The organism is Pseudomonas sp. BF-R-30, assembly GCF_019956175.1.
In the GTDB taxonomy this organism is placed as follows: Bacteria; Pseudomonadota; Gammaproteobacteria; order Pseudomonadales; family Pseudomonadaceae; genus Aquipseudomonas; species Aquipseudomonas jessenii.
This window is the reverse complement of record NZ_JAHBDE010000032.1, coordinates 1-54,002: the sequence shown is the minus strand read 5'-3', so window position 1 is coordinate 54,002 and position 54,002 is coordinate 1. Positions and strand designations below refer to the sequence as shown.

At 57.3% G+C, this 54,002-nt stretch carries 49 protein-coding genes and 1 pseudogene; 27 read left to right on the top strand and 23 right to left on the bottom strand.

All coding sequences use genetic code 11. From position 1 onward, the window contains the following. A partial coding sequence (locus KGB20_RS17185) for a solute carrier family 23 protein (RefSeq protein WP_317850888.1) occupies window positions 1-325 on the bottom strand: 325 nt, incomplete at its 3' end. A 254-nt stretch (window positions 326-579) separates the two neighbouring features. Here KGB20_RS17185 and KGB20_RS17180 point away from each other — a divergent pair. After that, on the top strand, window positions 580-861 hold the full coding sequence (locus KGB20_RS17180) for a BrnT family toxin (protein ID WP_057715593.1): 282 nt from the start codon (window positions 580-582) through the stop codon (window positions 859-861). Between the two features lie 3 nt (window positions 862-864). After that, a complete protein-coding gene (locus tag KGB20_RS17175; RefSeq protein ID WP_090454198.1) occupies window positions 865-1,170 on the top strand; it encodes a BrnA antitoxin family protein in 306 nt (101 codons plus the stop codon). Between the two features lie 55 nt (window positions 1,171-1,225). Here KGB20_RS17175 and KGB20_RS17170 read toward each other — a convergent pair whose 3' ends face one another. Beyond that, window positions 1,226-2,056: an arylamine N-acetyltransferase family protein gene (locus tag KGB20_RS17170; RefSeq protein WP_154910070.1), complete on the bottom strand. Its 831-nt coding sequence runs from the start codon at window positions 2,054-2,056 to the stop codon at window positions 1,226-1,228. A gap of 113 nt (window positions 2,057-2,169) precedes the next feature. After that, window positions 2,170-2,964 carry an exodeoxyribonuclease III gene (locus KGB20_RS17165; protein ID WP_154910069.1) on the bottom strand — a complete coding sequence of 265 codons (795 nt, stop codon included), beginning with the start codon at window positions 2,962-2,964 and terminating at the stop codon, window positions 2,170-2,172. Window positions 2,965-3,312: 348 nt separating this feature from the next. Between KGB20_RS17165 and KGB20_RS17160 the strand changes: the two genes are divergently transcribed. Further along, window positions 3,313-3,639: a hypothetical protein gene (locus KGB20_RS17160; RefSeq protein ID WP_191628313.1), complete on the top strand. Its 327-nt coding sequence runs from the start codon at window positions 3,313-3,315 to the stop codon at window positions 3,637-3,639. A gap of 35 nt (window positions 3,640-3,674) precedes the next feature. Here KGB20_RS17160 and KGB20_RS17155 read toward each other — a convergent pair whose 3' ends face one another. Both KGB20_RS17155 and KGB20_RS17150 read right to left on the bottom strand, forming a co-directional pair. Continuing rightward, a complete protein-coding gene (locus KGB20_RS17155; RefSeq protein ID WP_154910068.1) occupies window positions 3,675-5,081 on the bottom strand; it encodes a DUF1254 domain-containing protein in 1,407 nt (468 codons plus the stop codon). A gap of 112 nt (window positions 5,082-5,193) precedes the next feature. Beyond that, entirely contained in the window at window positions 5,194-6,792 is a 1,599-nt protein-coding gene (locus tag KGB20_RS17150; protein WP_411736800.1) for a diguanylate cyclase, read from the bottom strand. Window positions 6,793-7,008: 216 nt separating this feature from the next. Here KGB20_RS17150 and KGB20_RS17145 point away from each other — a divergent pair, with 216 nt between their 5' ends. Further along, window positions 7,009-7,476 (top strand): hypothetical protein, encoded by a 468-nt coding sequence (locus tag KGB20_RS17145; protein WP_154910067.1) that lies wholly within the window; start codon window positions 7,009-7,011, stop codon window positions 7,474-7,476. Between the two features lie 173 nt (window positions 7,477-7,649). On the opposite strand, the gene KGB20_RS17140 is transcribed toward KGB20_RS17145, so the two are convergent. Beyond that, window positions 7,650-9,404, bottom strand: a complete 1,755-nt coding sequence (locus KGB20_RS17140) for a murein L,D-transpeptidase (protein ID WP_154860624.1) — start codon at window positions 9,402-9,404, stop codon at window positions 7,650-7,652. An 81-nt stretch (window positions 9,405-9,485) separates the two neighbouring features. On the opposite strand from KGB20_RS17140, the gene KGB20_RS17135 reads away from it, so the two are divergent. From KGB20_RS17135 to KGB20_RS17110, 6 genes are all read left to right on the top strand, one after another. Then, complete coding sequence (locus KGB20_RS17135) at window positions 9,486-10,187, top strand: murein L,D-transpeptidase catalytic domain family protein (RefSeq protein ID WP_102668829.1); 702 nt, start codon at window positions 9,486-9,488, stop codon at window positions 10,185-10,187. Window positions 10,188-10,294: 107 nt separating this feature from the next. Continuing rightward, window positions 10,295-12,001, top strand: coding sequence for a copper resistance system multicopper oxidase (locus tag KGB20_RS17130; protein ID WP_154910066.1), 1,707 nt, complete (start codon window positions 10,295-10,297; stop codon window positions 11,999-12,001). A gap of 10 nt (window positions 12,002-12,011) precedes the next feature. Further along, window positions 12,012-12,914: a copper resistance protein B gene (locus tag KGB20_RS17125; protein ID WP_154910065.1), complete on the top strand. Its 903-nt coding sequence runs from the start codon at window positions 12,012-12,014 to the stop codon at window positions 12,912-12,914. 52 nt (window positions 12,915-12,966) lie between these two features. Beyond that, window positions 12,967-13,350 (top strand): copper homeostasis periplasmic binding protein CopC, encoded by a 384-nt coding sequence (gene copC, locus KGB20_RS17120; RefSeq protein WP_090454177.1) that lies wholly within the window; start codon window positions 12,967-12,969, stop codon window positions 13,348-13,350. Between the two features lie 3 nt (window positions 13,351-13,353). Next, the gene (copD, locus tag KGB20_RS17115; protein ID WP_150812487.1) at window positions 13,354-14,277 is read left to right on the top strand and encodes a copper homeostasis membrane protein CopD; all 924 of its coding nucleotides are present in this window, start codon (window positions 13,354-13,356) and stop codon (window positions 14,275-14,277) included. A 90-nt stretch (window positions 14,278-14,367) separates the two neighbouring features. Beyond that, window positions 14,368-15,153 carry a transporter substrate-binding domain-containing protein gene (locus tag KGB20_RS17110; RefSeq protein ID WP_154910064.1) on the top strand — a complete coding sequence of 262 codons (786 nt, stop codon included), beginning with the start codon at window positions 14,368-14,370 and terminating at the stop codon, window positions 15,151-15,153. A 66-nt stretch (window positions 15,154-15,219) separates the two neighbouring features. Here the strand turns inward: KGB20_RS17110 and KGB20_RS17105 are convergent, their stop codons facing one another. Together KGB20_RS17105 and KGB20_RS17100 are read right to left on the bottom strand one after the other, a co-directional pair. Beyond that, the gene (locus tag KGB20_RS17105; RefSeq protein ID WP_150812485.1) at window positions 15,220-15,441 is read right to left on the bottom strand and encodes a hypothetical protein; all 222 of its coding nucleotides are present in this window, start codon (window positions 15,439-15,441) and stop codon (window positions 15,220-15,222) included. Between the two features lie 105 nt (window positions 15,442-15,546). After that, window positions 15,547-15,927, bottom strand: coding sequence for a DUF6124 family protein (locus KGB20_RS17100; RefSeq protein ID WP_154910063.1), 381 nt, complete (start codon window positions 15,925-15,927; stop codon window positions 15,547-15,549). Between the two features lie 870 nt (window positions 15,928-16,797). Between KGB20_RS17100 and KGB20_RS17095 the strand changes: the two genes are divergently transcribed. Continuing rightward, window positions 16,798-17,112 (top strand): hypothetical protein, encoded by a 315-nt coding sequence (locus tag KGB20_RS17095; protein WP_223532823.1) that lies wholly within the window; start codon window positions 16,798-16,800, stop codon window positions 17,110-17,112. Between the two features lie 295 nt (window positions 17,113-17,407). Beyond that, window positions 17,408-17,770, top strand: a pseudogene (locus KGB20_RS17090) (NUDIX hydrolase). A 333-nt stretch (window positions 17,771-18,103) separates the two neighbouring features. On the opposite strand, the gene KGB20_RS17085 reads toward KGB20_RS17090, so the two are convergent. Then, a complete protein-coding gene (locus KGB20_RS17085; protein WP_223532821.1) occupies window positions 18,104-20,134 on the bottom strand; it encodes a hypothetical protein in 2,031 nt (676 codons plus the stop codon). Window positions 20,135-20,450: 316 nt separating this feature from the next. Then, a complete protein-coding gene (locus tag KGB20_RS17080; RefSeq protein WP_223532819.1) occupies window positions 20,451-20,663 on the bottom strand; it encodes an AbrB/MazE/SpoVT family DNA-binding domain-containing protein in 213 nt (70 codons plus the stop codon). A gap of 2,468 nt (window positions 20,664-23,131) precedes the next feature. Between KGB20_RS17080 and KGB20_RS17075 the strand changes: the two genes are divergently transcribed. The 7 genes from KGB20_RS17075 to lhpI all read left to right on the top strand — a co-directional run bounded on the left by KGB20_RS17075 (window position 23,132) and on the right by lhpI (window position 29,496). After that, window positions 23,132-24,007 (top strand): MurR/RpiR family transcriptional regulator, encoded by an 876-nt coding sequence (locus KGB20_RS17075; RefSeq protein ID WP_223532817.1) that lies wholly within the window; start codon window positions 23,132-23,134, stop codon window positions 24,005-24,007. Window positions 24,008-24,020: 13 nt separating this feature from the next. After that, entirely contained in the window at window positions 24,021-24,776 is a 756-nt protein-coding gene (locus KGB20_RS17070) for a transporter substrate-binding domain-containing protein (protein WP_223532815.1), read from the top strand. Between the two features lie 113 nt (window positions 24,777-24,889). Next, window positions 24,890-25,609 (top strand): ABC transporter permease, encoded by a 720-nt coding sequence (locus KGB20_RS17065; protein ID WP_223532813.1) that lies wholly within the window; start codon window positions 24,890-24,892, stop codon window positions 25,607-25,609. Next, window positions 25,606-26,316: an ABC transporter permease gene (locus KGB20_RS17060; protein WP_030131264.1), complete on the top strand. Its 711-nt coding sequence runs from the start codon at window positions 25,606-25,608 to the stop codon at window positions 26,314-26,316. Before KGB20_RS17065 ends, KGB20_RS17060 begins: the two co-directional genes overlap by 4 nt. 49 nt (window positions 26,317-26,365) lie before the next feature. Continuing rightward, window positions 26,366-27,607 carry an NAD(P)/FAD-dependent oxidoreductase gene (locus KGB20_RS17055; protein ID WP_223532811.1) on the top strand — a complete coding sequence of 414 codons (1,242 nt, stop codon included), beginning with the start codon at window positions 26,366-26,368 and terminating at the stop codon, window positions 27,605-27,607. A gap of 17 nt (window positions 27,608-27,624) precedes the next feature. Then, on the top strand, window positions 27,625-28,413 hold the full coding sequence (locus KGB20_RS17050; protein ID WP_263293096.1) for an amino acid ABC transporter ATP-binding protein: 789 nt from the start codon (window positions 27,625-27,627) through the stop codon (window positions 28,411-28,413). Between the two features lie 135 nt (window positions 28,414-28,548). After that, window positions 28,549-29,496, top strand: a complete 948-nt coding sequence (gene lhpI / locus KGB20_RS17045; protein WP_223532809.1) for a bifunctional Delta(1)-pyrroline-2-carboxylate/Delta(1)-piperideine-2-carboxylate reductase — start codon at window positions 28,549-28,551, stop codon at window positions 29,494-29,496. 95 nt (window positions 29,497-29,591) lie between these two features. Here the strand turns inward: lhpI and arsN2 are convergent, their stop codons facing one another. After that, window positions 29,592-30,041, bottom strand: a complete 450-nt coding sequence (gene arsN2 / locus KGB20_RS17040) for an arsenic resistance N-acetyltransferase ArsN2 (protein ID WP_223532807.1) — start codon at window positions 30,039-30,041, stop codon at window positions 29,592-29,594. Between the two features lie 208 nt (window positions 30,042-30,249). On the opposite strand from arsN2, the gene KGB20_RS17035 reads away from it, so the two are divergent. Beyond that, a complete protein-coding gene (locus KGB20_RS17035; protein ID WP_223532805.1) occupies window positions 30,250-30,438 on the top strand; it encodes an AbrB/MazE/SpoVT family DNA-binding domain-containing protein in 189 nt (62 codons plus the stop codon). A gap of 1,770 nt (window positions 30,439-32,208) precedes the next feature. Here the strand turns inward: KGB20_RS17035 and KGB20_RS17030 are convergent. Further along, the gene (locus tag KGB20_RS17030) at window positions 32,209-33,162 is read right to left on the bottom strand and encodes an LLM class oxidoreductase (protein WP_223532825.1); all 954 of its coding nucleotides are present in this window, start codon (window positions 33,160-33,162) and stop codon (window positions 32,209-32,211) included. A gap of 371 nt (window positions 33,163-33,533) precedes the next feature. Between KGB20_RS17030 and KGB20_RS17025 the strand changes: the two genes are divergently transcribed. Next, window positions 33,534-33,971, top strand: coding sequence for a nuclear transport factor 2 family protein (locus KGB20_RS17025; RefSeq protein ID WP_223532803.1), 438 nt, complete (start codon window positions 33,534-33,536; stop codon window positions 33,969-33,971). Window positions 33,972-34,435: 464 nt separating this feature from the next. On the opposite strand, the gene KGB20_RS17020 is transcribed toward KGB20_RS17025, so the two are convergent. The 4 genes from KGB20_RS17020 to KGB20_RS17005 form a co-directional block, all read right to left on the bottom strand. Continuing rightward, complete coding sequence (locus KGB20_RS17020; RefSeq protein ID WP_223532801.1) at window positions 34,436-36,058, bottom strand: acyl-CoA synthetase; 1,623 nt, start codon at window positions 36,056-36,058, stop codon at window positions 34,436-34,438. Between the two features lie 136 nt (window positions 36,059-36,194). Further along, window positions 36,195-37,751 carry an aminomethyl-transferring glycine dehydrogenase subunit GcvPB gene (gcvPB, locus tag KGB20_RS17015; RefSeq protein WP_223532799.1) on the bottom strand — a complete coding sequence of 519 codons (1,557 nt, stop codon included), beginning with the start codon at window positions 37,749-37,751 and terminating at the stop codon, window positions 36,195-36,197. After that, entirely contained in the window at window positions 37,748-39,151 is a 1,404-nt protein-coding gene (gene gcvPA / locus KGB20_RS17010; RefSeq protein WP_223532797.1) for an aminomethyl-transferring glycine dehydrogenase subunit GcvPA, read from the bottom strand. Before gcvPA ends, gcvPB begins: the two co-directional genes overlap by 4 nt. A gap of 36 nt (window positions 39,152-39,187) precedes the next feature. Continuing rightward, window positions 39,188-40,354: an ATP-NAD kinase family protein gene (locus tag KGB20_RS17005; protein ID WP_223532795.1), complete on the bottom strand. Its 1,167-nt coding sequence runs from the start codon at window positions 40,352-40,354 to the stop codon at window positions 39,188-39,190. A gap of 160 nt (window positions 40,355-40,514) precedes the next feature. On the opposite strand from KGB20_RS17005, the gene KGB20_RS17000 reads away from it, so the two are divergent. Beyond that, window positions 40,515-41,120: a TetR/AcrR family transcriptional regulator gene (locus KGB20_RS17000; RefSeq protein WP_223532793.1), complete on the top strand. Its 606-nt coding sequence runs from the start codon at window positions 40,515-40,517 to the stop codon at window positions 41,118-41,120. 35 nt (window positions 41,121-41,155) lie between these two features. Next, window positions 41,156-42,073, top strand: a complete 918-nt coding sequence (locus KGB20_RS16995; protein ID WP_223532791.1) for an AraC family transcriptional regulator — start codon at window positions 41,156-41,158, stop codon at window positions 42,071-42,073. Here the strand turns inward: KGB20_RS16995 and KGB20_RS16990 are convergent. From KGB20_RS16990 to KGB20_RS16960, 7 genes are all read right to left on the bottom strand, one after another. Further along, a complete protein-coding gene (locus KGB20_RS16990; RefSeq protein ID WP_223532789.1) occupies window positions 42,018-42,782 on the bottom strand; it encodes a cytochrome c oxidase assembly protein in 765 nt (254 codons plus the stop codon). The genes KGB20_RS16995 and KGB20_RS16990 overlap by 56 nt on opposite strands. Before the next feature lie 56 nt (window positions 42,783-42,838). Beyond that, a complete protein-coding gene (locus KGB20_RS16985; RefSeq protein ID WP_223532788.1) occupies window positions 42,839-44,815 on the bottom strand; it encodes a primary-amine oxidase in 1,977 nt (658 codons plus the stop codon). A 355-nt stretch (window positions 44,816-45,170) separates the two neighbouring features. Beyond that, entirely contained in the window at window positions 45,171-46,577 is a 1,407-nt protein-coding gene (locus KGB20_RS16980; protein WP_223532786.1) for an APC family permease, read from the bottom strand. A gap of 82 nt (window positions 46,578-46,659) precedes the next feature. Beyond that, window positions 46,660-47,493, bottom strand: a complete 834-nt coding sequence (gene ucpA / locus KGB20_RS16975) for an SDR family oxidoreductase UcpA (protein WP_223532784.1) — start codon at window positions 47,491-47,493, stop codon at window positions 46,660-46,662. A gap of 42 nt (window positions 47,494-47,535) precedes the next feature. Continuing rightward, entirely contained in the window at window positions 47,536-48,534 is a 999-nt protein-coding gene (locus KGB20_RS16970) for a helix-turn-helix domain-containing protein (RefSeq protein WP_223532782.1), read from the bottom strand. Window positions 48,535-48,863: 329 nt separating this feature from the next. Further along, complete coding sequence (locus KGB20_RS16965) at window positions 48,864-49,313, bottom strand: SulP family inorganic anion transporter (RefSeq protein ID WP_411740895.1); 450 nt, start codon at window positions 49,311-49,313, stop codon at window positions 48,864-48,866. A 570-nt stretch (window positions 49,314-49,883) separates the two neighbouring features. Further along, the gene (locus KGB20_RS16960; protein WP_128607829.1) at window positions 49,884-50,654 is read right to left on the bottom strand and encodes a DeoR/GlpR family DNA-binding transcription regulator; all 771 of its coding nucleotides are present in this window, start codon (window positions 50,652-50,654) and stop codon (window positions 49,884-49,886) included. A 264-nt stretch (window positions 50,655-50,918) separates the two neighbouring features. Here KGB20_RS16960 and KGB20_RS16955 point away from each other — a divergent pair, with 264 nt between their 5' ends. The 4 genes from KGB20_RS16955 (at window position 50,919) to KGB20_RS16940 (ending at window position 53,336) form a co-directional block, all read left to right on the top strand. After that, entirely contained in the window at window positions 50,919-52,199 is a 1,281-nt protein-coding gene (locus KGB20_RS16955; protein WP_223532780.1) for a haloacid dehalogenase-like hydrolase, read from the top strand. 360 nt (window positions 52,200-52,559) lie between these two features. Continuing rightward, complete coding sequence (locus KGB20_RS16950) at window positions 52,560-52,811, top strand: hypothetical protein (protein WP_043302427.1); 252 nt, start codon at window positions 52,560-52,562, stop codon at window positions 52,809-52,811. Window positions 52,812-52,839: 28 nt separating this feature from the next. Continuing rightward, window positions 52,840-53,064 carry a hypothetical protein gene (locus KGB20_RS16945; RefSeq protein ID WP_008019294.1) on the top strand — a complete coding sequence of 75 codons (225 nt, stop codon included), beginning with the start codon at window positions 52,840-52,842 and terminating at the stop codon, window positions 53,062-53,064. 68 nt (window positions 53,065-53,132) lie between these two features. Next, a complete protein-coding gene (locus tag KGB20_RS16940) occupies window positions 53,133-53,336 on the top strand; it encodes a hypothetical protein (RefSeq protein WP_043302433.1) in 204 nt (67 codons plus the stop codon). The last annotated feature ends 666 nt before the right edge of the window (window positions 53,337-54,002 follow it).

Sequence of the window (54,002 nt, the reverse complement as noted above, 5' to 3'; positions counted from 1 at the left end):
AGATGTGGATAAGAGCCACGCCGACAATCGCCACCATGGTCGCGACGCCGGAGAAGGATACGCCCTGCACCAGCGGCAATTGACAACCAAAAAACGGTAAACCCAGGGTTTGCAGCAGTGTTGCCAGCCCCCCCGCAAACAATGAAGCAGCAATCAACAAACCGATGTCCGCCGGCGAGAGCCCGGCCGCCTGGCCGATGATCAATGGCACCGCGACGATACCGCCATACATGGTCAGAACATGTTGCAGGCCATAAGCCATATTCGCGCCGATCCCAAGATTTTCGTCCTCGGGCCGTTGGTGTGAAACATGGGGCGTTTTCATGGAGGGGGTTCCCTGGTTTTTGTTATGCGCACACTGTATGCAAGACATAGGACAAATGTCTATAGAGTTGTATACAACTTATCAGTCACAAAATGGATACTTGTCCATTTCCGCCTGACACCCACCCTCCTGGCCACGCCAAAAACCTTGAAATACATCCCTCGCCGCCCGCACCCGCGTGCTGACTAGTCTTTTGAATTCCTGGCGACCATCGGTAAGGCCCGCCTCTTCTACATACATATAAAGTATGCATAATGAAGTCATTCGAAATTCAGTTCCACAAGGCCAAGAACGCAGCCAACAAACTCAAGCACCAAGGCATCAGCCTCGCAGAGACTGAACCGGTATTCCATGACGAGCGAGCGCTGACCATCGAGGACAACCACCATGATGAACAACGCTGGATCACCCTGGGGCTGGACGCCAAAGGCCGGTTGCTGGTTGTCGTGTACACCCACCGCGATCCGAATTTCGTTCGAATCATTTCCGCGCGCATCGCCACCAAAAGCGAGCGTCGTCAGTACCTGGAGGCATGACCGATGAAAGACGAATACGATTTCAGCAACGCCAGGCGCGGGGCCGTGGCGCCCGCCAAAGGCAAGACCCGCATTACCATCATGCTCGATGACGCAGTCATCGAAGCGGCCCGCGCACTGGCAGAACACGAGGGGTACGGCTACCAGACGGTGATCAACAATACCTTGCGCCGAGCCCTGCTCAACGAAGGCAAGAGCGCACACCTGAAACAAACCCTCACCCCTGCCGAACTCAAGGGTCTGGAGCAGAAGCTGGCAGAGGCCTTGCGCGAAATCCAACGGGTGATGGAACCGGGTGTTCGGCCCTGAAACACAAATGGCCGATCAATCGGCTCAGCTCTGTGCGATGTCCAGGATCAGCCTGTTACTGCGGCGCTGCGATCAATCGTTTCAGAGTCCGTGCCAATTGCGCCTGTTCCGGTACGCGAATGCCGAATTCGCTGCCCAGCAGGCCAATCAGTTCCTGAACATCCGTCACCTCCCGCCGCTCGCTGTCATGGCCAATCCGGTGAATCGCGAAGCTGCCATTGTTGAGCGTGCGTCGCCACCCCTCCCCGGTGCGCGCCACCATCAACTGCTTGACGAAAGACGACTCGGGGTGAGTCGAGACGTACCAGTTGCCCACAGCAAAATCGATATCTTCCTGGCGTTGCAGGTCGAAGATGTACATCGCTCGCCATTCGCCCGCAACGTTGGCGCGCAAGGTAAAGCCGTCGACGTGCAGATCGATGCGATACGACTCGTGCGGGGTGGGTTGTTCGGCGCGGGTATCAAGCAACAGGGGCGCGGTCGGTACCATGCCGCCGAAGCCGACGTCGGTGATGTAGCGCACGTCATCGATGATGACCAGGCTCAGGCGGTGGGTCCGGGCAGTCCAGGAGCCCTCCGGCTGGCCCATCACCACCCGGCCGCTGATGGCACGGGCGTCGAAACCCAATTCCTGTAGCAAGGCCAGGAACAGGTTGTTGAGTTCGTAGCAGTAACCACCACGACCATCGTGCAAGACCTTCTGCTCTATGGACGGCAAGTCGATCAGCACCGGCTCGCCGGATAATGTGGTGAGGTTTTCAAACGAGAAAACGCCGGTATGGCGCAGTTGCAGCTGGCGCAAGGTTTCCAGGGTCGGCGCTGGAGGTGCATCGAAGCCCAGGCGTTGCAGATACAAAGCACGGTCGGTCAGGCGTGGCTCGCTCATCGTTCAATCCTTTTGCACGCAGCGGCGGATTGCTCCGCCAGTGGCCGCTATGTATACGGGATCAAGCACTGCCGCCGACAATTGATTTAGCCAATCACCCGGCATGAAAACACTCAACGCCGCTTGTGCGAGCCCAATTGAATCCAGGTCGGCGCGTGGTCGCTGGCATGGGGCTCGTTACGCACCCACGCATCCACCCCGGCGTCTTGCAGATACGGACTCAGGGCCGGGTTGAGCAGCAGATGGTCAATGCGCAGCCCCGAGTTTTTCTGCCAGTGCTGACGGAAATAATCCCAGAACGTGTAGAGCCGATCCTGTGGATGCAGGTGCCGCAATGAATCGGTCCAGCCCTGGTCCAGCAACCGCTGGTAGCACTCGCGACTTTCCGGTTGCAGCAAGGCGTCCTTGAGCCAGGAGCGCGGGTTGTAGATGTCCAGGTCGGTGGGCACCACGTTGTAGTCCCCCGCCAGCACCACCGGATGTTCGCTGCCTTCAAGCGTCTGCGCGTAATGGATAAGCCGTTCGAACCACGCCAGCTTGTAATCGAATTTCGGCCCCGGTTGCGGGTTGCCGTTGGGCAAATACAGGCAACCCACCAGAACCCCGTGGACAGCGGCTTCCAGATAGCGACTATGGTTGTCGCTGTCATCGCCAGGTAACCCGCGTCGGCTTTCCAGCGGCTGCGCATCCCGCGCCAGGATCGCCACGCCGTTCCAGGACGCCTGACCCTGCCAGATGGCGCCGTAGCCGGCCGCTTCAAGCTCAGCCGCCGGGAATGCGCTGTCCACTGCCTTCAATTCCTGCAGGCAGGCGATATCCGGTTTTTCCCGTTCAAGCCAGGCCAACAGATTCGGCAGGCGTGCGCGCAGGCCATTGACGTTGAACGTGGCGATCCGCAACTTTTTCATGAACGGACACTCCTGAGGACGAGGTGCCTGACGTGTGACACCGACAGGTTTCGCAGGTTGCGTCAGCGGTCCCTGAGGCGGTAGCACCTTGAGCGCACGCCGGTCGATCATAGGCCTTGCTGACGCTGAGAGCTGTGTGGGAGCGAGCTTGCTCGCGATGGCGTCGTATCAGTGGCCAACCATTTGCCTGACCTGTCGCTTTCGCGGGCAAGCTCGCCCTCACAGGGTTCTCGTTTGGCCATGGATCGGTGGCCCCCTGAGGCCCCGTGCCATTCGTCAACCGGATCGGCACCAACCGCGTGACCCTTCACACTAACATCAGGTAACGACTCATCCCGGGAGACGACCATGATGAACAGAAAAATGACTTCGCTGCTCATGGCCGGATGGTTGTCGGCTACGTCCCTGGCCACGCTTGCGGCGTCCGGCGATGGTCCTGGCGCGACCGGTACGGCACCCGGCGCAACCCGCAATTCAACTCTGCTGCCAGACAACAACAGGCCCAGCGATCCCTCGGGCAATAACGGGCGCGGACAAAGCCCCGGCTCGTCAAGCGGCAGCACCGGCGTCAATGGCCCGGGCAGTGGCGCGGGCGGCGGCACCGGTGCGCCCGGTGGCGGAACCGGCGGTGCTGGCGGCGGAACAGGTAGCTGGACAGGCAAAAGCCGCCAATGACATGCCGTCATTGGCCGCTTTTTGTGACCTGAGGCCTACATCGGCTTGACCGCTGGCGGGTTCCACTTGCCATTCAGCGCCTCGGCTTTCGGGCCGTACAGACGCATGGTCAGGTTGAACGGCCCTTTGGGTGCCGGTAGCCAGTTGGCCTCCAGATCCTTGCCAGGGCTTTCGTTCTGGAAGTAGAGATCCAGCGAGCCATCGGCGTTGTTCTTGAACGGCATCCAGCTACTGACTGCAAAACGATTGAGTGAGTTGGCGACCTGGAACCCTTCCGGGTCATACAGGGTGATCGACCAGAAGGCATTCACTGGCGGCGCCTCGCCCTTGTTGAAATGCAGCACGTACTTGTTTGCGCCCTCGAGCGGCTTGCCGTTGCTGTCGCCGATGTTCAACGGATAAATCGCGTCCTCGGGCAGGTTGGCACCGAGCCCCACCTGCGTAACGATGGCGCGCTTTAGGTAGTAGTTGCCGTAGACACCCATGGTGTCAGTGTTCATCGACCAGCCATTGACCTCCCGCGCCAGGGTCGGCACTTTCCAGGTCATCAAGGCCTGCGCATCCTGGGGCACCCTTTGCAGCGCGGCCTGGATTTGCGGATCCAGCGTGTCCATGTCGAACGGCTTGCCGGGTTCGATGCCGATCCGTTTGATCTGCGCCAGCATGGGCTGGTCAGTGCTGTGCGGCGGATTCACTTTCAGCAGTTCGGCAGCGTAAGTGAAGTAGTTGGCAGCCGACATGGAATCGACCTGAATCTTCGGTGGCGTTTTCATGTCCACCGCCGGGTCGACCTTCACGGTGACGGCTTCAGGCTCCTTGCCCAACCGGGACAACGGCGTAACCGTGTAACCGGCCTGGATCTTGTGCACCGCCGCGTAATCCGCCGCGCCATCAGTCTTGGTACGGCCGATGACCCAGACAAACGGAGTTGGCGCCGGCAGGTGGCTCATCCCGGCGGGCACCGTCCCGGTCCATCCCGGCGGCGTCACCAGAAATTGCCCGGCCTCAGTGCCCGTGGTGCGCCAGCCCGGCGAAGCGAATACGTCGGTCCACATATCCAGCATCGGTAACAGGTAGAAACGCCCATCGGTATCGGGCGCGGCGATCACCAGCGGTTCCTTGGTCAAGTCCAGCCAGGCAATCGAATACAACGTGTCGAAATTAGAACGCACCACCCCTCTGAAATCGGCAGGCGGGTACTGCGGCACACTCACAAACATGTTCATGGGGCCTTTACCGAACTCCTTGCCCGGCTCGATGTTGGTGAACTGCTTGCGAGTGACGTCCATGCTCAGCAGCGGGTAAAAATAGATGTAGGCATCCACGCCGATCGAGTGAGCTTCTTCGGCGGTGATTTTCGATTGCGCGTGGCTGGCCAGCGGAAAGATGGCAGTGGCTGCGACGGTCAAAGCAACGGCTGTCAACGTTTGAGGTATCAACATGTTGGCGATCGTCCATGCGAGTGGATGTCTGCCGGGATCGACAGAACAATCGGAACTCTAGACGATCAATTCCGCCAGGCCAGGGAGACAGACCACCGGCAGCAACAGCACCTCAACGGTCGGAGCGCATCAACGCCTCGACGCCACCGGCCATCGACAACGTTGCCACGCGGTTTCTCCCCGAATGCTTGGCCTGATACAACGCCGCATCCGCCCGCTCGACAAACACATCCATGCTGTCACGCCCCGACGGCACGAACGAATAGCAACCAAGACTCACCGTCACGTAGCCATTGGGCGAGCCGGTGTGGCTGATGTGCTTGTCGATGACGCTGCGGCGGATCTGCTCGGCAATCGTCATGGCGCCGTGGATGTCGGTGTCCGGCAGCAGCACCGCAAACTCTTCGCCGCCGTAACGCACCGCCAGATCGGCCTTGCGGTGGCAGCAACTCTTCAGCGCGCGTGCCACTTCGGCCAGACAGTGATCCCCCACCACGTGGCCGTAGGTGTCGTTGTAGCGCTTGAAGTAATCGATATCGAGCATGATCAGGCTCAAAGGGCTCGCCTGCCGGGCGCCGCGCCCGAACTCGACGTCCAGCGCCCGCTCGAACAATCGGCGGTTGGCCAATCCGGTCAGGCTGTCGTGGGTGGCGATCAGCTCCAGCGCTTGCTGTGCCCTGCGCAAATCCGACTCGACCCGCTCGCCAACACGCACCTGATGCAGGAACACCCACCCGAACAGCCCCACGCCCAGCAATACCAGGGCAACAATGAGACTGGAGCGAAACGCCGTGTCGTACCAGCCCGCGAGAATGGATTCCGTGGACGACGCCGCCGTGACCACCAGCGGATACGCCTCCAGCTGTCGGTAACCGTAAAGGCGTGTCACACCATCGATGATGGATGTGAACATCGCATTGCCGGAGCTGGCCAGTGGCAGGGACTTCTGGAAAATCTCGCTCTGGGCCAGCGACGTGCCGATCTGCGCCTCCACAAAAGGTCGACGCGCCAACAGCGTGCCATCGGTCAAGCCGAGAAACATCGAGCCGTTGTCGTCGAGGCTGAAGCTTTTGAAGAACTGGTCGAAGTACGACATCTTGATCCCGGCCAGCAATACGCCCTGGAAACGGCCGTTCTTGTCGTTGACCCGTTTGGAAACCGGAATGATCCACTCACCGTTTTCCCGACTGCGAATGGCCGGGCCGATATGCGCCACCGACGATACGTTCTGCTGGTGATACTTGAAGTACTCGCGATCGGCGACGCCGGGCCCCCGAGGCAGATTTTCAAACGAGGTCACCACCCACTGGCCCTTCTGGTCGAACAGCAGGATGCCGTGCAACTGATCCAGCGCCAGCACGCGCCGAGCGAAGGTCTGCTGCAAGCGTGGCCGTTGGTCCGGGCCGAACCCGTCGACCTGAATCCAGTCCACCAGGCTGGTCAACACCAGGTCGGCCTTCATGAAGGTGTCTTCGGCTTGCTGCGCCATGGCCCGCGTCAGGTTCGAAGACGCCACTTGCGCCAGGCTCAGGTCGTGGCGACGGGACTGTTCCAGTTGCAGGTAGAGCAAACCGCACAGGCACAGGCACACCGTGGCAATGAACAATACCGCGGCCTTGCGCAGTGGTATGCGTTTCAATGCGATGCCAGGGGCGTGGTCCGGGTCGTTAAAGCGCGTGGGCAAAAGTTCATCCTGTCGGGGGCAAGGCATGGGCAACGACCCAAAGCCCTCAGTCTTCGGGCGGCGTAGTTTACGGGGTTATCCAGGACAAATGGGTGGCCACTTGCCCAGCGTTAACACACCGCCCGTCGGTGCTGCCCGGACGCAACGTCCGCACCCTGCCTGCGCTGCAAACATGACCCAGGGCAAGCGCGGCCTGTGCGTCAACGAGCTACGATTAGACAAACCTCAATACAGGGAATCGACATGAGCAAGGCAGACGAACTCGCCGCAAAATTGAAACAGACACGGCTGGCCAGCGCGGATCAGGCGATCGATGGCTGGCCGGGCCAGGTCTACGAACTGTATCAACGCATAGAGACCTGGCTACAGCCGTTGACCGAAGCGGGCCTGATCCTGCGGCGCAACCCCACCCACGTCTTCGAGAGCCACCCCGATGGCGACGCTTACGACTACGCCATCGACCAGTTGGTGATCATCGGCAACGAGCACAGCATTACCTTTGACCCGGTTGCACGCTTCACCGCCGACGGTGAGGGGCGGGTCGAGATCCACACAACAGACAACGAACTCGCCCTGTTGCGCACCGTGGACGAACACGGTGAAACACACTGGTGGCTACAAACGATCGAGCAGGCCACCGCGCAACTGGATGCGGTGGCGCTCACGGATACCGATCTGCTTGTCGTGGTCCAGCAAGGGCTGGCGCTTTAGGGGCTAATGCCAGTCAGTTAAGCCTTTGAACACCGCAAACCTTGCTCGCGATGACGGTTGGACAGTCACGTAAGGGATGCCTGACAGTCCGCCATCGCGAGCAAGCTCGCTCCCACAGGTTTCGTGTGTTAAGTGATCAGTAATACGCTCCGGCGCCCGTTTCCAGTCTTCCGCTACAGCTTGTTCTGCCCCGTCACCACCAGCGGTATCTCTGCGCGACGCAAGTCCAGAGCGGGCAATTTCGTAGGCTGACTCAAGCCCTGCAGCACCCTGGCATCGTAATCATAAATGTCGGGCTTGAACGTCACCCGCCCGTCATTGCTCAGGTCCACGGTCCAGTAAGCCAACAACACCGGCACTTTCACCGGTAGCGGGATGTTCTCGGTCCTGCCATTGGCCAACTGTTTTTGAATCCCGGCGCTGTTCCAGCGTACCGGGTCGTTAAACAACAGCTCGACCAGTTGCAAGGGGTTTTCCACGCGGATGCAACCTGAACTGGTGGCCCGAACTGTCTTGGCAAACAGCTCGCGGTGTGGCGTGTCATGCAGGTAAATCGCATAGTCGTTGGGGAAGCGGATCACCACCTGCCCCAGCGAACTGTCGGGCCCGGCATCCTGACGCAGGTGGATGCCTCGCGGGTTGCTCCAGTCAACACTCGACGGATCGAGCACATTGCCTTCGCGATCCAGCACGCGAATCCGGTTGGCCGCCAGATAACCCGGATCGTTCTGGACTTTCGGAATCACGTCCTGCTTGAGGATGGTCGGCGGCACGGTCCAGGTCGGGTTGAACGTGATGTAGGTGATTTCGGCCTGGAATACCGGCGTACTGCGCACCGGCTTGCCGACCTGCACTCGCGAACGCCAGATCGGCAGACCGTCACGGTACATCGCCACCTTGTATCCGGCGATATCGACGATCACAAACGTGCCCTGCAGTTTGTACAACAGCCACCGGGCGCGCTCCATGTTGACCCGCACCTGATCGATCCGCGCCTCGACCGGCACGTTCAGCGCCGCCAGCGTCGCCGCCCCCGCCACGCCATCGGCCCCCAGGTATTGCTCGGTCTGATACTTCTTCACCGCGGCGATGACCTTGTCGTCGTAACCGGCTTTTTTCGACAGGTGCGCGCCCAGGTAACCGCCCGCCACCAGACGCGCACGCAATTGAGCCACCGCCACCCCGTCCATGCCGGGCTTGAGCGATTGCCCTTCAGTGACTTTCGGCCAGCCGCCCGCATCATGGACCTGGCGCAACCGGGCCAGGCCTTCACGCAAATTGCGGTAAATCTCTTCCTGAGGAGGCGCATCGGCGAATGCACGCGCAACGTCATGGGCATCGAGGGCGGCGAACAGGTTGTTCATGTCCTCGTGGGCATTGCCGCCGGCAGGATCGAAATTCCAGTGAATGTCCAGCCGCGACGGATCGACTTTACCCCGGCGCAGTTGCAGCAGCGCGGTGATGAACGTGCGGGTCGCCGCCATGTCGAACATCGCCCGTTGCGCCGTGGAAGGCATGGCCGCCACCAGCGACTCATGGGCCTGAGCCAGTTCGGTGATGCGGAAATCCGCCGGATTCAGGCCGTCGATCCGGGTCTCTTCGAGGCTCTTGAGTAATTGCGCCACGTCACGATCATCCGTCCACGCGGCGCGATAGTTGCGATGCATATAGAAATCCAGCACCACCCGGTTGACATCCACACGCTGATGGCGCCTGGACGTGAGCAACGGCGGAAAGGCCGATCGCAGCGGTTCCAGCGTCGCTTGAATCGCTTGGCCGACCGCATCGTCGGGCGCCGCGGCATCGATTGTGCTGCTCGCCGCAGATACCGGCTCAATCGGCGAAACTTGCCCAAACGCTGCACCGCTGATCAGAAAGCCCATAAAAAACATGCGGCTTATGACGAATGACCTTGTTAACTGCACCATGGATAATCCTTAATCCCCCGTTTCAAACGGCTAGTTTTCCGCTCGCTGCTAGACTCGAAATTATCATGATGAGACCCGACTATGGCGCTAAACCGCTTTGGCCTTTTATTTGCCATTTTACTGACGTGCCTTTCAGTAACGTCAGCCTACGCCGATTCGCTTGAAAACGCGCTGGTCAAAGCAGCACCCGGCGCCGACGCCAAAGTGATTGCCCTGGCCGTTCGTGCCACTCAATGCAGCCGTGCCCAAGGTGTCGCCCCCGCCCAACGACTGGCGGTGATCGATTACTCCCTGCCCTCGACCGAACAACGCCTGTGGGTCTTCGACCTTAAACGACGCAAGTTGCTGTTTCACGAACTGGTCGCCCATGGCCGCAACAGCGGTGAAAACATGGCCACGCTGTTCTCCAACCGCAACGAAAGCCACGCCACCAGCATCGGTCTGTTCCGCACCCAACAAAGTTACCTCGGCCAGAACGGTTACTCGTTGCGCATGGAAGGCCTGGAGCCCGGCTTCAACGATAACGCCTTTGACCGGGCCATCGTCATTCACGGCGCGCCCTATGTCAGCCCGGTGCTGGCCCGCGCCAATGGCCGCATCGGCCGCAGCCTGGGTTGCCCGGCCGTCAGGCCGGCGATTGCCCATCGGCTGATTGATTCGATGAAGGACGGGCAATTGTTGTTTTCCTACTACCCGGACCAACGCTGGCTGAAGTCGTCTTCCTACATCAACTGCAGCGGCGACACGGTGGCCTCAAGGGAAAAGTCCACTTCACGCCGGTAAGCGACGCCCAACCTGTCAAAACTGTAATCTTCGCCTCAGCCAGCTGAAAGGCACCGCCTGCTAGCCTCATCGACAAGTTCAACAGGCTGACGGGCGGAACAGACGGCATGCACTCCCACACTTCAAGACGCACCTTCGTCAAAGGCCTGGCCATCGGCGGGCTCTTCGGCGGCCTCGGGTTATGGCGCACGCCGGCCTGGGCAATCAGCAGTCCCGGCGAACCGCAGGTGTTGGCCGGTAATGAATTCGACCTGTTCATCGGCGAATCCCCGGTCAACTTCAGCGGCAGCCCACGCACCGCGATGACCATCAACGGCGGCATCCCCGGCCCGCTGCTGCGCTGGCGTGAAGGCGATACGGTGACGCTGCGGGTGCGCAACAGACTCAAGGACAGCACGTCCATTCACTGGCACGGCATCTTGCTGCCGGCCAACATGGACGGCGTACCGGGGCTGAGTTTCAAGGGCATCGAACCCGGCGGCATGTACGTCTACCAATTCACCGTGCGCCAGAACGGCACCTACTGGTATCACAGCCATTCGGGGTTTCAGGAACAATCCGGCGTCTACGGCCCGCTGGTGATCGACGCCAAAGACCCGGAGCCGTTCCAGTACGACCGCGACTACGTGGTGATGCTCAGCGACTGGACCGACGAAGACCCGGTCGGCCTGATGAAGACGCTGAAAAAACAGTCCGATTACTACAACTTCAACAAACGCACCGTGGGCGATTTCATCCACGACGTCAGCGAAAAAGGCTGGGGGCCGACCGTCGCCGATCGCAAAATGTGGGCCGAGATGAAGATGAACCCCACCGATTTGGCGGACGTCGGCGGCGCCACTTACACCTACCTGTTGAACGGCCAGGCGCCGGATTCGAACTGGACCGGGGTGTTCCGCCCCGGGGAAAAGCTGCGGCTGCGCTTCATCAACGGCTCGGCCATGACCTACTTCGACGTGCGCATCCCCGGCCTGAAAATGACTGTGGTCGCCGCCGATGGCCTGTACGTCAAACCCGTGAGCGTCGACGAGTTTCGCATCGCCGTGGCGGAAACCTTCGACGTTATCGTCGAACCGACCGAAGCGGCCTACACCCTGTTCGCCCAGGCGATGGATCGCACCGGCTACGCACGGGGCACCCTGGCGGTGAAGACAGGACTGGTTGCGCCGCTGCCGCCACTGGACCCGCGCCCCCTGGTGACCATGGATGACATGGGCATGGTCGGCATGGACCACGGCAGCATGGCGGGCATGGATCACAGCAACATGGCCATGGGCGATATGCCCGGCATGCAGTCCCACCCGGCCTCGGAAACCGACAACCCGCTGGTGGACATGCAAGCCATGTCCACCTCACCGAAACTCGACGACCCCGGCATGGGCCTGCGCAACAACGGGCGCCGCGTACTCACCTACTCCGACCTGCGCAGCACCTTCGAAGACCCGGACGGCCGCGAGCCTGGCCGCACCCTGGAACTGCACCTGACGGGCCACATGGAAAAATTCGCCTGGTCGTTCAACGGCGTGAAGTTCTCTGATGCAGAGCCGTTGCGCCTCAAGTACGGCGAGCGGTTGCGGATCGTTCTGGTCAACGACACGATGATGATGCACCCCATCCACCTGCATGGCATGTGGAGCGACCTCGAAGACGAGAACGGCCAGTTCATGGTGCGCAAACACACCATCGACATGCCACCGGGCTCCCGGCGCAGCTATCGGGTTACAGCCGATGCGCTCGGCCGCTGGGCCTATCACTGCCATCTCCTGTACCACATGGAAATGGGCATGTTCCGTGAAGTTCGCGTGGAAGAATGAGGTGCGCCCCATGATTCGATTCACCCCGGTTTTTTTCGCACTCGTGACCTCGACGGCAATGGCCGCCAGCGATGACATGCAAGGCATGGATCACAGCCAGATGGACCACGGCCAGATGCAAGGCATGGATCATAGCCAGATGAACCACGGCCAGATGCAAGGCATGGACGAGGGCCAGATGCAGCCCGCCGCCCCCAGCGAAAGCCGCACGCCGATCCCGGTGCTGACCGATGCCGATCGCGCTGCGGTGTATGCCGATCCCGCCGGTCACCACGTACATGACAGCACGCTCAACTCCTTTTTCCTCGCCGAAAAACTCGAATGGCAGGACGCAGATGACGGCAGCACCCTGGCCTGGGACTTGTCCGGTTGGGTCGGCGGTGACATTGATCGCCTGTGGCTGCGCTCCGAAGGCGAGCGCACCAACGGCGTGACCGAGGACGCGGAAATCCAGGCCCTGTGGGGCCACGCCATATCCCCGTGGTGGGACGTCGTCAGCGGCGTGCGCCAGGACTTCAAACCCGGTGCCCCGCAAACCTGGGCCGCGTTCGGCGTGCAAGGCATGGCGCTGTACAACTTCGAGGCCGAAGCCACGGCCTTCATCGGCGAAGGCGGTCAGAGCGCCGTGCGGCTGGAAGGCGACTACGACATCCTGCTGACCAATCGGCTGATCCTGCAGCCGACCGTCGAGCTCAACGCCTACGGCAAAAACGATCCGCAACGGGGCATCGGCGCGGGGCTATCCAACACCGAGGCTGGTTTGCGCCTGCGCTACGAAATCCGCCGGGAATTCGCGCCCTACCTCGGCGTGACCTGGAACCGCACCTACGGCAACACCGCCGACTACGCCAACGACGAAGGCGAGGACCGCAGCGAAACCCGCCTCGTGCTCGGTGTTCGGATGTGGTTCTGAACAGACTCACCCAAAACCAACAACAACCGCTTCGAGCGGTAAAGGACCTTGCATGCGCATCTTCAAACCCACCGCTATCGCAGTCGCGTTGCTCAGCGGCCTGCTTGTTAGCACCCTCGCTCAAGCGCACCCCAAACTACTCTCTTCCACTCCGGCGGAAGGCGTAGAAGGTGCATCACCCGACAAGATCGAACTGCACTTCTCCGAAAACCTCGTCACCCAGTTTTCCGGTGCAAAACTGCTGATGACCGAAATGTCCGGCATGGCCCATGCCCCGATGCCGGTCAAGGCCAAAGTCAGCGGCGGCAGCGATCCGAAGACCATGTTCATCATCCCGGCAGCGCCCCTGGCTGCCGGCACCTACAAGGTCGAATGGCGCGCGGTGTCGTCGGACACCCACCCGATCACCGGCAACGTCACCTTCAAAGTGAAATGATCGATGAGCGACTCGGCCAACGTCGTGCTGCGGTTTGTGTTGTATGTGGATTTGATGTTGTTGTTTGGCGTGGCGCTGTTCGGGCTCTACAGCTTCAAGGGACAGGAACGGCAATCCGGGACAGTCTTGCCCTTTCGCCGGTTATTGACGGGAACAGCCGGGCTCGGCGCGCTGCTGTCCATCGCCGGCATGGTGCTGATGGTCCGCGTCATGAGCGGTGAATCGGACGTTACCGAGTTGCGCCCTCACCTCGAAATGATGCTGTTCGAGACGGACGTCGGGTTGGCCTGGGCCGTGCGGATGATTGCATTAGCGGTCGCGGGTTTGGCGTTGATGCTCAACCCACGCGCCCCCGGCATCAGCCTGGTGATCGCCGCCACGGCTGGCGGCATCGCCCTCGCCAGCCTGGCCTGGAGCGGGCATGGCGCCATGGACGAAGGCAGTCGCCGTTATTGGCATTTCGCTACGGACATCCTGCACCTGTTGGTGGCGGGTGTCTGGCTCGGCGCGTTGCTGGCGTTTGCGTTGATGGCGCAACCCCGGGCCCTGCAAACCGAAGCGCACATACGGTTGCTGGCTCACGCAGTCAGGCGATTTGAGCTTGTCGGTGCGCTGGTCGTTGTGATCATCACCGTGACGGGCGTGGTGAACTACCTCTTCATTGTCGGGCCTAAACTCGATGAGGTTTTACTCAGCCACTACGGAGTTTTGCTGGCGATCAAAGTACTGCTGTTTGCCGGGATGCTGGTGTTGGCGGCGCTGAACCGCTTTTATCTTGGCCCCTTGCTGGAGCGGTCGTTGCGAGAGGGCCAGTATCGCGTGGCAGCCCATGCACTTCGACGCAGTGTGTGGGTGGAAATGGCCGCGGCGATATTGATTTTGGGGTTGGTGGCGTGGCTGGGTACGTTGAGCCCGGAAGTGGAGTGAGTCATCTTCAGGGGCGTTGATTTTTCACACCGGTGAAAGTTTCACTACACTCCCCTTTCAAAACCACTCCAGCACAAAAGCCCGATAACAATGACGAAAATCAAAAGAGCAATGATGCTCGGCGGCTTGCTCGCACTCTCCCTCGGCGCCCAGGCAGAACCTTCGCATCTGGACAGCGTCATGCAACAGGGACAACTGCGCGTCTGCACCACCGGCGACTACAAGCCCTACACCCTCAAAGCCGAGGACGGCGAATACTCCGGCATCGACATCGCCATGGCCCGCGCCCTGGCCGACAGCCTTGGCGTCAAGGTCGAGTGGGTGCCCACCACCTGGAAAACCCTGATGCCCGACATGCTCGCCGGCAAGTGCGACATCGCCATGGGCGGCATCTCGGTCACCCTGGAACGGCAGAAAAAAGCCTTCTTCAGCAGCATCCTGGACGTCGACGGCAAAATCCCGCTGGTGCGCTGCGAAGACCAGGCGCTGTACCAGACCGTCGAACAGATCAACCAGCCAACGGTTCGCCTGGTCGAACCCGCCGGCGGTACCAACGAAGCCTTCGTCCACGCCTTCCTGCCCAAGGCGCAATTGAAGTTGCACGACAACGTGACCATCTTTCAAGAACTGCTGGATAAAAAAGCCGACGTGATGATCACCGACGCATCCGAGGCGCTGTATCAGCAGAAGCTCAAGCCGGGCCTGTGCGCGGTCAACCCCACGCACTACATGCAATACGGCGAAAAAGCCTACCTGCTGCCCCGCGACGACATCACCTGGAAGCTGTACGTCGATCAGTGGCTGCACCTGGCCAAGGCGACAGGCAACTACCAGAAGATTCTGCGCCAATGGCTGGCGGTGCCTGGCGCCAAGTAACGGATCGTTTTTTCGCACAACTAAGGGCGCCCCAATGGAGCGCCCTTCTTCATTGCGGAGCGCGTATCAATCGTCGTGCAGCAAACCTGAGCCGTATTCGCCGAAGCTATTGCCTAGCGCGCTGCCATGGAAATTCATCTTGTCGGGATTGCTGCTGGTCGGCCCCGGGCCAAACCCGGCCGGCTGCACCGAGTCGGCCGAATAATCACGATGGGCGCTCACACCCGAACAGGCGCTCAACAACAAAGCACCGGCAAGCAGTGAGACTTTGACGAGGTTTGCGATCATTTTTTGATTCCTGTGGGTTAGGCGCGAGGGGCATGACCTTTGGCGGTCATCCTATGCCTCGTCTGCGCCGGGCAACATGAAACTTTGGGGGGGGACAGCGTTGGTTCAGGAACCGTGCGCACCTGGCGATCTCTCACTTCCACTACCTTGCGGATCGACATTGTCCAATGCCCGATTCACCAACAACTCCCCCACCACCGCCAACTGTTGAATCGACAGCGCCAAACTGCGGGTTGAACCTTCGAGCTTGCAAGCCAGGTCAGTGGTCAAGACGTTCAACGATGCAAGGGTTTCACAGGCGTGACAGAGGAGCGTTTCAGTGTCGACGTTGGGCAGAATGGTGAACACATGGCAGACGGGATCAGCGTGATTCGGATTTCGTAGACGTTTGCTGACAACCCGCTGAGAGTCAGCGGAGAGTTGACCAAGATCGAGAGAGTCGGAAGCTATTGCGGTTTCCGGAGGGTCAGGCGTTATCTTTTTCATCGTTATCGTTCCTAGAATTAACCAAAGGAACTGCCAGCATCACTTCCACATGATGGGGTGGCAGCTGTGCGCAGGTGTGGAAGACCGGGGATCTAGGAACCCGGCGCACCCGAAAGTGCCCCGCGCACAGCCGCCATAATTTAACAGCAGACATGAAAAAAGCGCCTGCTTAAATTTAGGTGGCGCCTATGCGCCTAGATCTTGTGAAGGGCTTCCACACCCTTGTCGCTGAATTTGCAGCGACGGAGGGAGGTTAATCGGGTGATCAGAGGTAGGGCAATATGGGCAATGTGGACGCGATTTGAGGGAAATCTCCTACTTTTTCGTGATGCTATCAACGCAATACCCAGCACCGGCTCAATCGCCCTGAGGCATGCCCAAACCCCACAAGCCCCATTCCTGATAAACTCCTCCACCTCCCAGCCTCACCGATTCCAGATCCCCCATGTCCGTAACCACCGCAACACCCGCTCCGCTTTCCCGCCGTTTCTCCGTCGCGCCGATGATGGATTGGAACTACTAAGACGAAAGAGAAAGCAAACAAAGGCCTCCAGAGCCACAAAATTTTCTTCGTACCACTTTCGTACCAACGCTATTTGTTAGCCCCCCTCAAATTGCTCAGCCCCTAGTCCCTTGGCGACGGGCAGAAATCGGCCAGGAACGGACGTTTATAGATACGAGCACTTAACCCAGTGCCAGCTGAGATGCTTGTTCGCAACTAGGCTGGGTTCGCTGATGGCTTACGCTGCCGTTGGTCGGCGCCTTGCGCAGCAGTGCGATAGAAAACTATAGGAATAAACCCTCGTGCCGATATCAGTGAGGCAAGGCCTGCGCGCGCCTGACCTTGAACCTGAGCGAACGAGCACATTGATGAGTGACAAATCTTTGGAAGAAAAAGCGGCAGTGATGGTCGACCCACATGAAACGATGGCCAGTATCGGACAGATCACTGCCGGGTGCGATGCCCTGCAACAGCGCCTGGACAAGGCTGATCGCGCGGTTCAGGAGCTTCAGGAGCAACTGGACTTGGCAAAGATGCTGATGACCCGTCTGCTGGCGGCGAGTTTTGCGTCGACCGGCAAACCTTCCGCGCCCCTGACAAACTGGGGGCTAAATGAGATCGACGTTGTCGAACGGGACATGGCCTGCTATTTGAATCCTACCAATGAGGCGAGTGCCGCTTGATAGGTCGCGCACTGAATGCCTACAGGCCGCGTAGATACTGGCTCCAAGCAGAATGCCGCTGTTGGGTTACCACAGCGGTTACCCATCGCGGTGTACCCAACCTGACTGGGCCTGCATGATCGCAGGCCCTTGGCGTTTCGGGTTGGGGTTACTCATGGGTTATCCCCTCACCAGTGACCGCCGCACCTGGCACTTTTTTGAGTTTGGCTTGCTCTAAATTCTGCGTTCGTCGATAAACGCGCCTTGAAGATGACATTTTTATTACAATTTAATGACATGCCTTCCGGGTCAATAGATGAAAGTCAGAGCTACAGTCATATGCGAGAGAGATAGGCATATCTTGCTCGTTCGCAAACCGAAGTCAAAATGGGCTTTGCCTGGTGGCAAAGTAGAAACTGGTGAAGCTATCGCTGGAGCTGCTGCTCGAGAACTTTAAGAAGAAACCGGGCTAAATGTTGATCAGCTCCTGTACATTTTTGAGTTCGATGCAGGCAACACACGCCACCATGTTTTTGAAGCCTCTGTCCCAGAGGCCGAAAACGCTACGCCTCAAAACGAGATCATCGAGTGCATTTGGCATTCTCTGAACACGTTTCATGACTCAGACACAAGCGATGCTACGAAATCGATTGTCAGATCATTTCTACGTCGCCTTTAACTCCCCCTCGGATCGTTCTGGTTCGCACAAAGGTTAATCGTCTCTTTGCATCATTCTGAGTGCCCGCAATGGGTCGTTTTTTGCCCTTCGCGACAGGTAACAATCGCCCCATAACGGACATTCGATCTCAATTGCGGTGGGGGCTTTAAATATTCGGTTCAAAACGCTAAAGCCTGCATAAATCCATGAAAAATCCACCCACCTGGCCATTTTCCGCAAAGCGGCTTGATCTTACCTATAGCCCCGCTTCGCGGAAGGGAGCCAAGGTTACTAGCCATTAGCAGCCGGTCACTCCGCCTTTTAATTTAGTCCCGGTCGGTAGCCGGTTGCTTATTATTTGAGCATCCCTGCAGCACGTGTGATACAGCCCATCCATTCGTGATGAGTGTCGGGGAAGTATACTTTTCCGGAAGCTCGGGTAATCGCTGTATAAAGCAAAGCTAGTTTTTTGGAAAGCAACCTTTTGCCGTGTAGATCCGGGGAGTAGTAGAGGTCTTCTGAGATAGCCATCCTCGAAAATTCAAAATTTTTCGCAGTGAAAACTGTCGCCAGCAATGGGCGTACAGGAGTGTGGTTCGCAAACTCAGCGAGTTCGGCACACTTGTAAAGCCCTGATACACCGAATTTAATACCGACTGAACCAAGCCATTGTTCAACCCTGAGAAAAGCATTGTTCCATTTCATCTCTTCATGGAGTTGGTCCCACGTCCGATAGCGGGCGATAGCACCATGTCTTGGTTTCTCGTTACTCATAAATAAATTCAAGCAGTCGTCTAGAAAAAGCTCAAAATTGTTATTCCAGTCGACTACTGCTGCACCTTGACCCATCTCCCGGCTGCGCACGAGCCAATCGAAAACTCCCCAGTCATCCGCTACCAAAATAACAGTCGACTCCGGAGGGAAGGAGTCAGCGGGATACTCCTCGACAACCATCTCTTTGGCCCTGTCAGCCGTAAAAGGTAGGGCTGAGGCGCCAGGAAAGATCTCTATAAGCGGATTGATGTATCCAACGAGAGCAGGTCCCGCACGCAACGAAGTTGCCATTTCTCGATGTCGAATCATTGCTTTATGCGGGACATATCGACCTTCAAGATTCTGGAATTGGTCGCCTAGAGAGATTACGGTTTGCGGCGATTTGTCGAGAAGCTCAACCATCGGTGCCGTAAGATCATGACTTTCGTCTATTAGTACAGTGTCAATACCATCTGGGACATAAAGTCCTCCCAAAGACATCTGTTTGATCCGGTGGTAACCGCGGACTGGAAGTGAGGGAGCTTCCAAGTCTAGCTGCGTCATTTTGTACCAAAGCTTAGCGGCGGCCGCTGCCACAATCTCCTGATCAATTGGAGATAGCCAACGAGTTTGATCCTGAGGGATATGGCGGGAAGTGATACACAAATCTTTAGACATGCAAAACTTGAAAATCACGGACCAGCACAATGCCGCTACTTGTGAGGCACTTCGATTGCCGATGGGGCTAAGCCCGACCCGCTCCGCAAGCTCCGAGTAAGACAGAGACAATCGAGACTCGGCCACCATCTTGTTTTGGAGAAATCTGTCCCCCTTCGATAGCAGTAACTCTGCCAGACTTTTGAAGGTGGAAGTCCGTACCTTTTCTTGGGAGAATCGGGCCCGAACTGCCTTAAGTTTTGGCTCAACGTCTGCTAGGAAAATAAAACGGCGTTTAGGCATCAAAGCCATGATTTCGTCCAAGACGAAGGTCTTGCCTGTTCCGGCATGCGCCTGTGCTTCAATTGAGTCTTTCTGGTTCGCGCGGATGTTGTGGATCAATCGAAGTTGGTGATCGCTCAACCTGATGACCGCACCACCAGGGCGAACATGTTCGTGCCTCACAGCTCCATAGACAGCCATATAACGCTTGGCGAAATCAAAATCCCAGCTGCCCTCTGGTCGAATGAATGGATGTTTGATGATCGTTTCTTTGTCAACCAGTCCAATGCCTAATTCAGCGGCTTGTGCGAGGCCTGCGATAAAGGCTGTCTGATCGTAAGCATCAGCCAAGGCGGATCTCAGCTGGTCGCTGTGGAGGCCTAGGAATCCCGCAAACTTCCGCTCCATCTCAATGGAGCGGACGGGCGATTTGATTGGTTTGGACAGCTGAAGCACGTAGAGGATCGCTGCTACTTCATACCTTGACAGGCGGGCTATGTCGGGGGCAGCTCCACGAGTTAGCGCGGTACTCAGCGTTTCGCTGAGTGGTATGAACCAGGTAGGTATCTTCATAAGTGTTGTATTCCATCCTTGGCAATTTTCACGGCTATCATGCCATGCCTCTGCCATCATAGTGAGTGAAGGCAATTGATGTTTTTCATCACCACTCATGACTGCTGTGGCCGAAAGCATGAATCGCCTCGGGTTTCTAGGCGCTTACAAATGAGGTTTTGATAGGGACCGACTAAGGCCAACTGTCTTTTGGCCGGTTTCAGCCGGTCGTGGAAGGCAGAAATCGGCCATACCGGCCCCTCTGGCGCGACGGCTAGACGGCTTAACGGATGCCCGCGTTGCGCAGGGCCGCAGGGGTGAAGTCGGTCGTGCTTGGATGGTAGGTGTAGTCGACGCCGCGCTTGCTCTCGTTACCCAGGTTTCCGACAACGTAGCGACCTTCCAGTAAATCATAGGTCGTAATGGCGGCAAAAGTGGCAATGCCCTGCTGATACTCCTAGAACATATGCCCATCCTTGTTCTCGAGCAAGGGAGCCAACAGCTCCTCCAGCGACGGATTCGGGTGGCGAGACAGGACGACACCATTGCGAGTCGTCTTTAGGTACAAGCGGTCGCCGACCGCCAAGCCTAGAGTTTGCAGCACCGCGTTGGGGAGGCGGATGGCACGGTCGCTCTCCCATTCTTCGATGATCACCTGGACGCTGAGCATGTGCGGTTCCTTAGCCTGGAAAACTCACGACAACCATTTTTATCGTTAGTTTCTCCGCTTACCTTTCAATGGGAAATCGATAGAAGAATATGCTCCCCGTGAACTTGACAAACTCACTGAGCGAGCGTTTTTTTTCAAACACCCAATAGAAATCAGCTCCTTGATAGTTAGAACGACATCCAGTGCTGGCACTGCGTGAATTGGGATGACAACCTATTAGAAGCTATACAGCCCTGTGTTCTACCATCGTTGATATTCACGCCAATATAGATAAATCAAAGTGCAACGCATTAACCTCCGAGACACAAGTACAGGAACTAGCCCTCCGAAAATCCAACTCTTCCGAAGCGAAACAACAATTACTCGACGTAGCCTCCAATAAAAAATCAAAAACAGCCTATCACGCCCCCTCATTCGCACCGTGACACCCCTGCCCTCGCTAACTGGAGGCACATCTTAAAAATCATCATAATACAAAAAATAGCTGCAAATCACACCCACCATAGCGCCTTAGCGATCTTCAATCGCAACCCTTAGCCGAGTGGCGAAATCGAAACTGTTTTCCATATAGATAGTATAGCGATGGCACGATACCGGCTTGCTAGAGAAATCGAATTTGATTTCCATATAGATATATTAGCGATCGCAAGCTGATTGCTGCCACTCCAGTTCTTACCAATCACCAACCGCAGACCTCTACTGAGTAGCGAAATCGAAACTGTTTTCCATATAGATAGTATAGCGGCAGCACGATACCGGTTTGCTGGAGAAATCGAATTTGATTTCCATATAGATAGTATAGCGATCGCAAGATAATCACTGCCACTCCAGCTCTTACCAATCACCAACCGCAGACCTCTACTGAGTAGCGAAATCGAAACTGTTTTCCATATAGATAGTATAGCGACGGCACGATACCGGCTTGCTGGAGAAATCGAATTTTATTTCCATATAGATAGATATGCGGAAGTATTTGCGCAATATCTCAAAGCTGGAGAGTTCATCACATGCTTGCTATACTGAATCCGAGAAGAAATCGAATTCGTTTTCCAAATAGATAGATACTATGGAAACTAAAACACCCAATCATCGCATGGAGGATACAATGGCAATCGACTGGTACGCACTCACCTCATCATGTTTTTTTGGTTGCAGTTTAGGTGCTACGGATAACCGGGGTGATAGCCTCGGCCATTTAACTGCTCGCCAAAACGCCTGTGGCCGTCAATGGCTTACACAGTCTCTCCTCTAAAGAAAAGGCTGATTGCAAGAGCGAATTTAGCCAACATCTTGAGATGTGATCGAGCCGAGCAGGCGAGAGAATCAACCTCCGTAATATGCGCCCCTCCTCTAGAGATCGCACCCAGATCCAAAATTAGGATTTCTACGAAGAGGCAAGGAAGCGAACTTCGCCAACAATCCCTAGTAAGGGGTACCATTCTGACCCGGCCCACTCTATAGGATGCCCAACATGTCCCTTAATACTCTAACGACCAATCTTCAAACCCTAAAAAAATAATTGTTGGGCTAAGCCTAAACCAGGAATGGGCAGTGAAAGCTGCAAAAAACCTAACCAAGGTAAAAGACTACAGATCCGAAATAGTTATTCTGTCGAGTATTCTGTTTAACAATTGGCGATCATTTTAAGATCTCGAATTCTCAGAACTGTAGTAGTAGAGCCAACCTTCATCTTCTGCAGTCCTCCACCGGAAACCTGGAAAAACGGTCGATGGACTCCACCAGAAGCACGTCACCCTTGTGGGTATCCTTGATGCAGGCACAGTAGCCCCGCCTGAAGCACAAGGGGATGCATCAACAAGATGACCCGGAACCTTGAAAAAGGTATGGCAGCAGTACAGTGCTCAGCTTTACCCACCTAGCGGAAACTAGCCAAACCTACATGTAATCAACTGGTTAAAGCTATTGTACCCATCCCCTACCTAGCCTAAACTTTATTGACCTCGGTGCATCAGGCGGCGACTCATAATCCTTTGCTCCACGGTTCAAGTCCGTGTGGGCCCACCAATAAATTCAATGAGTTAGGCTCGCCATTCGGCGGGCCTTTTTCATTTCTGATTTCGGTAGCTTCGGTGGTAGTTATGGCGCAGCAAATCACCGCCAAGGACTTTAAAGCCGCTATCGACAAACTGAATACCGATCTCTGGACGTTCATCCACAATTGACCGTTTCAGAACTTTGCGTTTCTCCCTCCTCAGGCGTCCTGCCGACGATGCATTAGAAAATGACTGATGTCGCGCTAGGTGACCAAGAGGATGGCGCACATGGGATTCTTGGCTTCTTCACTGTACAAGGTCGTGCTTGGGGCATCCTGAAGCTCCAACCGAGTTGTCGATGCTGCGTATCAGAGTGACGACCATCGATCGTGACAGCTATCTGTCATGTATTGACTTAATGCCAGAAAACACGCATTTTCTTTCGTAAGCGCTGAAAAACAACAGGAAGCAGCCTTGAGCCAGCCCATCAAACAACGCCTTGAAAGCAGTCTTTCAACCGCCGCCGCCTCTGGCCGGGTGATTGCTAACTATATGCTGGCCAACCTCTATGAACTGCCGTTCCAGACTGCCGCTGATATTGCCGCGAAATTGAACGTCAGTGAATCCAGTGTGGGGCGCTTCTGTCGCTCCCTCGGATATAGCCACTTCAAAGACCTGAAAAACGACCTCAAGGTCGACCTGGGCGATGGCCCATGGCTGGTGGGCGATCGCTTGCAGGAGTTTCGCCACCAAGCCAGCCAGGGCCCGCAAGGCCTACCGCGCAGCTTCGAGTTGGAAGTCGCGGCCCTGGTTAAGGTTTACGAATATAGCCTCACCCCGAGCTGGCACAGCGTCAGCCAGCGCCTGGCCACACGGCGCAAGGTGTTCGTCGCCGGGTTCCAGACAGAGCGTGGCATCGCAGCATCCATGGTTCATCTGTTGCAGTACCTGCGCGATGACACACACTGGGTCGACGGTGCCGCCGGGCATTACGCCGACGTGTTGCTCAGTGCCCCCGAAGACAGTGCGCTGGTGGTGTTCGAAGCCCGCCGCTATTCCCGCCACGCCCTGACCCTGTGCCGCAAGGCCCGCGATGCCGGAATCCCTGTAACGCTGATCACCGACACCTTTTGCGACTGGGCCGAACAGAACGCTGATGAAGTGTTCCGCGTGCCCACCGAGTTCAACCTGTTCTGGGAATCGACAGCGGCGATGCTGTCGCTGGTCCACCTGCTTGTCAACGACGTCTGCAAACAGCTGGGTCCCGAGGTCGAAGGGCGTCTTGAAGCCATCGCGGCCTTACACAACGAGTTCGTTGGATACACATCATCACCAAACTCAAAACAATAAAACGAGGTGCTGGATGAAACACGTCATTCGCTTTGCCGGTGTATGCGCAATGGTCCTGGCCGGGGCCACCAGCGCGCAGGCTGAAGTACTGAAGATTGCTACCGAAGGCGCTTACCCGCCGTTCAACTACGTTGACTCGGACAACAAGCTGCACGGTTTCGATGTGGATATCGCCAACGCGTTGTGCGAACGCATGAACGTGCAGTGCAGCATCGTCGCCCAGGACTGGGAAGGGATTATCCCGGCGCTAATGGCGAAGAAATACGATGCGGTCGTGGCTTCGATGATCGCCACCGATGAGCGCAAGCAGAAAATCGATTTCACCCGGCACTACTACCGTACCCCCCTGTCCGTGGCAGTATCCAAGGACTCGAACATCACCGACGCCCAGACGAACTTCAAGGGCCGCACGGTCGGTGCCCAGGCATCCTCGACCCAGGCCATCTATGCCGAAGATCATTACGGCCCAGCCGGCGCCGACGTGAAGCTCTACCCTACCCTCGATGAAGCCAACAGCGACTTGGCGACTGGCCGGATCGACGGGGTGATTGCCGACAAATTCCCGCTGCTGGCCTGGGTCGACAGCGCTGGCAAGGACTGCTGCAAGATCATCGGCGACGTCAACGGCACCACCGCCGATGCCTCGATCGCGGTGCGCAAAGGTGACGATGTCCTGCGCGAGCGCTTCAACAAGGCGCTGGATGAGATCATTGCCGACGGCACCTATAAGAAGATCTCCAGTCGCTACTTCGCCTTCGATATCTATTGATCCCCCGAGCCCTCAGGCGCGCCTGAGGGTCGTTACTTGCCGACATGTTGCACCGCACCCACACACGGGTGCGGTGAGGGCGTGCGAGCTTAATTTACCGAGAGGGTTCGAGCATGTTCGAAAACCTGTCATTGCTATCCTTCGCCAGCGGCGGCTGGGGTTCAGCCTTGCTGGCCGGCGCTCTGGTGACCATTGTCCTGGCCCTGAGCTGCCTGCCGATTGGCTTGCCGCTGGGCCTGGGCCTGGCCTTGGCCGCCCGTTCCCGACGTCGCTGGCTGCGCTCCATGAGCACGGTGTTTGCCACCGTGTTCCGCGGGCTGCCCGAGCTGCTGACCCTGCTGATAATCTATTACGGCTGCCAGATCGGTGCGCAGAAACTGTTGGCCGCGATGGGCTACGAGGCCGAAGTCGCGATCAACCCCTTCGTCGCCGCGATGATCGCCTTCAGTCTGGTGTTCGCCGCGTTTTCCAGCCAGATCTGGCTGGGCGCCTTCAAAACCGTGCCCAAGGGCCAGTTCGAAGCTGCAGCCGCCCTGGGCCTATCCCGACGGACAACCTTTACCAAGGTGGTGCTGCCGCAATTGGTACGCATTGCTTTGCCGGGCCTGTCGAATAACTGGCTGTCGCTGCTCAAGGACACCTCGCTGGTGTCGACCATCTCCCTGGTCGACCTGATGCGCCAGACGAACCTGGCGGTCAGCGTCACCAAGGAACCGATGCTGTTCTACACCGTGGCCTGCTTTGGCTACCTGTTTTTCTCGGCCATTTCCGGCCGCCTGTTCCAGTTCCTGGAGCAGTATTTCAACCGCCATCAACGGAGCGTTCGCCCATGAGCTTCGATGAATTGCAAAATCTGTTCCTCAGCCCTGACTTGTTGGAGCGTTACGGTCCCCGCTTCATCGAAGGCCTGTTGGTGACTGCCAAGCTGGTGGCCATTTCCTTCACCCTTGGCGCCCTGCTCGGTCTGCTGATCGCCTTGGGCCGGTTGTCGAGTAACCGCTTTATCAGCCGTTTTACCGGCGTCTACGTGTATTTCTTCCGCGGTTCGCCGCTGCTGGCACAGCTGTTCATGCTCTATTACGGCCTGGGTTCGTTCAAAGGCTTCTGGCAGGACGTGGGTATGTGGTGGTTCTTCCGTGACGCCTGGTTCTGCACGCTGCTGGCCTTCACACTGAACACCGCGGCCTATCAGGCCGAGATTTTGCGCGGCAGCATCCTGGCCGTGACCCAAGGCCAGCGCGAGGCCTCGAAAGCCCTCAGCCTGTCGCGCTGGACCACCTTTCGCAAAGTCATCTTGCCGCAATCCCTACTGGTCGCCATTGGCCCGCTGGGCAATGAACTGATCCTGATGATCAAGGCCAGCGCCATTGCCTCGCTGGTGACCATCTACGACTTGATGGGAGTGACCAAGCTGGCCTTCTCGCGCAGTTTCGACTTCCAAATCTACCTCTGGGCCGCCGTGCTCTATCTGCTGATTGTGGAAGTCGTGCGGCGCAGCCTGAAAGCGCTCGAGGGCCGCCTCGGCCGTCACCTGCAGTAAACCAAATTTTCTCGGGCTGCCGTGCGCGCCCCTGCATCAGGGATACACCATGCATTGCGAAACCATCGTTCTGGGCGCAGGGATTGTCGGCGTCAGTACCGCACTCCAGTTACAGGCCCGTGGCCGTAAGGTCATGCTCATCGACCGCCAGCAGCCGGGTAACGGCACCAGCCACGGCAATGCCGGGCTGATCGAGCGCGCCAGCGTAATTCCCTACGCGTTCCCGCGCCAACTGTCGAGCCTGTTGCGCTACGCGGGCAACCAGCAGTCGGACGTGCGCTACAGCCTGAAGTACCTGCCCAAGGCCAGTCCATGGCTGCTGCAGTACTGGCGGCACTCCGGGACCAAGGGCTTGGCCGCCGCAACCCGGGCCATGCTGCCGTTGGTGGAGAACTGCATCAGCGAACACGACCTGCTCTCTGCACCGGCTGGCATGGATCACTTGATCCAGGCCAGTGGCTGGGTCGAGGCCTACAATTCTCCACAGGCGTTTGCCAAGGCCCAACGCGACGCTGCTGCGCTCATGGACTATGGCCTGAATTATGAAGTGCTCGACCGCGACCAGATGCATGCCCGTCAACCGGGCTTGCACAGCAGCGTGGTCGGCGGCATTCACTGGCTGGACCCCAAGACCGTTAGCGACCCCGGCGGCCTGACACGCGGTTATGCCGAACTGTTCGTCAAACGCGGCGGCGTGTTCGTCCTTGGTGACGCCCTATCCTTGCGCCAGCGCGTGGGTAAATGGGAAGTGCAGAGCGAACAGGGCCTGGTGATTGCAGACGAAGCCGTGGTCGCCCTCGGCCCGCAAGCCCGGGGCATTTTCGAGCCACTAGGGTATGACATTCCACTGGCGATCAAGCGCGGTTATCACATGCACTATGCCGCCCTGCCTGGCACGCGCTTGCAACAACCGCTGCTTGACCCGGTGGGCGGTTATGTCCTGGCACCGATGGTCGGCGGCATTCGCCTGACCACCGGGATCGAGTTCGCCGACAGCCAGGACCCGGTCAACGAAATCCAGCTACGTCGCTGCGAAGAGCTGGCGCGCGCCTTCTACCCGCTGGGCGAACGCTTGGATGCCGAGCCTTGGCTGGGACGCCGTCCATGCTTGCCGGACATGTGCCCGGTGATCGGCCCGGCGCCACGACACAAAGGTTTGTGGTTCAACTTCGGGCATGCCCACCATGGCCTGACCCTCGGCCCGGTCTGCGGCCGTCTGCTGGCCGAGTTGATGACCGGTGTCCCCCCCTTTACCAACCCTGCCCCGTACAGCGCCGAGCGCTTTCACTGATTGCCGGAGACAAGACCATGCATGCCCTCTCTGCCCGTGTAGACACTCCGCTCGCCGCAAGCCCGGACACCCGTAAGGTTGTGGTTGATATCGCCGGCCTGAACAAGTTCTATGGCGCCTTCCATGTGCTGCACAACATCGATCTGAAAGTGCGCGAAGGCGAACGCATCGTGCTCTGTGGGCCTTCCGGCTCCGGAAAATCGACGCTGATCCGCTGCATCAACCGCCTGGAAATCGCCGAAAAAGGCCGCATTCTGGTCAACGACACCGACTTGGCCCAGACCAACCGCGAGGCCGCCAAGGTCCGCAGTGAAATAGGCATGGTGTTCCAGCATTTCAATCTGTTCCCGCACATGAGCGTGCTCGATAACTGCACCTTGGCCCCAATTTCGGTGCGTGGCCTGAGCCGCAAGAAGGCCGAGGAACTGGCCCAGCACTTCCTGCAAAAAGTCGGTATCGCCAGCCAGGCCGGCAAGTACCCCAGCCAGCTCTCGGGGGGCCAGCAACAGCGCGTGGCGATCGCCCGGGCGTTGTGCATGGAACCCAAAATCATGTTGTTCGACGAACCCACCTCGGCGCTCGACCCGGAGATGGTAAGCGAAGTGTTGGATGTGATGGTTAACCTGGCCGGCAGCGGTATGACCATGCTCTGCGTGACCCACGAAATGGGCTTTGCTCGGCAAGTGGCCGAGCGCGTGCTGTTTCTCGACGGCGGCCAGATCATTGAGGACGCACCGCCTCAGGACTTCTTCAGCGCCCCGAACAGCGCGCGGGCCAAGGCCTTTCTTGCGCAAATTTTACACTGAGGCCACATACGAGCACGGCTTGCCTGCGATGGCTGTGCCGTCCATACGCCAGGCGTAGGCCGTTTATCAACGCACTTGCGCGCACAGCAGTTTCTTTCCGACATCCACTACTGATCTCAGCAAAAGGAATATTCAATGACAAATATGCTGGCGAATAATGCCGCCCCGAAAAACCTTGCGGTTACTGTCTGTGATCAAGCGCAGACAGCGGCACTGCTAGATTTCAAAAAACTCGTGGACGCTATTGCCCAAGCCGCAACCGAACTGGAAGCTGGTTCAATTCTGAGCCCTGAGCGCTTGGTTGTACCCCTGGGTGACGGCGGTGTTTTGCTGAGCATGCCCGCCACCGCCCAGGACATCGGCATCCACAAACTGGTAAACGTCCAGCCGGGGAATGTGCAGCGTCAGCTGCCCACGATCAACGGCACGGTAACCGTATGTGATGCCGTAACCGGACAAATAAAGTGCTTGCTCGACGGCCCAGAGGTCACAGGGCGTCGTACTGCGGCAGTAACCCTCCTGGCGATTCGAACGCTGTTGCAGCGTGAACCGAAACAGATCTTACTGTTCGGGACCGGCGCACAAGCACGTCATCACGTACAAGCTATCAATGCCCTTTACCCACAGTGCAAGCTGTGGGTAAAGGGCATTGACGCGCAAGCGACGGCAGACTTCTGCAACAACAATCGAGACCTGCACGAGCATTTGCAACCGCGCGGCGACAGCATTCCCGACGTGGATGTGGTAATCACCGTAACCACCAGCACAGAGCCGGTCTACAACGAGCTAGCCAAACCTGGTCGATTGATTATCGGTGTAGGTGCTTTCAAGCCAGAGATGGCGGAGCTCGGCAAAGTCACTCTGGACGGTAGCGTTCTCTATGCTGACGATACTGCCGGTGCGCAGCACGAAGCAGGCGACCTATTGCGGGCAGGTGTGGATTGGTCTCAAGTCAGATCGCTGGCCGCAGCCATTCGCGGCCCAATCGATTCGTCACGACCCGCTGTATTTAAAAGCGTTGGTACCGCGGCCTGGGACTTGGCCGCTTCGCGGGTCGCGCTCCACGCCCTTGCCAGCCAATAACCCAACTTCGGAAGCTTTGAATTATATAAATTGCACTCGGCCATCGCTAGCGTTGACTATCCACGCTAGCGGTGGCCCAGAAGCGATTCGATGGGTTACTTCGCACAATGGGAAGTGCTTAAAGTTTTCCGCAGGTAGCTTGCTGAGGAAGGGCACAAATGCTTGAACTGAGCTGTCTGGGTAATTGCGACAGGCGCCTTATCCCTATCAAGCAGTTCGTACCCACTGGTTGCAAAGAAATTAACCGCGTTTTGGGTCAACAAATGCAGTCGGGCTGCACCTTGGGAGGCCGCCAATTGTTCGAGTTCCGACAACACCGCTTTTCCCAGTCCCGCGCCACGATGCTCCTCGCAAACAACTAGAGAGCGCAGCAGAAGATCGGGACCAGCCCCCTCCAATCCTCCATATGCTACCCATTTCCCATCCACTTCGAATCGGTAAAACTGCCGTCCTGGATAGCTCACATCGTCGTAAGGCAATCCAGCCTGACTCAATGACGCACGGAGATGATTCAAACCACTACCCCCTACTTTAATCATCTGCATCGTCAGTACTCTTGTATGCTAGCTGACACTCAAGGCTAGCAGGCTCTCGCTGCTTGATCTCGCCCACTATGAGTTGTGGATTCAACCGGTCGTGACAGGCAGAAAATGACCAGAAGAGGTCATCAGCAGTCAGCATCACGCTTCAACTGGCGAAGACCTCGCGATCATAATGAATCATCCCCGCGAAGACCAAAGTGTGAGTAACATCATGACCGAAGCCCAGCGCTGGACAGTGAAATGCCAAGACCCTGCGGATGGAAGCGGCGACGTCATCATTGACTTGCCGCCTGACCTACTCGCCAGTTTAGGATTGAGCATCAGCGACGTACTGACCATTGAAGTGATCGACGGCGCGATAGTTCTGACGCCTAAGTCGAGCGACTCAGCTACACCCTGAATCGCGCCGGCGCGCTCGACCTAATCTCCAAACGGGCATATGCGAACGGCACATCTGAGCGGCGGCGATTGGACAGATTTTACGTAGCGACTCAGACTTCAAAACAGTGGCTACGTTTTTACACAGCTACGGTCGATTGCGGCCCGTCACGACAGGTAGAAATCGGCCAATAGTGGACGGCGGTGAACCGAATTTTGGTCAGGCTGCCCACTGGTTTTGAGCTAACTGGTGATCGCGCCATGCCCTTCATCCCATCGAAAGTCGCGCGCCTTGACCAGCGTGGCAAGATTATGGCCCACCCCGGTTTCTTTGCGGCATAGGGTGAAGTGGCAGCGATAAAAGAATCGTGGTTCAACCCAAGGAAAAAGCGTGCAGCCCCGCACAGACACTGCCCTGACGCCATGGATAGCTCCATTGAAGAACGATTTATCGGTACTTTATCGATTCGAGGGTTGGTATCGGAAAAGGGTGACCGTCGTGGTACTGGCCTTGCCTTGCCATAAAGAATGCCATACCCAACAGCCGCATTATTGTGATGCAAGGTCGTGGAAGTTAGGTTGTCTTCTTTCTCACGGATGGTCGAGGCAGAGGTTTACCAACTATTCAAATCCAAATTTTACAGCCTTTGTAATGTTTTCAATCAGTCATTCAACGCGGGTACTTTTTCAAGGCACGTAAAGTTGGTTGTTTTTGACCAGGGATAAAAGTCTGACCGTTCCCTATTTGAAAGATACCCACGCCCCGCTGAGATGTTCTGCACCGAACGCCGAGACCGTTAAACGCTAGACTTTCACCTGCTGTAATCCACCTATCTGTCCCGACTTATCGATTCCTGAACAATGCCTTTCATCTTCCGGCAGTCCGAACCTGGCCAGTTCAGAACGGCTGCGGCGACTGCCCTCATAGCTTCTGCGTCACCGTGTAAACCATCCGTGGCATCGACGTTTTTTGCAGAGAGGCACACGGCTGACTGCTCTGCGCCACCGCATAAAAAAAATGATCGCCAGTATCTTCAATGAAGATTGGACGCTTTGTCTTGTCTCTGTAATAAATGAGCTCATGCCACTACTGCTTTAATCTATTAAGAGCGAGTGATCATGAATGACGTCCGAAGCCACTTAAATCTTACTGATTCCACCATCGATATCGCTAGAAAACACCCTCTAGACGAGAGGAGTTTGTAGCTTGCCAGTTTAAATAGACTGAAGCGACCCTGGTTATGGGTTGTTTTTTTAGCTAACAGATGAGGAGCCTGAGAGGCTGCTTTGGGTCCAGAGTGTGTAAAAACGCATGCGCCGTTTTGAAGTCTGCGTTGCTACGTAAAATCTGCTGGTGCTTGTGTATCAGCAGACCAGAAATTTGCGTAGGAGCGCGATTTTTGCTCCAGTCCCGACTGTCAAACGTTTTTGAGCGCGACAGGTACTCAAAATCGGACTGGAAATCGCGTTTCTACGCGAAATCCACATCTGCTGACGTGCCGATAAATTTCAGATTTAACGTAGATGCGCATACTTCAATTTTGGTGAAGCGTTTTTACACACTCTGGGCCAAAAGCAGTCGTTGGAAAATTCTATGGGTCCAACAATTTTTCCCACCACTGCTAGGCTTTCCAACTGTTCCGCGTTAGCCGCCTTCGTGCTAGCTGTGCTCCATGGTAAGGCGATTCAAGCCAAGTCGGGCTTCAGTCGCGATACCCTGGACGCGGTAGTCGACCAAGCCTTGTAGACCTGGCCATCAAAATTGGCCGTTCCGTTCCGTTTCGCTTCATTGTCACGCTTCTGGATAGTTGCCAGCAAAATGGGGAACCACATACTCACCCAGCTCCTGAACGACTTCGTGCGCAGGGCGGCGACCGTATTTGAGATTCAAGCCGACATGGTTGACCCCGATCTCTCTCAACGTTTGCAGGTAATGGATCAGGAAGCGATGCCCTGACCTGAACCCGAGATGAATAGGCGTGCGTGCTTCTTCCGGATCTGGCGAGAGATCAACATAAAGTGACTGCGAGAATGGCTTGAAACCTTGAGTCAACGACCGCCATTTTTGAATCGTCACTGCCTGTTGCACCACGTCCTGCGGATAGTAGAGCCAACCGTCAGCATGACTGGCGATCCACTCCAGCGATTGACGCGAGTGTCCCGTCACCATAACGGGGATGGTGCCCAGTAGAGGCTTGGGTAGCAGGTCTGCGACGGACAGTTCTACCCTCGAAGTGGAGATCCTTGGCGACTCTTCGCTCCATACACGGCGCATCACCGCCAATGCTTCCTGAAACAATTCCTGGCGTTTTTCGAGAGAGGCGTTGAAGGCCGAGAACTCGGTTGGCCGGTCCCCTGTCGCAAGACCAAGCACGAGGCGCTGCCCCGACAGCCTGTCTACCGAAGCTGCTGCCTTGGCGAGATGCAAGGGATGACGCAAGGTTGAAACGATGCTGCCCGTCGCGAGCGCGATACGGGTAGTCTGCGCCGCCACATACCCCATGAATACCCATGGGTCATAAATGTGGCCCACATCACCGAACGAAGGAACATTCAGAGGAACATCCCTGAAATACACGGCCGAAAATCCGTAGCGTTCCGCCAACTGCGCGGTACTGATCTGTCGCGCTACATCCATCTCCGGGATAGCCCCTGCGTAGGACTCAATCGCGAAGTAAAGCCCAAGAGTCAGGTGCCCCTCGCGGTACATGGCCGAGTATCCGCGGTGATCTTTGAAGTCATGCATGATTGACGATTGATCCAAGTGAAGAAGTGCCGGCACGCATCATCCTGGCCAAGCCTGGTTAGGCAGAAGCTGATTACATACGCCGTGTATGCCGACAAAAATACAACATACAACCCGTATGTCAATCGACAGATTTGCCCCTTCACCACAAAAATCCCCCCGCTGCTCAATCGATTTCTACAAAAACTCAGCCTTCCAACGCTCCAGGATTTACACAAAAACAAACGGTATGCACGCCACTTGACGTGCGCAACGTATATTAAATAGCATAACTAACATACGACGCGTATGAAAAGTCTTGCCACACGGACAGCCATACCTCCGTCACCCGCAGAAAAGTTCCTACACCACGCAAGCCAACAGGAGTATTTATGATCGACAGTCTCGCTGGGTACCAGTCGCCCTCCATGATTTCCGACACCGCGACCCGGGAATCCCTCAATGCCTTTATCACGAAAATCCTGCTGGGCTTTTCCACGCCTGGCTCGGACGTCGCCAAGTACTTCGCCGATCCGGACGTCGCGATCGCCGGCTCAGGCTTGGACGAGTTCTTCATGGGGACCGAAGCGGTACAAAATGGCGTGACGTGGGTGACCACCCTGAACATCCGATGGGAACCACGACTGGTGGTGTCCTGGATGCGCGATGACATTGCCTGGGCGCAGATCCGCATCGACGGCCACACGATTGAAAACGCTGAGCCAACGGTCGTCCAGTACGTTGCGACCGGGGTATTCCAGCGCAAGGGCGACGGCTGGACCTGGTTGTACTGGGGTGGCGGCGAACCGCAAAAAGTAGCTCGGCTGTAATCAGACACTGCCGCAAGTTCGACCAGATCCGAGGCCGTTAGCTCCAAACATTCCTTTGTAGATCGACGACAACGGTGGTCAACAAACGAGTGGATTGCCGCCAACGGCCAAGGTTCGTCATCCCCCCCAACCCAGCCTGTTTACCCAACCTCGATTTCCCGTCCCCTGCCCACCATCGGGATTGCACCGGAGGCCCAGATGCCTTTTTTCAGAACCTATGCCTTTCATCTCGACGATGCTTCGCTCGAGAAGTATTGCCGACCCGCGTTTTTTTTGCCTGCGATACGTTGATGCAGGAAGAGGTCGACGAGCCTGGCGTCCCCCACGCCAATGAAACCTGCGAACAAGATCTGCAAACGCTGAAGTCTTCAGCGAACCATCAGCCTTCTCCATTTCATCTGGAGAGCGGCTGATGGCCTTTGCCAGCTACTCCATCTAACGCCCTCTAAACTTGGGCACTCTTTTCAGAGTGCCTTGGCCCAATCGCGCAACAAGTACTTCTGGATCTTGCCTGTCGATGTTTTCGGCAACTCGCTGAACACCACGGTTTTCGGCAATTTGAAGCCCGCCAGATGTTCACGACAGAACAGGATGATATCGGCTTCCCGGGTGTCCTGATAATCGACTTTGAGCTTGATGAAGGCGCAAGGGGTTTCGCCCCACTTTTCGTCCGGGCGGGCGACCACTGCGGCCTCCAGTACTGCCGGGTGACGATAGAGAACGTCTTCGACCTCGATGGTGGAAATGTTCTCGCCGCCCGAGATGATGATGTCTTTGAGGCGATCCTTGATTTCGACATAGCCGTCAGGGTGACGGACCGCCAGGTCGCCGGTATGGAACCAGCCGCCTTCGAACGCTTCACTTGTCGCTTTGGGGTTCTTCAAATAACCCTTCATGACCGTGTTCCCGCGCATGAAGATTTCGCCGACACTTGTGCCGTCCAAGGGGACCGGTTCAAGGGTTTGCGGATCGGCAACCATCAGCCCTTCCAGGGTCGGATAGCGTACGCCTTGGCGCGACTTGATCCTTGCACGCTCATACAGCGGTTGCTCGTCCCATTGCGCATGCCAGGCGCAAACGGTCACTGGGCCGTAAACCTCGGTCAGGCCATACACGTGAGTGACCTTGATGCCCATCTCCTCCACCGCGCCGATGACTTTGGCCGGTGGTGCCGCGCCTGCCAGCATGGCGTCGACCGGATGATCGAGGGTGACTTTGGCCGAGTCGGGCAAGTTGACCAGCCCATTAAGAACAATCGGTGCACCACACAGATGGCTGACCCGATGTTCGTGAATCAACGTGAGAATTTTGTACGGGTCGACACGGCGCAGGAACACGTGAGTCCCTGCCAACGCAGTCACCGTCCACGGATAGCACCAGCCGTTGCAATGGAACATCGGCAATGTCCACAGGTACACCGGGTGGTGACCCATGGCCCAAGTCATCTGATTGCCCAGTGAATTGAGATAGGCCCCGCGGTGGTGGTAGATGACGCCCTTTGGATTGCCCGTGGTGCCGGATGTGTAATTGAGCGAGATGGCTTGCCATTCATCCTCAGGCCATTGCCAGGCGAACTGCGGGTCGCCTTCAGCGAGGAAAGCTTCATAGTCTAGCGCGCTGACCGCGCAGCCTTCGCCGTACTCCGGGTCGTCCACATCGACCACCAGTGGCGGATGGGAGAGCAAGCTCAAGGCCTCACGAATGACCGCGTGGAACTCTCGATCGGTGATCAAGACCTTGGCTTCGCCGTGTTCAAGCATGAAGGCAATGGCTTGCGCGTCCAGGCGTACGTTCAGGGTATTGAGCACTGCGCCGATCATCGGCACGCCAAAGTGAACTTCAAGCATGGCGGGAATGTTGGGCAACATCACCGCCACTGTATCGCCCTTGCCGATACCCCACCTGCTCAGTGCACTGGCCAGGCGCCGGCAACGCTCATAAGTCTCTTGCCAGTTGCGCCGGATGGCGCCGTGGATCACAGCGGGATACTCACCGTAGACAGAGGCTGTGCGCTCGATAAAGCTCAGCGGAGAGAGGGCGATATGGTTGACTGCCGAGGGCGCCAGACCCGTTTCGAAAATCGACATGAGGTTTTCCTGTGGGGAGATCACCAGCCTGTTTTGCTGTGCTGGAAAACTCCAATGGCTTATTGTTAGCTCTGATCAGGTTTCAAAACGGCCCCGCCTGATCAGTGGGGCCGCTGCAACGTTGGAAACGCTTGGTTTAAGCAGTCTGTTGCTTGGTTTTGCGCAAGTGCGCTCGCCAGGTCATGGCCCAGTGTGCCGGGTCTTCCAGCGGTGCGCTCTTCAACCGGTGGATCGCCTGGTTGTGCGGCGAAGTCTTGACGATCTCCGGGTTCGAGTAGGCCTCGTCGGATATGTGTGCAAGCACCGCAATCCAGGTGTCCAGCGCCTCCTTGCCATACATCTCGCCCGGCTCGGGGGTAAACGGTTCTGGCACCAGCCATGGGTGATGGCTGCTCCACATCGGGTCAATACCGAAATCGCTCATGCGATTCTGCACGTCGTGGACGTCGACCCCGGTGTCTTCCTTGAGCTGCTCAAGACTGTAGCGGGTCATCTCCATCCGCGGGCTTGTGGCCTCAGGATGTGAGCGGGTCACGCCACGGATCGCCAGCAGGCCTTTTTCCATGTAGTTGTTGGCCAGGACCGAAATATCTGACGCCTCTGCCATCCCCTTTGCGCCCATGGAACGGGACCAGGCGTAGGCCTTAAGGATGACCGGAACGTTACCCCAGAACTCGCGGATCTTGCCGGAACTCTGCGGACGATCGTAATCAAGGCTGTAGCGTTCACCGTCAAAGGCCACCACCGGCGCCGGCAGGAACGGTGCAAGTTCTGCCGAACAACCATAGGCGCCCACTGCCGGGCCCCCTACTCCACTTTTCGGTGCGCCGAATGTCTTGTGCAGCATGAACATGCACGCATCGAAACCGAGCTCTCGCGCACGAATCTTGGTCATCGCGCCGTTGAAGTTGGCGTGGTCGTAGAAGCACAGACCGCCCGCTTCATGCACCACGCGCACCCACTCGCGAATTTCCGGGTTGTACACGCCCATGTCGTCGGGGTTGTTCACCATCAGCGCTGCCGTGCGGTTGGACACGGCGGCCTTGAGGGATTCGAGCGACGGGTAACCGTTCTCCTCGATCATCAGGGTGATGACCTTGAACCCGGCGGCAGCGGCAGTCGCGGCACTGCTGGGGTGAGTCTGGATCGTGGTGATGATTTCGTCACGCTGCTCCAGTTCGCCACGGGAAGCGTGGTAGGCACGGGTCACGGCGCAACTGGTGTACGCAGCGTCAGCACCGCCGCCTGCCTGGAAGATGAACTGATCCATCCCGGACAACTCGCGCAAGATCGTGTCCATGCCATGCACCACTTGCAGCGCGCCTTGCAAGGTGTCCTCGTCCTGATACGGATGAACGTGAGTGATTTCCGGGCGCCAGGCCATCGCCTCGTTGATCTGCGCGTTGTACTTCATGGTGCACGTGCCGAACAGGCTGATGTTCATCATGCCCAGGGTCTGCTGCGACAGACGCAAGTAGTGATACAACACCTCGGGCTCGGACATTTCAGGCAACGCCGGTTTGCTTGAGCGCCGCATGTTCGCGGGAATCAAACCGTCTGCGCTGCCGACAGCCGCTTGCACGTCAGCCTCAACATCGGAAAAGATCACACCGCGACGGCCGGGATAGCCCATCTGCAGAATGACGGGTTCGCTCCAGACGGGAGCATGGTATTCCTTCAGTGTTGTGATCATTGTGCGATTACCTTTTTGAGTGCAGCGGTCAGACGCTGAACATCGGCTTGTGTGTGAACCTCGGTGACGCAGTACAGGGCGCTGGCCCCAAGCGCTGGAAAGTCCTGTGTCAAGTCTTTGCCGCCGAAGATCCCGAGCGCGAGCAACCGCTTGTTGATGTCCTTCACGCTCAGTCCAGTGGCGTCGAAATTCACCACGAATTCCTTGAAGAAACCGGAAGGGAATGTCACTTCCACGCCCGGAATTTCTCCCAGCAACTTCGCCGCATAGTGAGCACGTTGCAGGATGAGATTGCCCACATCCTCGAAGCCTTTTGGCCCCATCATCGCCATGTAAACGGCGTTGGCGATGGCCCACATGTAAACCGAGTGACCGGTCCAATCATTGCCCTTGTCACGCAAGCCGTAGGACGATTGTTCGAACAGGCTCAGGCCAAAACCGTATTCGCCGGGGTTGGTGGTTTCGGCGATGCTGATAAACAGCGTCGGGTATTGGTGGGCGTACAGTTCTTCGTCACGGGTCGCGATGAAGCCGCTGACGCCGCCACCACAGTTCATGTGCACACCCAGCGGTTGAGTGGTGCCCACCACGATGTCGGCGCCGAAATCAATCGGTGCGGCCAGCACGCCGAGGGAGATCGGATCGACGCCGACGATGACTTCGGCGCCCGCGGCATGAGCAATGGCGGCAATCTCCGCGCCTTGCTGTTCGATCACACCGAAATACGACGGTGTTTCGAAATAGACAGCAGCGGTTTTCGCGCCGATTGAGGCGCGCAGGTGATCAAGATCGAGCAAGCCGGTTTTCGGGTCAAAGTCGACGAGTCGCACGACGATATGGCCCGGCATTTCCACGGGTTCGCAATAATTGCGGATGATGGAAAGTCGCTCCGGATCGATGGCGCGGACTACCGCCACTTCGCTGCGTCCGGTAATGCGTGTTGCCATGCGAATGGCGTGGCCCGCAGCGCAGCCCCAACTGCGCACGGGCAGGCCGACCAGGTCCATGTTCAGCAACTCGCCGAGCTGGCTGCAGAACTCGAACCAGGCTTGATTGCGACCGTGGTCGGAGCTCGGCTCGCCAAAAACCGATGTCAGCCACTCGTTGCGGCGCACGACCTCGTCGCACGCTGCCGGAACGTGGTGCTGCCAACAGCCGGCACCCAGGAAGTTGAGGTTTTGCTCGCAAGTCTTGTTCTTCGACAGCGTGCTGACCAGGTGCCGACGCAGTTCGCTCTCGTTGAGAGCCGGGGGCAAATCAATCGGACGTTGCAGGCGGTGTTCATTGGGAATTTGCTGGAACAATTCCTCGATGCTGTCGACACCAATCGAGTCGAGCATCTCCTGTTTGAGTGCAGGAACAGAGTTCGCCATGTAGGGGTGGGCGACATGATTACTCATGGGGTTATCCTCGTTTTTTTCGGATGAAACAATTGATCAGGATCGAACCCTGAAGAAGACGGACCGGTCAGGTCCTGTGTGCACGCGTATATGGCCGCTGAGCATGGCGTCGACTTCGGCGTCACCGGTGTCGACGCGCAGGCAGCCGGTATCGAGGGAAAGGAGCTTGTCCATCGAGGTGATCACGATGATGTGGTCGCGCCCAGCCCGACGGATGACCTCGGCGCTGATTTGCTGATTGCCACGGCCGAACAAGCTGCCGTGACCGCCCAGAACGCCGACGATGATGCGGGTCTCGTGCCCTTCCATCAGGCGGATCAACTGGTGTTCATTGAGATCAGCGCCAACCAGCGCACCGTCCATGACCGCATCTACGCCAAGCAGCGTCGACGGCAGGCCGAGTTCGGTCATGACGCGCCGTGTCGTGGTGCCCGGCCCCAAGAGGTACAGGCAGCCGGGTTTCATCTCCCTGACAACCTGTCGGGACATGGCGTCGAGCGCCATGTTTTCGTTGGCCACGGAACCAGCCTTGGCGTTTTGCGTCAGGTGACGTTCGTGCGGGCTACGGGCGTAGCCATACAGCCGCGCCGACACCTGATCGCTGCGCATGGCAGCCTCATCGATGTCCATGACCTCGGCTTCGCGAAAGCGCACCGAGGGTTCGGCGGCAACGAAGCGTGCCGCAATATTTCCAGCGTTCTGCGGATTGGTACCGAACACGGCAGAATACATTTTCACGCCCGTCGGGATACCCAGGATGGGCACGCGATCGCCGACCATTTCCAGCACATCCCGCGCCGTGCCATCGCCCCCGGCGAAAAGAAGCAAATCGACCGAGGCGTACGCCATGACGAGCGCGGCATTTCGGGTGTCATCGGGCCGGCTCGCTCCCGGTGAAGATGTGTAGACGACAATCGGATCGAGGCCGGCGGCGAGCGCTACATCTTCGCCCAGTTCTCCAGAGCCGGTGATGAGTCGAAATGGAGTCGTCGAAGCCGCCAGACGCTTGAGCGCGAGCAAGGCCCGATCGCTTGAAACGGGTTGCGCACCACGGCGCCTTGCTTCCTGCAGAACCTCGGCACCGTCGGTGCCCTTTAACCCCACACGCCCGCCCATCCCGGCGACCGGGTTGACGATAAATCCCAGGGTTTTCCCCTGACCTACGGGGTGGAGTGAAATATCGGAATCGCGCTGTTCACGCATTGCTCGGTATCCTGTGCGAAATGGCGGGGCTCCAGAGCCTGAGAGCACACTGCTCAAGCTAATTGCATACGCCGCGTATGTAAGACACAATACGACATACGCGAAGTATGTCAACTTACATACGCTACGAATGTTAAATTCTTTATAGGGAACACGACCGATGGCGCAGAAGCGTGCGGACATGATTGCGGAGACTCGCGGCAAACTGACCAAGGCTGCGCGAGACGCATTTGCTGCGAAGGGATATGCGGAAAGTTCGATGGACGATTTCACCGCTCAAGCGGGTCTGACCCGGGGTGCGCTGTACCATCACTTTGGCGACAAAAAGGGGTTGCTACAGGCCGTCATCGCCCAGATCGATGGGGAAATGATGGAGCGTCTATCGGTGATTATCGAAGAGGCGAGCACAACTTGGGACGGCTTCATCGATGAATCCATCGCTTACATCAAGATGTCCCTGGAGCCGGAAATCCAGCGCATCGTGTTCCTCGACGGGCCAGCGGTGCTGGGCGACCCGTCGCAATGGCCGAGCCAGAACGCTTGCATCCGTAGCACTCAACGCAGCATTCAAAAGCTGATTGATGAAGGGACGATCCGCGTGGTCGACACCGAAGCGACGGCGCGCCTGATCATGGGTGCCCTGCTCGGTGCGTCCTTGTGGATTGCGCATGCTGAGGATCCCCATACGGCCTCTGAAAAAGCCGTCGAGAGTTTCCGGGCACTGGCTTCCGGGTTGCTGCTGACCAGCCACCCGGTGAATCAGTAACAAACAAGCGATAGACGACATAACGGTGCCGCATGATGCACAGGCAGGCTCAACACTTCGACGAAATCATCGAACACGCCGCGTCACTGCCGCACTGGTCGCAGCACTACGACAAACTGACACCCGGTGCTTTCCACGGTTACCTACAGGACGTGCAACTGAACGGCGTCCGATTGTTCCGTGAAACCCTGAGCAGCGGTGTCGCGCAGCACACTCACACGCCTGCCCAGTGCATAAACCTGCTACTGCCGGTGAACCTGCCGTGTAAGCCCGACGTTGTGCCGAATCGAAGCATCCTTGCCGACGGGCTGAACTTCCTGCCCTATGACGACGACTTCTTCTTTGTCACACCGCCGGACACTGACTACATCGTGGTATCCCTGGATTGCCAGGTACTTGAACAACTGTTGGTCGCCGAGGACGTCGAACTGTTCTACCGCCGACCCAGGGGGTACGGGATGAAGGTGCCCGTCGGGCGGTTGCAAGGTGCGCAGGTCGCCATGACGGGCCTACTTGATCAGCTCGAAACCCTTGATGAACTCAGTGATCAGGCCCTTCAGAACTACGTACTCACTACGCTGCTCGACTTGCTTGAGCCGCAAAGCCCAGTGCGATTACAGGGGCTGGGTGGAAGCCACCAGCACATCGTCAATTACTGCCATGAGCGCGTGCTGCTGAGCCCTGCCGGGGAGTCGCTGTCGATCCTGGACTTGTGCCGGGAGCTGAAGATCCCCCGCCGCACGCTGCATTACAGCTTCGAAAAAATCGTCGGCAACTCGCCACTCACATATTTACGCGCCATTCGTTTAAACGCTGCCCAGCGAAGCCTTACCGAACACCCGGCCCCCAGCGTCGCCGATGTGGCGTACCGCTGGGGGTTCACCCATCAAAGCTATTTCAGCCAGGAGTACAAACGCCTGTTTGGGCATTCACCCTCGGCCCATCGGCGTTGATAGTCGGCGGAGGTTTGCGATGCATAACACGATCGGCCCACAGCAGAAGCAACGCCGACAGGCACATCAGTGCGCCACCCAAAATCTGGTCCAGTTGAGCACTCATAGTCCCGGCACCGTGCATGTGCGTCATCGAGTGACCGTGCATGGGGTACAAGGGAGGACTGAGCAGCAGCATTACACCGACCAGCACCTGCGGCAGCGCCACCGCCAGGCTGAAGCTCCACTGCTTGCGCAAAGGAACATCAGCGCGCTGGCAATAACCCCCCATCACCCGGCATAACCACAACCCGCTCACGGCCATGGCCCATTTCATCAGCGCATACAGCGTGGCATCGTCCATCAATCGCTGATGCAGTTGAGGCAGCATCCATACGCCGCTCATTGCACCGAACGCGATCACCCCCCAAATGCGCACCGCCCTCCCTTCCCTCCTGAAACCTGCTTCGGTGGCCGGCTCCCGGGCGACGGCAAACAGTAAAAGGATCGGTGCCAGGTGATGAATCAAGGCGCTTTGCAGGCAGTGCAGCCAGACACTGTGGCGCGCAGCGGCGTCCAGCGCCGGCTGCATGCCCAGCAAAAACACCAGCGCAGCACCGCCCAGCAACAGCGGTTGACGCCTCCAGCCCTTAGGCCCGCCGCTCACCCAGCAAACAAATACGGCAATTGCCAATAACTCCAGCCAGGCCCAACTCGAAAATCCAGACATGACAACACCCTCGACCCAAGCGCAGAGCGCTTGGGCATTCATCGATTGAGACCTGATCAGGCGTTGTGTTTGCAGCAACTGGCCGGCTGACCGTCCTGGACACTGGCGTGGTCCCTGCTCGCCGGCAAGTCCATGGCCGGGTTGCCGTTGAAGAAGTTATTGGGCTTGAGCTTGAACCCGACGTATTCCACCGGCATCACCGGGAAATCCTCCGGTTTGCAGATGTGGGTATGGCCAAAGGTGTGCCACACCACCAGGTCCTGGTTCTGGATCTCGCGGTTGTTCTGCGTGTACAGCGGGAGGCCGTCACCCCGATGCTGGTTGGGGTAATCGCCGGAGCCGTAACGCTCGCCGGGCGCGTAAGGCGTCACCCACAGGTGCTTGCTGGCAAACCCGGCGCGTCGGCCAAACGAACTGTCGGGTTGGGCGAGCATGACCGGATTGTGCTCGGCCATCAGTTTGTAGCCGGGGTGATTGCCGACGGCGTTCTTGACGTTCGGATTGATGATCTTCCAGAAGCGCCCGGTCTGGCCGTTGGCCTCACGGGCTGCGTCCAGCTCATGGGTAAACGTGGTGGTCACACTGTCGAAGACGTTGCCCCAGGTATTGCCCTCGCCTTGCGGGCGCGACTGGAAATTGGTTTCAGTCACCGAGTTGTGCTCGCCATCCACCATCATGTGCAAACGCGCACTGAAGAAATGCTGGTGGGTCGGGCCATAGAACTCGGGCGTGACCATGCCGCCCCCACTGGCTGGGCGTTGACCGGGGACCAACGCGGCGGTCTGGATGATCCCGGTTAGCTTGGCTTCGAGTTGAATCGTGCCGTCCTGATAGAGGTACCAGAAAAAGCCATAGTCGTAGTTGGCCACGGTGCAGAAGAAGCTGATCACCAGGCGCCGGGAACGACGCATTTCGAACACGCCAGTACGAAACTCATAGTGTTTCCACAGCGTGCCGTAATCTTCCTCGTGCATGCAGATGGCGTTTTTCATGACAAAAGGTTCGCCCTGATCATTGACCGAGGGCACATCGAAATAACGAATCGCCCCTAGGCAGTCACAGCCCAACTCCAGTTGGTTGGCCAGACGGCCGAGTCCGTATTCACCGCCGTCGAACGCGCATTTCCAGTAATGATTGAGCTCGTTGTCCGAATAGGGAACGCCCATGTCGGTGACACTGGCGCGATAGAGGATCGGGCGCACGACGTCACCGTCCTTGTAACCCAGCTGGTGCAGAACCAGACCTTCGCGCGGTGTGAAACCGACGCGGAACTCCCAGTTCTGCCAGTTCACTTTCCAGTCATCGACGGTGAAGCTCACGCCCTCGGGCTGCGTGATGTGCAACGATTTGAGTCCGTCGCGCGGCTGGCCCAGGGACGCTGAATCGTAGTTGATCGTTGCCTTGGGGATCGGCGTCAGACGGCCGTCGTCCAACAGTTCGATGACCTCGCCCTTGTTCAGGTCGATGATTGCAACCAGTCCTTCAATCGGGTGGGCGTAGCCGTTGTCGGTCAGCTTGTCACGGTAAAACGCGACGCCGCGCATCAGCCGCTTGCCCTGATAACGTTCGTCATCGCCGAAATGTCCAAACGACCAGGGATCGATCTGCACGTTTTCGATATCGGCATCGGTGAGGCCCCGGCGCTTGACCGCCGCGCGCCAGGCGGGATCGTTTTGCACGGCTTCCACGCACAGATCGAACTCCTCAATCATGATCGGTGCATGACCCTGGGTTTCAATGTCGACCGCTTGCCAATCGATCAGGGTTTGGCTGTTCAAATCCACCAGCGCTTCGAAGGTGTTGCCCGTCAATTTGTCCAGCACCAAGGCAAATGCACGCCGAGAAAATGCCTGGCCTGGCACATGGGCCAACACCTCACGCTTATCCGGTTCGGCGAGGTGCAGATAAGGGAAGCGGCATTTATCGTGAAGGTTTTTTTCCCGCTTCAGGATGCCACTCGCCAAAGCAAGTTCCTCTAGCGAAAGCGGGTCAAGCGGGTGGGTCGCGGTCGTTATTTTAAGATTCACGTTCATGCTTCGTACTCTTCCAGTCAAATGTACTTTTGGGTTTAAAGGCATTCGGACGATGAAGAAACTGCAGCACTGCGGTAGGTCGGCATGTAAATGCTACGACCAACTACCGCAGGCGCATTAACACAAATTGGCAGAAACATAGCGGGCTCTCGCCAAACTAAAAGAACTGGCATGTTTCTGGCTTTTTAATCACTCAAGGTACAGCGGATAAATGATCCGGCAACGCTGCGGTCAGGTCGGCAACCCTCCTGCGCGTTCCAGTTATCCAGACTTGCGTCATCACTTCGATGGCAATCGCACTATCAAAGTGCAACCTGCCCTAATGCGGTGCTACAGCGTCCTACAGGCTGTTGAATCAACTATTCTTTGAACGACCTTTAATCACGCCGTAAAAGAACAGCACCACCAGAAGTAAGGGCGTTCCATTCACCCAGGCCGATTCACTTCCGGTCAGTAGCCCGTAGTTCTCATAGATCAGGTAAACCGCCAGGCTAAGCCCCGCGAGCGCAACCAGCGGGCTGACCAGGACTTTGAGATATCTGCGATCGCTGATTTTTTTGAAATGGGCAACCACCGCCAGCGAAATGAATGCCTGAAGCCCGATGAGCCCAAGCGTTGCCAACGCCAGCGTCACCGGGAAGAGGAAGACAAAGGCGTCGTAACCCAGCGATGTCGGTACGGCAATGCAGACTGCAACCAACACCGTCACTAAAAGACTCGCATTGGCCGGGGAGTTTCTTTGCGGATGAATGTTCGATAGCACACTCGGCAAATGTTTATCTTTGGCCAGCACATGCACGTAGCGAGTGGCCGCGTTGTGCAGCGACAACAAACAGGCAAAGTTGCTGGTGCACAACATGATCGAAACAATGGTGGCCGTTGTGCCTCCCAGGCGTGTCGAGAACAGGTTGATGATCAGCTCGCCTTGCGCCGTTGCCGCTTCGCCCTTAATCGCCTCTACCCCGATGCCGCCGACGATCAGCCAGATAATCACGAAGTAGGCGACAGCCACCAATGCCACCGCGAGACGCGTGGCCCCCGGAATGGATTTTTCCGGCCGCTTGGCTTCCATCGCATACAGCGCTGCGGACTCGACACCGAGGAACGCTGCCAGCGCGACCATCATTCCAACGCCCAGGCCGGGCGACGTTATTGCATCAATCGATACCGCCTCAACTGGGAAAGCCGCGAGGCCTTTATCCATGAAAATGGAGATGCCCAGCAAAAACAGCATGAAGAACTCTGCCAGCACCAATGGCACCAGGACCTTCGCGGCAAAATCAATATTCGCCCGGCCTAAATAAGACGTCAGCGCCATGAACAACAAAGTCCATGACGTCCAGCCAATATCTACGCCAAATGTTTGCAGGGTCAAATTGGTGTAGTAGCCCGATACGATCGCCAGGGCAATGGTAATTGCCAGGTAGGACGCCAATGCTACCCAGGCCGCGCCCGCGCCAACCCTTGGGCCAAAGACTACCGATAGATACCTGTAAAACGCGCCTGCGCCCGGGATCGCTCGAATCAACTCGCCATAGCCTACCGAGAAACAAACCATCAAGAATCCCGCCACCAAAAATGTTCCGGCCAACCCCGGGCCGTTGCCGAGTTGAAAGCCAATGGGGGCGGCTGTGAGAACGGCGCCTAAAGGTGCTGCGGCGGCAATCACCAACAATGCGATCTGATAAGTACCCAGATTGCCTTTCAGCTTTTCGCCGACTAAAGGCGCATCTTCATGCAGGGATTCGGTTAGCTCTGTCATCACAAAAGCTCCACTCTATTATTTTTATGGATCACGCAAATGGGTCGATGCAGTAGCGTCCTTGCTGAAAACTCAACGTGTGTTACATCCCAATGCTGACTGTCTCGGGCAGCGTGCTGGCACCATCGATCACGATTTGCGTACCGTTGATGTAACTGGACTCGTCGGACGCGAGGAATGCCGACAGCTCACCGACTTCATCGGGCCTGCCCAGGCGTTTCATTGGAATGGCTGTGGCCAGTTCATCAAGAACCGACTTCGGATCGTCCGGATTGACTTGCCTGGCGACCTGCTCCGCCATCGGCGTCCATATGAAGCCCGGGCAAATGGCATTGACCCGAACGTGATGGGGAGCCATTTCCACCGCCAGCGCCTTGGTGAAGCCAATCAGCGCGGACTTGGACAAGGCATAGGCCACCTCGCCCGGATCGGCCGTCAGGTCACCGGTGACGGACGACATGACGACCACTGCACCGCCGCCGGATTTGATCATGTGTGGCAGAACCGCTCGGGCGGTATGCCATGCACCTTTGACGTTAACGTTGATGTGCAAGTCGAGATCGGCGTCGCTGGAATCCAGAAACTTCGCCAGTCGGCAAACGCCAGCATTGCAGACCAGCGCATTCAACTGGCCAAAACGCTGCATGCCTTTTTCGGCAATGAGGCGCATGGCCTGCGGATCGGTCACATCACCGACTTGCGCAAGCACTTCCACGCCGTAGGTATTTTGAATCTCTGCTGCCACTTCATGGATCGACTCATCAAGATCTACCAGGATCAAGTTGGCCCCGTATTTTGCGTAGATCGTGGCATGAGACTTACCCATTCCTTTTGAAGCCCCGGTAATCAAGGCCACTTTCCCGTTTAACTTACTCATGATGTCCTCCGGCTTTTTTGAACAAAGCAATCCCGTCATGCCCAGGTCATGTCCCCGGGCATGCTGTTTCACAACCAGGTTTTAAGTAATTACCGTCGAACGATGGTTTTTAAGTGTTTCGGACGGCCGTTCGCCAAACAGATGTTTGTAGTAGACGCTGAACATGCCCATATGCCAGAAGCCCCAATTGGCGGCCACTTCACTGATCAAGGTCGGTTTATCGCTGGAAACAAGTTCCGCCCTGACGCCGTTCAAACGTATGTAGCGCAGATAAGTCACGGGGCTGATACCCAATACTTTGTTGAAGGCATAGTGCAACGAGCGATGACTGGTGTGCAGTCCCTCACACAAATCGGTAACCGTTAACGCTTCGCTTTTTCTTGAAAGAATATAATTGCGCGCACTGTCTACAACATGGCGATGAATGAACTGCTCTGCGTGAGATTTCTTCGACACGGGCAGGTCCGCTGTCATGCCAAGGAGCAAATGCATGATGTCGAAAGTCAGCTGTTTTCTGGCTGACGCCGATTCGAGGATTAAAGGATTGGCCTCGACGGCGCGGAAGAAGTTATCGAACCCTTGCCTGAAGGCTGCGCACTTTTCGGGCGCCAGTGAACTGACTTCCTTGGTCAGCGCGATGACACTCTTGTCATCAAACTCGTCATCCAGGGAGTATTTCCTGAAGGCTTCAACATCGACGGATGCGCCATAAATATCCGAATAGCCCGGGGTCTTGAATTTGAGTTCGGAATCCGGCCGGAGAAAGAACACTGAATCAATGCAATCGAGCTCTTTACCACACCAGTAACCGTGGCCGCGCAACGCGATGGGAATGCCCAAGGCAAATTTGCCAGGCAGGGTCTGCCCATGTTGATCCACCGCTTGATTCATCACCTCGCGGAAGATCTGCACCACACCCACGGAAATTTCAGTGACCGAACCTGCGAATTGCCCTGGGCTTATCTGCAGATACTCTTGCTGCCACTCCGATAAAGAGTTCGCCAAGACGTTGGCGTCGGTGACAGAAACGCTCTGTAAACCTGCTTGGTGAGATTTTTGCTGGACCGGTTGCGATCTCATGGCATATCTCCTGGGCGCATCAGTGTTCTTTTTATTATTCGAATGGCGGCTTTACCGTCTATCGAGCCTGTGCCTCGCGTCCTATGCTCAATGGCTACAGTTTCAAATTTACACGATGCTTATGGGGCCGGGGGGCAAGGGGTCTGAGATTGCGCATTTTTTTGATAGCCGAGTCATCCTGTAGCAACGGCGGCATCACTCACTGCCCCCTCGTTCTCCCAACCCGCCAGATCAACCGGATGACTCTGCACATAACTGCCGACGGCATCGTCTATCGTGGGGAAAAACGCGCCTCCCCGAGTAACGTGTACAACCCGAATCGCTTGAGCTTACCTTGACCGGGGTCTTTCATCTCGGTCACGCACAATGTGATGCCCGCTGCGCGCAGGGTTTCGTCCACTTCGGCCAGAATGTCGGCCGAGCTCACATCCATGCGGGTGATAGGTTCCGCCGCGATGACCAGCCAGCACCAGCGGCTTCGGCCGCGGGCGTGCGTGACGAACTGCTGCTGATCGCAAAACCCTGAAAAAACCGGCGGCCAGGTTGGCTACGCCCTGGCCGACCATTTCCTGATTCGGATCAACGTAGGTTCTGGTCCGCGCCGCGTAGACGCGAGACAGTACGCTGGTGTCGGCGAATGAAACCAGCGCCACGGCGCAACCGCCAATCAGCACGGGGACGATATTGGTGCTGGTAATCCAAGGGATGGCAAATCCCGGCAGTCCTTGTGGGATCGAGCCGAGGACCGACACCCCGGAGCTTGCCGCAAGGTCCAGCACAGCCGAGCCGGACCTCTTTCTCCCGAGGCATCTCTTGGCTGAATTTTGCAGTTGCTGAACGTCCGCTGTGGGTCCAGGCTGTGTGAAAACGCATTCACTGTTTTGAAGTCTGCGTTGCTACGTAAAATCTGCCGATTGTTGGTTGGTCAGCAGACCGAAAATTTACGTAGGAACGCGATTCTTGCTCCGATTCTGACTGTCAAATTTGCTCTAAAACGTTTTCACACAGCCTGGGTCGAGGCTGTGTAAAAACGTTTTAGAACACGTTTGACAGTCGGGGATGGAACAAAAGTCGCGTTCCTACGCAAATTTCTTGTCTGCTGATTACACAAGCACCAGCAGATTTTACGTAGCAACGAAGACTTCAAAACGGCGCATGCGTTTTTACACACTCTGGGCCGATTGCTGCCCGTCACCAAGGGCAGAAATCGACCCATTGCAAGCGATCGCAGCCAATACAGTTACGGTCAGTTTGCCCGCGCCAAGAGTCGCATCGTGCAAGATCTACCCGGTTGCGCCGCACTAGAGCATCACGCTGCGTCAGTGCCTGTTGCAACCGCCAAGCCACTGCTACGCCAGGACAATACGTTTGAGCTTGGCGTTCAGTGCGGCGAACGCCGCTTCGGTACTGGCCTTGTGGTTGGTGATGAGCACGTCGATGCGTTCTGGCGGGCAGAAAGCGACGCGGCTCTCCACGCCTATCTTGCTGTAATCGGCGAGGATGACCACCCCTTCGGCGTTGTCAGCCATGGCGCGCGCCACTTCGGCTTCGCGGTGGTCGTAGTTGCTGGCACCGCGCTGGGCGTCGATGCCGACGGGCGATAACAGCGCGAGGTCGGCCCGATAGCGGCCAATTTCCGCCACCGTGGTGCCGCCAACCGTAGCGGGGGCACGGTCGTCGAGCGAACCGCCCAGTACGATCACCTCGTTGTGCTGGCCGCCCGGCACGGCGGGATTACGCAATTGCAACGCCACGTTGAACGAGTTGGTGATCACGGTCAGCCCTCCCAGCTTGGCCAGCTCTTCGGCGAGGATGACGGTGGTGGTGCCCGCGTCGATAAACACAGTCTGTCCGTGCGACAGCAGACTGACCGCTGCGCGCGCGAGGTCACGCTTGAATTTGACGTTGATGTTCGCCCGCTCGGCGATGGGCGCTTCGTCCTCAACGCGGATGGCGCCGCCGTGTATCCGCTTCAACTCCCCCTGTTCTTCCAGAGCGACCAGGTCGCGCCGCACCGTCTCGCGTGAAACATTCAGCTCGGTGACGATGCGGTCGGTGGTGACGCGCTGCAAGGTCGATAGCAATGCGCGGATCCGCTGGTAACGCTCTTCTTGCCACATACCGGGTGTCCCTGCTGTTCGAGTCGCTGTCCGAGCACGCATTGTGGAGGGGCGTCAGTCGCTGTCAAGTTTGGCGCGGCCCCATGATCATTGAGCTGACACGGTCTGTGCGTCATATTTGTGCAATGTTGAGGCATTATTGTTTTTTTGTGTATTTGGAGCTAGCCTCGTGGCCGGACGGTTTCTTCCCCTCGTCCATATTTCGAAACACGCTTTCGCCATCGCCTCGGTTGTAACCTCTCGTCTAGAAGTAGGAGCTATGCCATGCAGCGTCGCCAGTTTCTGAACACCCTCGCCACCGTTTCCGTCGTCTCTCCGCTGTTGTTGTCATCCCGCCTAACGCAAGCCGCCACGCCCCCGGCCACACCAAGTGCGCTGGACCCGGCGCGCTGGTCGCCGCTTAACCAAAAGCGTCTGCAGGCGGTGATCGATGAGCACGGCGTCAAGAGCGCGTCCTACCGTCCAGAGCAGCGCCCGTACGCGGTGTTCGACTGGGACAACACCTGCATCATGAACGACTGTGAAGAAGCGCTGCTGGTCTACCAGATCAATCATCTGCAGTACAAGCTGACGCCCGATGAGTTCGCCGCTGTGGTGCGTCAGGACGTGCCGAACGGCGCGTTCATGAAGGACTACACCACGGTGGACGGCAAGCCGGTCAAGATGGAAGACATTGCCAGCGACGTGGAAGCGGATTACCGCTGGCTGCATGCCAACTACAAGGGGCTCGCCGGCGACAAGAGCCTGGAAGAGATCCAGGCCAGCGAGCAGTACAAGGATTTTCTCGCCAAGCTCTACTTCATGTACGACGCGATCTGCGACAGTTACCCGGTGGAGATCGGCTACAAGTGGATTCTGTACTTCTACAAGAACATGACCACGGCTGAGTTGCAGGCGATGGCCGAGGCTTCCAACAACTACGCCATCGGCGACGCGCTGCGCAAGGTCAAGTACGAGAGTTCACGCACATTGCCGGGCAAGGCCGGTGTGGTGGCCGATACCCACTTCCATGGCATTCGTATCCATGAGGAAATCCGCGGCCTGATGCACACACTGCGCGCCAACGGCATCGACGTCTATGTCAGCACCGCCTCGATCGACGATGTGGTACGCGTGTTCGCGGGCAATCCTCATTACGGATACGGCGTGCCGCCTGAGAACGTGATCGGCCTACGCATGGCGATGGAAGGCGGCAAGTACACCACTCGCTATCAGCCAGACTGGCACTTCAATTACGGTCCGGGCAAGACCGTCGGCATCAAGAACGTGCTGGTTAAACAGAAGGGCTATGGCCCGGTGTTGGTGGCTGGCGACAGCGATGGCGATGCCTGGATGCTGCGCGACTTCAACGATACGGCGGTGGGGGTGATCGTCAACCGCATGAAGAAAGGCGAGATCGGCGCCGACAGCCAGCAGGCCGCTGCCCAACTTGGCAAGCCGGACGCCCGTTTCGTCCTGCAAGGGCGCGACGAGCACACGGGCCTGATGATTCCAGACGAGAAATCGCTCAAGTACGGCAAAGACGAGCTTAAGCTGTTGGCTTGATGGCACTGGCTCGCGGGTGTCCGGCGGCCATCCGCGAGCCGCAGTGCAACTCGCCTTGTATCTGCGGGAATGATGATTCTGCGTCGGAAAATCGGTACCGCTGCCGGCCCGAGTGAGTCTGTAAGTAGTATCGAGTCAAAATTGTGAGTTGCCCCAGGTTTTCGAGGCGCGCCCCACAGGCCGCTTTTGGCCGTTCTCTGCCGATCATGGTTACAAAGCGTGCTGGTCAAATCCGATGCAATCGGTGGTCAGAACGAATGCAAATGACTGGTCAGGTCGAATGCAAGCGGGTGATCAAGTAGAGTGCAATTTCGCAGCTGAATATCGGATTAGTGTTGTGGGGACTTGTAAGGGGTGATGATGGGGCTCAACAAACCAGTGCAGGACCTGAAGCGCGATCTGCAGGGTGTCGCCTCTGATCTGAAGTGGTCGGCCGTGGAGTTAGTTCGGATTGCCGAGCGGCTAAGCCACGCAGGTAATGGACCAGACGCTGAGGCGCTTCGAAGGATGATCACAATCTTCCAGCAAGGTGAGAATCGGTTAGATGGCTGGATTAAAGAAATCGGTGCAGGTCAGGTAGTCCGGCCGGCGAAGGCAGACCACTGCCAATGATCGCGGAAGGGATTGGCAGGAGGTTGTCATGGCACTTAACAAACCCAATCAAGAGTTACGCCGCGACTTGAAAGCCGCTGCATATTCCCTCGAAGAAGCTGCCCTGGAAATGTTCAGGCTTGCAAAACAGCGCGGGGATACAGAGCTTCTGGAGGCAATGGAGACGATCGAAAAGCTGCATGAGCAAGCTGATCGGCTGACTGCTTACACAGATGAGGTGAAGGCGGGAAGGATTGTCCGGAAGGCTGAATAGCCATGCGTCTGGCGGGCGTATTCGCGCTAGATCTGAAATACAAGCAATGCCCTGTAAACGGTTACTCAATGAAGAAGAAGCTGACGGACAGTAAAGCAGCAGTGACTGCTGCTGAAATTGAGCGTTCTATCCAAGCCCTGAACAAAATGGCTGAACGCCTATGGGGGGATGGCCGGGAAGCCGAGGCGAAAGCTCTCCTCGATGCCTTGGACGCATTAAACCGGGCGCTTGATCGGATCAGGATTGGAGAGAGTCGCAGGGTTCTCCATTGAACGGCACAAACTAGCTGGCGGGTTATGAAGGCGAGAAGAAGTGTGCGGGGGAAGGCGGAGTAGGCGCGTGGTATGACGGCGAGATGTTGTAGCGGCTTGGCGGTCGTACCGATGTAACTCAAATGCCCGGTCCAGAGCCGGGCTTCTCGTATCTGCCCCTGTCATGCCTTCGTCACACCTACCAAGCACAATGCAGTCAGCCAAAGGGATTTGGCCCATCTACAGAGAGCCCGGCTAATGTGCCGGGCTTTTTCGTTTCTGCGACATGCTTTTCACCAATCGCTCACATGGTGGAGCGCAGATTAACCCTGCTCCTTTGAAGAATTCCCATTTGGCCCGCCCGCATGCGGGCCATTTTTTTGGTCGCTGCCACGATTTCTACAAGAACTGGAGAAGCGACCATGTCAGATGACTGCGAAATTGCACTCCACTTGACCACCCGCTTGCATTCGACCTGACCAGTCATTTGCATTCGTTCTGACCACCGATTGCATCGGATTTGACCAGCACGCTTTGTAACCATGATCGGCAGAGAACGGCCCAGAGTGTGTAAAAACGCCTTCGTGAACCCTTGCTATGATTTCTGAGGAATTCATCGCAGGGATCGCCCATGAAGCGCTTTATCCAAGGTGAACATCGAGGCCAAGGTACCTTACTTCCCGAAAG

What these genes read in the sequence shown, in the direction of transcription:
- KGB20_RS17085 (WP_223532821.1), bottom strand. Translation starts at nt 20,134, where the DNA reads ATGCTTTCGGCCACAGCAGTCATGAGTGGTGATGAAAAACATCAATTG.
- KGB20_RS16945 (WP_008019294.1), top strand. Translation starts at nt 52,840, where the DNA reads ATGGCACTTAACAAACCCAATCAAGAGTTACGCCGCGACTTGAAAGCC.
- KGB20_RS17175 (WP_090454198.1), top strand. Translation starts at nt 865, where the DNA reads ATGAAAGACGAATACGATTTCAGCAACGCCAGGCGCGGGGCCGTGGCG.
- lhpI (WP_223532809.1), top strand. Translation starts at nt 28,549, where the DNA reads ATGACAAATATGCTGGCGAATAATGCCGCCCCGAAAAACCTTGCGGTT.
- KGB20_RS17140 (WP_154860624.1), bottom strand. Translation starts at nt 9,404, where the DNA reads ATGGTGCAGTTAACAAGGTCATTCGTCATAAGCCGCATGTTTTTTATG.
- KGB20_RS16940 (WP_043302433.1), top strand. Translation starts at nt 53,133, where the DNA reads ATGAAGAAGAAGCTGACGGACAGTAAAGCAGCAGTGACTGCTGCTGAA.
- KGB20_RS17130 (WP_154910066.1), top strand. Translation starts at nt 10,295, where the DNA reads ATGCACTCCCACACTTCAAGACGCACCTTCGTCAAAGGCCTGGCCATC.
- KGB20_RS17000 (WP_223532793.1), top strand. Translation starts at nt 40,515, where the DNA reads ATGGCGCAGAAGCGTGCGGACATGATTGCGGAGACTCGCGGCAAACTG.
- arsN2 (WP_223532807.1), bottom strand. Translation starts at nt 30,041, where the DNA reads ATGCAGATGATTAAAGTAGGGGGTAGTGGTTTGAATCATCTCCGTGCG.
- KGB20_RS17050 (WP_263293096.1), top strand. Translation starts at nt 27,625, where the DNA reads ATGCATGCCCTCTCTGCCCGTGTAGACACTCCGCTCGCCGCAAGCCCG.
- KGB20_RS16950 (WP_043302427.1), top strand. Translation starts at nt 52,560, where the DNA reads ATGGGGCTCAACAAACCAGTGCAGGACCTGAAGCGCGATCTGCAGGGT.
- gcvPB (WP_223532799.1), bottom strand. Translation starts at nt 37,751, where the DNA reads ATGATCACAACACTGAAGGAATACCATGCTCCCGTCTGGAGCGAACCC.
- KGB20_RS17030 (WP_223532825.1), bottom strand. Translation starts at nt 33,162, where the DNA reads ATGCATGACTTCAAAGATCACCGCGGATACTCGGCCATGTACCGCGAG.
- KGB20_RS16980 (WP_223532786.1), bottom strand. Translation starts at nt 46,577, where the DNA reads ATGACAGAGCTAACCGAATCCCTGCATGAAGATGCGCCTTTAGTCGGC.
- KGB20_RS17065 (WP_223532813.1), top strand. Translation starts at nt 24,890, where the DNA reads ATGTTCGAAAACCTGTCATTGCTATCCTTCGCCAGCGGCGGCTGGGGT.
- KGB20_RS17105 (WP_150812485.1), bottom strand. Translation starts at nt 15,441, where the DNA reads ATGATCGCAAACCTCGTCAAAGTCTCACTGCTTGCCGGTGCTTTGTTG.
- KGB20_RS16985 (WP_223532788.1), bottom strand. Translation starts at nt 44,815, where the DNA reads ATGAACGTGAATCTTAAAATAACGACCGCGACCCACCCGCTTGACCCG.
- ucpA (WP_223532784.1), bottom strand. Translation starts at nt 47,493, where the DNA reads ATGACGGGATTGCTTTGTTCAAAAAAGCCGGAGGACATCATGAGTAAG.
- KGB20_RS17080 (WP_223532819.1), bottom strand. Translation starts at nt 20,663, where the DNA reads ATGCTCAGCGTCCAGGTGATCATCGAAGAATGGGAGAGCGACCGTGCC.
- KGB20_RS17095 (WP_223532823.1), top strand. Translation starts at nt 16,798, where the DNA reads ATGAGTGACAAATCTTTGGAAGAAAAAGCGGCAGTGATGGTCGACCCA.
- gcvPA (WP_223532797.1), bottom strand. Translation starts at nt 39,151, where the DNA reads ATGAGTAATCATGTCGCCCACCCCTACATGGCGAACTCTGTTCCTGCA.
- KGB20_RS17100 (WP_154910063.1), bottom strand. Translation starts at nt 15,927, where the DNA reads ATGAAAAAGATAACGCCTGACCCTCCGGAAACCGCAATAGCTTCCGAC.
- copD (WP_150812487.1), top strand. Translation starts at nt 13,354, where the DNA reads ATGAGCGACTCGGCCAACGTCGTGCTGCGGTTTGTGTTGTATGTGGAT.
- KGB20_RS17170 (WP_154910070.1), bottom strand. Translation starts at nt 2,056, where the DNA reads ATGAGCGAGCCACGCCTGACCGACCGTGCTTTGTATCTGCAACGCCTG.
- KGB20_RS17110 (WP_154910064.1), top strand. Translation starts at nt 14,368, where the DNA reads ATGACGAAAATCAAAAGAGCAATGATGCTCGGCGGCTTGCTCGCACTC.
- KGB20_RS17145 (WP_154910067.1), top strand. Translation starts at nt 7,009, where the DNA reads ATGAGCAAGGCAGACGAACTCGCCGCAAAATTGAAACAGACACGGCTG.
- KGB20_RS17155 (WP_154910068.1), bottom strand. Translation starts at nt 5,081, where the DNA reads ATGTTGATACCTCAAACGTTGACAGCCGTTGCTTTGACCGTCGCAGCC.
- KGB20_RS16955 (WP_223532780.1), top strand. Translation starts at nt 50,919, where the DNA reads ATGCAGCGTCGCCAGTTTCTGAACACCCTCGCCACCGTTTCCGTCGTC.
- KGB20_RS17135 (WP_102668829.1), top strand. Translation starts at nt 9,486, where the DNA reads ATGGCGCTAAACCGCTTTGGCCTTTTATTTGCCATTTTACTGACGTGC.
- KGB20_RS16970 (WP_223532782.1), bottom strand. Translation starts at nt 48,534, where the DNA reads ATGAGATCGCAACCGGTCCAGCAAAAATCTCACCAAGCAGGTTTACAG.
- KGB20_RS17160 (WP_191628313.1), top strand. Translation starts at nt 3,313, where the DNA reads ATGATGAACAGAAAAATGACTTCGCTGCTCATGGCCGGATGGTTGTCG.
- KGB20_RS17150 (WP_411736800.1), bottom strand. Translation starts at nt 6,792, where the DNA reads ATGCCTTGCCCCCGACAGGATGAACTTTTGCCCACGCGCTTTAACGAC.
- KGB20_RS17020 (WP_223532801.1), bottom strand. Translation starts at nt 36,058, where the DNA reads ATGTCGATTTTCGAAACGGGTCTGGCGCCCTCGGCAGTCAACCATATC.
- copC (WP_090454177.1), top strand. Translation starts at nt 12,967, where the DNA reads ATGCGCATCTTCAAACCCACCGCTATCGCAGTCGCGTTGCTCAGCGGC.
- KGB20_RS16990 (WP_223532789.1), bottom strand. Translation starts at nt 42,782, where the DNA reads ATGTCTGGATTTTCGAGTTGGGCCTGGCTGGAGTTATTGGCAATTGCC.
- KGB20_RS17165 (WP_154910069.1), bottom strand. Translation starts at nt 2,964, where the DNA reads ATGAAAAAGTTGCGGATCGCCACGTTCAACGTCAATGGCCTGCGCGCA.
- KGB20_RS17035 (WP_223532805.1), top strand. Translation starts at nt 30,250, where the DNA reads ATGACCGAAGCCCAGCGCTGGACAGTGAAATGCCAAGACCCTGCGGAT.
- KGB20_RS17005 (WP_223532795.1), bottom strand. Translation starts at nt 40,354, where the DNA reads ATGCGTGAACAGCGCGATTCCGATATTTCACTCCACCCCGTAGGTCAG.
- KGB20_RS17025 (WP_223532803.1), top strand. Translation starts at nt 33,534, where the DNA reads ATGATCGACAGTCTCGCTGGGTACCAGTCGCCCTCCATGATTTCCGAC.
- KGB20_RS17125 (WP_154910065.1), top strand. Translation starts at nt 12,012, where the DNA reads ATGATTCGATTCACCCCGGTTTTTTTCGCACTCGTGACCTCGACGGCA.
- KGB20_RS17055 (WP_223532811.1), top strand. Translation starts at nt 26,366, where the DNA reads ATGCATTGCGAAACCATCGTTCTGGGCGCAGGGATTGTCGGCGTCAGT.
- KGB20_RS16995 (WP_223532791.1), top strand. Translation starts at nt 41,156, where the DNA reads ATGCACAGGCAGGCTCAACACTTCGACGAAATCATCGAACACGCCGCG.
- KGB20_RS17060 (WP_030131264.1), top strand. Translation starts at nt 25,606, where the DNA reads ATGAGCTTCGATGAATTGCAAAATCTGTTCCTCAGCCCTGACTTGTTG.
- KGB20_RS17180 (WP_057715593.1), top strand. Translation starts at nt 580, where the DNA reads ATGAAGTCATTCGAAATTCAGTTCCACAAGGCCAAGAACGCAGCCAAC.
- KGB20_RS16960 (WP_128607829.1), bottom strand. Translation starts at nt 50,654, where the DNA reads ATGTGGCAAGAAGAGCGTTACCAGCGGATCCGCGCATTGCTATCGACC.
- KGB20_RS17070 (WP_223532815.1), top strand. Translation starts at nt 24,021, where the DNA reads ATGAAACACGTCATTCGCTTTGCCGGTGTATGCGCAATGGTCCTGGCC.